Below are 57,671 nucleotides of genomic sequence, written 5' to 3'. Positions count from 1 at the left end.
AGCCCGAGCCAGTGCCGATCTCGAGCACCTTGCAGCGGTCGTTCAATTTCAGCCGGTCGGTCATGAACGCGACCACATAGGGCTGGCTGATCGTCTGGCCGCAGGCGATCGGCAATGCCTGGTCGGCATAGGCCATCGGCTGGAAGGACGGGCCCAAGAACATTTCACGAGGGGTACGCTCTATCGCTTCGAGAATCCTCTGATCGCGAATGCCCTGATTGCGCAGGGACATGATCAGCTCGATCTTGCGATAGTCCTCGGTCACGTTTTCTCCAGCGCCACCCGCAATGGTTCTATGGCTTCGAGCTGTGTCAGGTTCATGTGGAGCGGCGTCACCGAGATGCGCTTCTCGAAAGCAGCCCTGAGATCGGTCCCGGCCGGCGGATTGCCGCGCTCGCGCTGGAAGCCGACCCAATAATAAGGCCGCCCGCGCGTGTCGCGGCGCTCGTCGATGGTGAGGAGATTCTGGTCGCGCTTGCCTTGCCGCGTCACCTCGACACCCACGACCTCGTCCGGCCGGCAATCGGGGAAATTGATGTTGAGCAGCACGCCCGGTCCCAATTCGACGTCGAGAAGCTGCTTGAGCACATTGGCGCCGTGGCGTTCGGCGACGTCGTAAGTGAGCGCATCGCGATTGTGGATGCCGATGACTTGCGACAGCGCGATGGACTTGAAGCCCAGCGTGGTGCCTTCCATGGCCGCGGCGATGGTACCGGAATAGGTCACATCATCGGCGATATTCTGGCCGCGATTGACGCCGGAGAGAACGAGATCGGGAGCGTCGGGCATGATCTTGCGCGCCGCCATGACGACGCAATCGGTCGGCGTGCCGAGGACGGCGAAGCGGCGCTCGCCGACCTTGCGCAGGCGCAAGGGGTCGGCGAGCGACAGCGAGTGCGAGGCGCCCGACTGCTCGGACTCCGGCGCCACGATCCAGATGTCGTCGGAAATCTCGCGCGCGATCTTTTCCAGCGACTCGAGGCCTTCGGCATATATGCCGTCATCATTGGTGAGGAGGATGCGCATTATAGGCCCTTGATCGTCGTCTCGTTGTTCATATAGGGGCGCAGCGCCTCGGGGATCGTGACGCTGCCATCCGGATTCTGATAGTTCTCGAGCACTGCGATGAGGGCGCGGCCGACGGCGACGCCCGAGCCGTTGAGCGTGTGCACGAAGCGTGGCCCCTTGCCTTCCTTGGGCCTGAAGCGCGCATCCATGCGCCGCGCCTGGAAGTCGCCGCAGACGGAACAGGAGGAAATCTCGCGATAGGCGTTCTGGCCCGGCAGCCAGACCTCGATGTCATAGGTCTTGCGGGCCGCGAAGCCCATGTCGCCGGTCGACAGTGTCAGCGTGCGGTAAGGCAGATCGAGCCGCTTCAGCACCTCCTCGGCGCATCTGGTCATCCGCTCATGCTCATCGCCCGACTGCTCAGGCGCCGTGATCGAGACGAGCTCGACCTTGGAGAATTGGTGCTGGCGGATCATGCCGCGGGTGTCGCGCCCCGCTGCACCCGCTTCCGAGCGGAAGCACGGCGTCCAGGCGGTGACGCGGATCGGCAGCGCCCCTTCCTCCAGCACGGATTCGCGCACCAGATTGGTGAGCGAGACTTCCGCCGTCGGGATGAGCCAGCGGCCATCGGTCGTATGGAACTGGTCCTCGGCGAATTTCGGCAGTTGCGCCGTGCCGAACATGGTTTCGTCGCGCACGATCAAGGGCGGATTGACTTCGGTATAGCCATGCTCGCGCGTGTGGAGATCGATCATGAAATTGCCAAGCGCCCGCTCGAGCCGGGCGAGCGCGCCCTTGAGCACGACGAACCGGGCGCCCGAAATCTTCGCCGCCGTCTCGAAATCCATGAGCCCCAGCGCCTCGCCGATCTCGAAATGCTGCTTCGCCATGTTGAGGCCCCGGGGCCTCCCGTGGCGGCGGATCTCGACATTGGCGGTCTCGTCCGGCCCTTCCGGCACGTCATCCGCCGGCAGATTGGGGATCGCCGCGAGCGCATTGTGCAAGGCGGCCTCGGCTGCCTTCAGCGCCTCCTCCTCGGCCGGCATGCCATCCTTGATGCGGGCGACCTCCGCCTTGAGCGCCTCGGCTTTCGCCTTGTCGCCCTTGCCCATGGCCTGGCCGATCTCCTTGGAGGCGGCGTTGCGGCGCTCCTGCAGCGCCTGGAGCCTGGCGATGAGGCTGCGGCGCTCCTCATCGAGGGCGACGAGCGCTGCCGCCTGCGCCGCGAGCCCACGCTTGGCGAGGCCCTCGTCGAAGCCTTGCGGATTGTCGCGGATGAATTTGATGTCGTGCATGTCCGATTCCCGTGTTGCGGGATGCTATAGAGCCCCGGCCGCGGAAGGCAAAGGCTGCATCAATTTTAAGAATTTATTGACAGCCGATCGACTATTCGGCGGCGGCCTCTTTCGCCGCCTGGGCAGCGCGCCGGCTTTCGAGGAATCTCACGGCCTGCACGGAGACCTCATAGAGCGCCATCAGCGGGACTGCCATGGCGATCTGCGAAATGGGATCGGGCGGCGTCAGGACGGCGGCGACAATGAAGACGCCGACGATTGCGAATTTGCGCCCGCTTTTCAGCTGCTCATAGGAAAGAACGCCGATCTGACCGAGAAGGGTCAGGATGACGGGTAGCTGGAAGCACAGGCCAAAGGCCAGGATCAGCATCATCACGAAGTCGAGATAGGAGAGCACGTCCGGCATGAGCTCGACGGCCGACTGGCCGCCGCCGCCCGTGCCTTCGATGAGACTGTAGAAGAACCTGATCGCGACCGGCAGCAGGAAGAAGAAGACGAGACAGGCGCCGAGCACGAAGAAGATCGGCGTGGCGATGAGATAGGGCCGGAAGGCGTTGCGCTCATTGCTGTAGAGGCCCGGCGCCACGAAGCGATAGATCTGGATGGCGATGAGCGGAAAGGTGATGAACAGCGCGCCGAAGAAACCGATCTTCAGCTTGACGAGGAAGAAGCCCAAAAGCTGGGTCTGGATGAGCTTGGCCGATGCGCCCGTCCCCCATTCGAAAGGCAGGATCAGGATGTTGAAGATCTGGGTCGAGAAGGCGAAGCTCAGCACGAAAGCGAGGACGAGGCCGATCACGCAATAGATCAGCCTTTTGCGCAACTCGATCAGATGGTCGAGCAGAGGAGCTTCGGTAGCGTCGATATCAGCCTGGCTCATCAATGCACCACGGGCGGCGCTTCGGGCTTGGCGGCGGGCGCGGGCTCCGCCTTTGCAGCTTCCACGGCAGGCTTGGCTTCAGCCGACGTGGCGCCGTTCTCGCCGAAGTACTTCTTGAAGTCGTCGTCCTGCTTCTTCAGCTCGGTGGTCAGGTCTTTTGCCACCGTCGGTATTGGATTGCTGGCGGAGATCGAGTTGATCTCCTTCTTCACATCCTCGACCGGATTCATGGTCTTGAGATTGCTGATTTCCTTCTTGATCTCGTCGACGCCGGCTTCCCGCATCGCTTGATCGAGATGGCCCTGGAATTCGCGTGCCATGCCGCGCACCTTCTGCATGGTGCGGCCGAACGCGCGGAGCACTTTCGGTAGATCCTTTGGTCCGATGACGATGATGGCCACCAGGGCAATCACCACCAGTTCGGTATAGCCGATGCCGAAATCAAACATTGTGGCTCTCTGGCCCCGTCAGCTCCGGGCCTTAGCCCAAATCAGCTTTTGACCTTGTCGCCGACCTTGGTCTCGGTCGACTGCTCGAGCGACTTCGTCTTGTCGTCAGCTTCGGCATCGGCCGTGTCGTCGGCCATGCCCTTCTTGAAGCTCTTGATGCCCTTGGCCACATCACCCATCAGATCGGAGATCTTGCCGCGGCCGAACAAGAGGACGACCACCAGGATCACCAGCAGCCAGTGCCAAATCGAAAGCGAACCCATTTACTACTCCCTTGAGATCATGAGGACCCACTGGCCCTTGCGTTGCCGGCACTATTGCAGAAAGGGGTGAGCGCCGCAACAAAACTGCCCGCCTGTTAGATGGGGGTGGAACCATCCGCCGTAAAGACCAAAACCTGAGCCGGATCAATGGAAAAGGCGAGGCTCGTGCCCTGCCCCGGCGCCGTGCCCGCCGGCATGCGGATGGCGACCGGCTCTTCCAGGCCCTTGAAGATCACGGTGAGGAGCGTCGCATCGCCAATGAAGCGTTCGGCGAGGACGAAGCCCTCGGGGCCAAGCCCTGCGGGGGCCGCCGAAAAGGCCTGTGGCCGGACCATCACCAGCACCGCCTCGCCCTCGGCACGGCTCTGGGCGGGGAAAGTTCCGAGCGGCGTTTCGGCCTGGCCGTTTCGAATCCGGCCCGTCAACTCGTTCATGTCGCAGAAGAAGCGTGCCGCTTCGGCATCGGCGGGCCGGCGATATATTTCCGTCGGCGTTCCGGCCTGGATCAGGCGGCCGCGGCGCATCAGCAGGATGCGGTCGGCGAGGCCCAGCGCCTCCACCGGATCATGCGTGACCAGCATCGCGGTAGCGCGTGTCTCCTTCAGCAAGGCCAGGGTCTCGGCACGCACACTGTCGCGCAAGCGCTGGTCGAGACCGGAGAACGGCTCGTCCATCAGCATCACTTGCGGGCGCGGTACGATGGCCCGCGCCAGCGCCACCCGCTGCTGCTCGCCGCCCGACAGACGATGCGGATAGTCGCGCTCATAGTCTTCGAGCCCCACCCGCTTCAAGGCATGGCGCGCCTCGTTCAGCGCATCGGCGCGGCGCAGTCCGCGCAAGCCGAAAGCCACATTGTCGATGATGCTCATATGCGGGAAGAGCGCGAAATCCTGGAACATGAGCCCGATATTGCGCTTTTCGGGCGGGACGAAATTCTTGGGCCCCGCCATTTCCAGGTCGTCGATCAGAACGCGACCGGTCTCAGGCCGCTCGATTCCGGCCGCGATCCGCAAAAGGGTCGTCTTGCCGCAGCCCGAGGGGCCGAGCAGGCAGACGATCTCGCCGGGCTTCAGATCGAAGCTGACGCCCCGCACCGCCGGGATCGGGCCGAAACTCAAGCTCACATCCTCGAAGGTCAGCCGCCCGGCGAAGGTCGCCCCTGCCGTGCCGCGCGGACCCCATTCATGTGATTTCACGGTTCCGTTGACGAATTCTGCCGTGTTCATAAGGGGCGATGTACACTACCGCCCGGCCGAGGCCAAGAAGACTGAGCAGCACAGTCAGGAATTGGCCTCGTTGCTGTCCTGCCCCTCCTCGGGCGCAGGCTCTTCCTCTTCCGGCAAATGCATTTCCAAGGGAATCTGCTCATCCCCGTCGAGAGGATCCTCCTCCGGCGTCAATTCGTCGGTCACCCTGGGGATCGGCACATCGAAGCCCGGCGGCATGGTGGCATCGAGCAGGCCGGCGCCGCGCAACTCCTGCATGCCCGGCAGGTCGCCGATCTCGTTCAGACCGAAATGCGACAGGAAGGCGGGCGTCGTGCCATAGGTCACCGGACGGCCCGGCGTGCGGCGACGGCCGCGCATGCGCGCCCAGCCGACTTCCAGCAAGGTGTCGAGGGTGCCCTTGGAAATGGCGACGCCGCGGATTTCCTCGATCTCGGCGCGGGTGACCGGCTGGTGATAGGCGATGATCGCCAGCGTCTCGAGCCCTGCCTTCGACAGGCGCTTCTGCTCGACCGCCTCGCGGCGCAACAGGAAGCTCAGATCGCCCGCGGTGCGCAGCGCCCATTTGCCGCCGACCTGGACCAGGTTGACGCCGCGATTGGCATAATTCGTCTGCAGATCGGCCAGCAAGGACGGCAGGTCAACCCCTTCCGGCAAGGCGGCGCTCAATTGCTCGGCCGACAAGGGCTCGGCCGCGGCGAACAGCAGCGCTTCAACGATGCGCAGGTGATGGCTGCGATCGGCGCGCGGATGCATCGTCACATTGTCGCTCGGCTCTGACATGCTTTCATCCGTCACCGGCTCCTCGGCTTCCGGTGACGTCGCAATTGCCTGTGGCCTAGTCATGACTTCTACTTCCTTCTCACGCGGCGCTGGCGCGCCGGCGCATGTAAATAGGCTCGAAGGCCCGTTCCTGCCTGATCTCGATGACGCCTTCGCGGGCGAGCTCCAGGCTTGCCGTGAAGCTCGAGGCGATCACCGTGGTGCGGCCCTCGGTCGAGCCCATATAATCCGCAAGCCACGTGTCGAGGCTGCCCCAATCGTCCATGCGTCCGACCAGGCGCTCGAGGATATGGCGCGCGTCCTTGATCGACCATGCCTTGATGCGCTTGACCGTATAAGTGTGATGGCGCGACTTCTTCTGCCGCCTCTCGGCATAGGCCTTGAGCAGATCGATGAGATTGTCGGCATATTCGACCCTGGTGTCGAAGACGAGCTTCTCGGGCTCGCCGCGCGCGAAGACATCGCGACCCAAGCGGTTGCGCGACATGAGCTGCGCCGCGGCATCGCGCATCGCCTGCAGCTTCTGCAAGCGGAAGGAAAGCTGTGCCGCCAGATCTTCCGCCGGCATCTCTTCCTCGCCCGGCATCTTGGGCAGGAGAAGACGCGACTTGAGATAGGCAAGCCAGGCCGCCATCACCAGATAGTCGGCGGCGATCTCGAGGCGGCGGGCACGAGCCTGGTCGATGAACGCAAGATACTGCTCGGCCAGCGCCAGGATGGAAATCTGCGACAGATCGATCTTGTGATGGCGGGCGAGCTCGAGCAAGAGATCCATCGGGCCTTCGAAGCCCGACACATCGACGATGAAGGTCTCCTCATCGGCGGGTGGCGTCTCCTGACGCAGCGGTCCCTCGCCGTCCGGCCAAGTCTTTTCTGTGATTTCGTTCGTCATCGTTTTGCAATTCGCTTCAGTCAGCTTGTCGCAGAAAGCGAAAGTGATTCGCCCCCCTCCCGACAGATTATCCCCAGATTCAAAGCTTTACGAGCCGTTCGAAGGGATCGGTCGTCGGGTCTGGACGTTCCATCGGAATTTCGCCACCGCTGCCGATCTGCAGATCCCGGTCCGATCGGGTCAAAACAGACTTCAGTTGCCGCGTACGAGGCAATCGCGTTCGCCCGCAGCGATGAGCGAATTGCAGATTTTCGACGCCGCCGAGCGCGAGGGGAGCGGCCCAACGGCAAGGCGATAACGCGATCCGCCGGCGACGGTGGCCTTGACGACGCGCGGGCTCAGGCCGCTCAGCACATTGCCATGCTTGGCGCGCAGACGATCATATTCGGCCATCGCCTCGGCTTCCGAGCGGAAGGAGGCGAGCTGCGCCACATAGCCGCCACCGCTCGACGGTTTGGCTTGCTGCGGGGCGGGCTGGGGAGCGGGTTGGGGAGCAGGTTCGGGAGCCGGCAGAGGCTCGGGCGCCACGGCAGCGATCTGTTGCGGCGCGGCGTTGTCGGTCGTCTCGGCGCTGGCGCTGTTCGGGTCTGGCGAATTGGTCCAATTGCCGGTGCCACCCTGGGCGCTGGCCCGTTCGGCCGCCTTGCCCGTCAGCTTGCGTTTGGTCGAGCCGAAACCGAAGAAGGATTTTGATTTCTGTTCCACCGCCGCGGTCTCAGGCTGGGGCTGCTGACCGGCATCGGGCACGGCGATCGGGGTCGGGGTGTTAACGTTCTGAATGTCTTGTGCCTGGGTGGTCCCTGTCTGGGCCGGCGGCACAAGAACGAGCGGCTCTACGCCATCATTCTGTCCGGCCCCGGGCTCTTCCGCCGCCACGACTTTCTTGGGCGGTTTCTTCTCGGCCTTCAGCTTCGGCTTGGCCGGTTTTTCCGGCTGGACGGGAAGCGGTTCGGGCTCGTTCACCTGTTCGATCTGCGGCAGCGGCTGCGCGGCAATCTGCTCGGTCGCCTTGGCCAATTGTCCGGGGACCGGGGCGCCGGTATCCGCCGCGCTGTTCGAAACGGGCTGGGAAGCCGAGCTCTTGTTCACGGCTCCCATGGCTGCGCTCTGCTGGTTCGCATCGATCGGCAACGATCCTTGCTCGCCGGGCGGCGGCAGGGGCAACGGCAATGGTTCATTGGCATTGCCATCCGTGCCGCTCGCCGGATTGGGAAGAGGTGCGGCGCCCTGTCCCTCATTGTCGCCCGTCGGTTCGATGGTCTGCGGCTGCTCCTGCGTCGGGACGACCTGGTTGCCGCCGACCTCATCGTCGCCGAGGATGCGGTCATAGATCTGCTTGCGCTGGTCGGCCGCGTTCGGCTGCGCCGCCCCTTGCGTTCCCAGCGTCGAGCCGCCCGACGAAGACTCGGGCGCCGTCTTGGGCGCCGTCTCCGGCGCTTCGATGACCGGCACATTGCCAGTCCCCTGGCCTGGCGCCTTCATGTAGGTCAGGTAGTAATAGATGATCCCGGCAGCCAGAAGGGCGACGGCGGCGAAGGCCAAGAGCCAGGGCCAGGGGCCACGCCGGCGCGGCGCTTCGGCTTCATAACCCTCCTCATAATCGCGATAGGCGCGATTGTAGTCCTGGGCTGAAGCGCGGCGGCGCTGCGGGCGCGGCGGTTCTTCATCCTCGAAGACCTCGTTGACGTCCTCATCGTAAGCCGGCCGGCGCGCGCGTGCCGGCACCGGGGGGCGCCTGCGATAATCGCCAAGCGACGGGCCCTCGTCCTCGCCAAAGGCCGGTTGCGGGGACGGCGGCAGCGTGGGCCCCCGGCGATAGGAGTCGTATTCGCGGTTGGCCGGCTCGCGGCTGGCCGGCCGGCGCGCCAGCGGGTCTTCGCGGAAAGCGGCCGTGTCCGCATAAGGCTTCGACTTTTGTGAGAACCCGCTCGGCGGCGGATCAAGCGAACGATAGTTTCCACCCGGAGGCTGTGGCGGGGGGCTGAAGCGGGGCTGGAAGCCGGTGGCCGGCGGAGCACTGTTCGCCGGCGGCTTGGGCGGCTGCTGGCGGGCTTGCGGCGGCGGCTGCTGCGCGGGCTGCGCCTGGGCACTGCTGCCGCCGAGTGCGGGACGCGGTGGCGTCAAGGGCGGTGGCGGCGTGGCGCTCAGCCCGGGTTTGCTGGAAAAGGTCGGAAACTCCCGTTCGGGCGGTGACGGCGGCACTTGCTCACGCTTGTCCTTCGCCAGTTCCTCCGGCGAAAACGAGAATTTCGGCCGCTCGGCTGGCGGCGCTGCCGTCCGTTGAGGCGGCTGAAGCGGGCGGTCGGCACTGCTGCCGCGGGCTTGCGCGACGCGCTGCTCGGCAAGCTTCTCCGCAGCGTGACGTTCGGCGCGCAAACGGTCACCGAGGCCGGAAGCCCCTTGCGGTATCGGGGCGACCGATCGCGGCGCAGCTCCCGCACCCGCCTGCTGCGCTGGCCGCGGCGGGGTGCGCGGCGCCATCGGCGCGGGCCTGGTCACAGGCTGATGCGCGCGTGTCGCGGCTGATGGGAGTTTCGCCTCCTTCGCGGGCGCCGGGGGCGCCTGCCTAGGAGCTTGCGGCGTCGATTTGAATTCATCGGAAATCTTTGGCAGGTCTTTGCCCGGATTCCCCATGCCCAACCTCTCGCGCCAACGTGCCTTGCCGGGACTGTTCGAAGTATCTTGATCCATCCACCTGTTCCCGCGTCTACATTTCCTCTACGGGCTTCACTCCGAGGATTCCTAGGCCGTTTGCCAGAACATAGCGAATCACGCGCAATAAAGCGAGCCGTGCAAGGCTAGTTTGCATGTCCGAAGCCAAAATAAATCTTAATTGCGGCGACTCTTTGCCCTTGTTCCACAGGCCATGAAAATCGCTAGCGAGATCATATAGATAAAAGGCTATCCTGTGAGGCTCGTGAGCTGTGGCGGCGGCCTCGACCACGCGCGGATACTCGCCAATCCTGCGGATAAGTTGGATTTCGGATTCGTCGGCGAGCCTTGAAAAATCGGGTTCCGACGCATCGGCGGCAAGCTCGCCCGCGTTGCGGAACACCGAGCAGATCCGGGCATGCGCGTATTGGACGTAGAAAACCGGGTTCTCCTTCGACTGTTCGGTGACCTTCTTGAAGTCGAAATCGAGCGGCGCCTCGTTCTTGCGGTAAAGCATCATGAAGCGCACCACGTCGGGCCCGACCTCTTCGACGACATCGCGCAGCGTCACGAATTCGCCGGCGCGCTTCGACATTCTGACCGGCTCGCCGCCGCGGAACAGCTTCACGAGCTGGCACAGGCGCACGATGACCTTCACATCGCGGTTGCCGGCATTGGCGGCGCCGATCGCCTCCAGCCGCTTCACATAGCCCGAGTGATCAGCGCCCAGAACATAGACGAGCTCCTTGAAGTCCCGCATGATCTTGTGGCGCGAATAGGCGATGTCGGAGGCGAAATAGGTGTAGGAGCCGTCCGACTTGATCAGCGGCCGATCGATGTCATCGCCGAATCGGGTGGCACGGAACAGCGTCTGCTCGCGATCTTCCCAATCCTCCGGCAGCTCGCCTTTGGGCGGCGGCAGGCGGCCTTCGTAGATGAGGCCACGGGCGCGCAATTCCTCGACGGTGCGATCGACCTCGCCCGTGTCATGCAGGGACTTCTCGGAAACGAAGATCTCCTGGCGGATATTGAGCGCGGCAAGGTCCTCGCGGATGAGGTCCATCATCATTGTGAGCGCTTTGGCGCGCACGATCGGCAGCCACGCCGCTTCCGGCATGTCGAGCAGCGCCTTGTCGTGGTCATAAGCGAGCGTCTGGCCGACCGGCTTCAGATAGTCGCCGGGATAAAGCCCGGCCGGGATCTCGCCGATGTCCTCGCCGAGCGCTTCGCGATAGCGCAGATAGGCCGAACGCGCGAGCACATCGACCTGGGCGCCGGCGTCATTGACGTAGTATTCGCGCGTCACGGAGAAACCGGCGCGAGCGAGAAGCTCAGCCAGCGCATCGCCGAAGACGGCGCCGCGGCAATGGCCGACATGGAGGGGACCGGTGGGATTGGCGGAGACATATTCGACATTGACCTTCTCGCCTGCTCCCATGGTCGAGCGCCCGTAGTCCGCGCCCAACGCCAAGGCGGAGTCGAGAAGCTTGGGCCAGAAAGAGGCCTTGAGCCTGACATTGAGGAAGCCGGGGCCGGCAATGTCCGTCGACTGAATATCAGGATCGGCGGCGAGCCGCCCGGCGAGCAACTGTGCGATCATCCGAGGCTGCTTGCCGGCGGCCCTGGCCAGCACCATGGCGGCATTGGTGGCGAGATCGCCATGCGCCGAATCGCGCGGCGGCTCGACCGTCACGCGGCTGACGTCGAGTCCCGCGGGCAATTGACCTTCGCGCGACAAAGCTTCGAGCTCGCGGCGGACGACGTGTTGGAAATGGGCGAAGAGGTTCATGTAACTCTGGGATTAGTCGAGGTTTTCTATCCGGCTCTGCCCTACCGGATGGCTCACGGCGCGTCAAACGCCGGAAGCCGATAGTGACGCTTCGTCATTTACGATGAAGGGAAAGAGTTCGCTTCTAAGTGCCTGATTATCGTGACCATTCGAAGGCCACATGATAGCCAAATCACGATAGCGATTCCGGAGGGCAATCATGCGTTTCTTCAATCTGAAATCATCGCTCGCCGCCTTGGCGTTCGGTCTTGGACTCCTGGCGGCAAACACCGCCTTTGCAGCGGAAGCCTATACGGCGACCGATCTCAATGTGCGCACCGGACCTGGTACCCAATATGATCGGATCGGAACGCTGCCCGCCAACAGCGGCGTCGATGTCATCGACTGCCAAAGCGGCTGGTGTCTGGTGCACGGGCGGGGCTTGCACGGCTGGGTGTCGTCCAGCTATCTGGCGCGCGGCGAGGATCCGACGAGCGTCATCGTGCTGCGGCCCGAGATCTATATCGGACCCGGGCATTACTATCGTCCGCCGCATTGGTGTCCGCACAAGCCCTATCGTCCACGCCCGCCGTATCGCCCGCGGCCACCGAAGAAGTGCAAGATCGCGCCGGGCTTCCCCTGCCCGCGGTAAAAGCTTCGATCAATAGGTATTCACCAGCGGCTTCTCGGTCGTCATCAGCCGGCGGATGAATTTGTGCATGTGCCAGTGGATGGCGCATTTGAGCGCATAGATACGCAGGACCGAAGGCTCCGGCCGCGCCCTGAAGAACGACCAGAAGCGCCGGCGGTAGACCCGGCGCAGCGACCGGTCGGGCACCTTGGCGAGGACTCGCAGGAAGAGGCCCAGCGATTCGAGCCAAAGCCGCGCCTGATGCGCGCGATGCGCCCAAGGGTGGCTCACCGCATAATTCTGCCAGGCGCGGTCGATGACGATGCCGCCGTCGCGATAGAGGTCGTCGACCCGGTCGAAATAGGCCGTGGGCTCATAAAGGCCGGCCATCAGCCTCACATAGCCTTCGCTCAAGGCCGCGCGGCTCATATTGACCGGCAGCACATTGGTGCCGTGCGCGGGGTCGTCATTCTCATCGAGCCGTCCTGCCTGCTTGAGCCGGTCATAGAGCGGCGTGCGTGGAATGGCCGACAGCATGCCGACCATCGCGGTCGATATGCGCGCCTCGCGCAGGAACCGCTCCTGCGCCGAAAAGATATTCTCGTCGTCATTGTCGAAGCCTAAGATCATGCCGGCCCATACTTCCATGCCGCGATCCTGGATACGCCGCACCTTGTCGGCGAGACTGCCGCCCTTCCTCAGGTTCTGCAGCTTCTTGGCTTCCTTCAGCGACTCCTCGTTGGGCGTCTCGATGCCGACGAAGACGGCGCCGATATTGGCCTCGACCATGAGCTGCATCAGTTCCTCGTCGTCGGCGAGATCGATCGAGGCTTCGGTGACGAACATCAGGGGATAGCCATGCTGGCGCTGCCAGTCGATCACGCTGGTGAGGATGTCCTTGATCGCCTTCTTGTTGCCGATGAGGTTGTCGTCGACGATGAAGACCAGCGCCAGCTTCTGGGCGCGCAGGGCGTCGAGCTCGGCGATGACTTGCGCCGATGTCTTGAGGCGCGGCCGCCTGCCGAAGATGACGATGATGTCGCAGAATTCGCAGGTGAACGGGCAGCCGCGCGAGAACTGGACCGAGCCGAAGGCATAGCGGTTCATCTTGAGAAGTTCGAGACGCGGCACCGGGACCTTGCTCAGATCGGTCTTCTCGGCCTGCTCATAGCGCTTCTTGACGGTCCCCTGCTCCCAATCCTTCAGGAATTCAGGCCATGTCTCCTCCGCCTCGCCGACGAAGATCACGTCGACAAGATCGCCGAAATAATCCTCCTTGACCGAAACCCATGGGCCGCCGACCACCGTATAGGCCTTGCGCCGCTTGAGCTCGCTCAGGATGTCGCGCATGCGGTGGCGCTGCACGATCATCCCGGTCAGCGCGACGATGTCGGCCCTGGCGCAGCGCTCGAAATCGATCGCCTCGACATTCTCGTCGATCAGCGTGATCCGGTGCGGCTCGGGCGTCAGCGCCGCGAGGAGCGGCAAGGCGGCGACCGGCATGTTGGCGCGCTTGCCGAGCAACGGCAACGCGTGCTCCAGGCCCCAGAAGGAGATCTCGAATTTCGGGTTGATGAGCACGATGTCGGCCATGGATGACCCTCCCGCGCACCTCTCGTAGAGTAATCTAATGGAGATCGGGTCGCCGCGCCACCCCTGAAGGTTTCACCTGAACAGCGGATCGAGATCGAACAGCTTCTTGTGCTGGTCGAGCGCGTAGCGATCGGTCATGCCGGCGATGAAATCGCAGACCTGGCGGGCGAAGCGGCTCCTGTCGTCGGTGAAGGATTCTTCGCGCCAGTCCGAGGGCATGAGCTCGGGCTTCGCCATATAGGCCTCGAAGAGGTCGCTGATGACGCGCTGGGCGCGCTCCATGATGGCGAGTACCCGCTCATGGCGGTACATGCGATGCGAGAGGAAGGCCTGCAGGACGCGATTCTTCTCTTTCATCTGGGCGCTGAAGCTGATCACCGGCATGCGAAGCGCGCGGACCTCCTCGACCGAGGTCGGCTTGAACGCCTTCAACTGCTTGCCGCTCTCGGCGAGCACGTCGTTGACCATGGCCGAGATCAGCCGGCGCACCGTCTCATGGATCATGCGCGGGCGCTCGAGTTTCGGATAGGCTTTCAGCACCTGGGCGAGTGCTGCACCGACCAAGGGGTCGTCACCCAGATCGATCACGTCGAACAGCCCGGCCCTGAGGCCGTCGTCGATGTCATGGGCGTTATAGGCGATATCGTCGGCGATGGCCGCCGCCTGGGCCTCGGCCGAGGCGAAGGAGGCAAGCATCAGGTCATGCGCCTCGGCATAGTCGATGATGGCGGCCGGCAGCCCGGTCTCGCGATAAGGACCGAGCGCATGGCCCTCCCCGTCGATGAGCGGACCATTGTGCTTCACCAGGCCTTCCAGCGTTTCCCAGGTCAGATTGAGGCCGTCGAAGGCGGCGTAGCGGCGTTCGAGCCGGGTCACGATGCGCAGGCTCTGGGCATTGTGGTCGAAGCCGCCATGATCGCGCATCAGCCGGTCGAGCTCGCGCTCGCCGGCATGACCGAAAGGCGTGTGGCCAAGGTCATGCCCCAGAGCCAGGGCTTCCGTCAGGTCCTCGTCCAGCCTGAGGGCGCGGGCGATGGAGCGGGCGATCTGCGCCACCTCGATCGAGTGGGTGAGACGGGTGCGGTAGTGATCGCCCTCGTGATAGACGAAGACCTGGGTCTTGTGCTTGAGCCGGCGGAAGGCCGATGAATGGATGATGCGGTCGCGGTCGCGTTCGAAGGGCGTGCGCGGCGGCGCTTCCGGCTCGGGCGTCAGGCGGCCGCGGCTCTTGGCCGGATCCGAGGCGTAGGGTGCCCGCATGGCTCAGACCCCCGGGTTGACAAGAAGCGCCCGGCGCACGACATATGTGACCATGACGGATACGGTTTCCATAACCTCACGCGCCGCGAGCCGCATCAAGGATATCGTGGCCGCAGAGCCGGGTGCTACCGCCTTGCGGGTTGCGGTCGAGGGCGGCGGCTGTTCCGGTTTCCAGTATGATTTCAAGCTCGACTCCCAACGCGCGGATGACGATCTGGTGATCGAGAGGGACGGCGCCACCGTTCTGATCGATTCCGTCTCGCTCGTCTATATGGGCGGCTCCGAGATCGATTTCGTCGACGACCTTATCGGCCAGAGTTTTAAGGTCAACAATCCGCAGGCGACGATGTCCTGCGGCTGTGGCACCAGCTTCTCGATCTGACTCCCTCCCTCCCTTTTTTCAAAAGAAAGCCCTTCTCTGTTCCGGCCGGCGCCCGCCCGGTCTATGGTCGCGGCGACTTTTGGAGAGACAAGATGAAAAAGCGTGTGATCGGCCGATCGGATCTCAAGGTGGCGCCCCTCGGCCTCGGCGGCAATGTTTTCGGCTGGAGCGCCGACGAGAAAGCTTCCTTCGCCGTCCTCGATGCCTTCGCGGCAAAAGGCTTCAACCTGATCGACACGGCGGATGTCTATTCGGCCTGGAAGCCCGGCAATCAGGGTGGCGAATCGGAAACGATCATCGGCAAGTGGATGAAAGCCCGCGGCAACCGGTCCGCCATCGTGCTGACCACCAAGGTCGGCTCGGAAATGGGTCCCGGCAAGAAAGGCTTGTCGCGCCGCTATATCGAGACCGCGGTCGAGGCCTCGTTGAAGCGCCTGCAGACCGATTACATCGATCTCTATCTGTCCCATTGGGAAGATCCTGCGGTGGACGTCGAAGAGACGCTCGGGGTTTACGCGGACCTGGTCAAGGCCGGCAAAGTGCGGGTGATCGGCAATTCCAACCACTCGGCGGAGACCATGCGCAAGGCGCTCAGCATCAGCGCCAAGCATCACTGGCCGCGCTTCGAGAATCTGCAGACCCATTACAATCTCTATGACCGCTCGGGCTACGAGGCCGAGCTCGAAGCCTTCTGCCGCGCGAACGAGATCGGCGTCACCAGCTATTTCTCGCTGGCTCGCGGATTCCTGTCGGGCAAGTACCGCAGCCCCGCGGACTTTACCAGGAGCGCCGCGCGCGGCGACGAGATGGACAAGTATCTCAACGAGCGCGGCCTGCGCATCCTCGCAGCCCTCGATGCCGTCGCGAAGGCGCGCAATGCCAAGCCGGCCGAGGTCGCCATCGCCTGGCTGATTGGACGGCCGGGGATCGTCGCGCCGATCGCCAGCGCCACCAGCGTCGATCAGCTCCAGGATCTGATCAAGGCGACCGAGCTCGATCTCGGTGCGCAAGACATCGAGCAACTCGATCAGGCGAGCGCATAGGCGTCAGCCTCCTGACAGACCGTGGCCATCATTTGGGCTAGTGAATGTCAGTCGCGGTATCTATAAAGCTTGCCGGAAACGGCGGCGTCCTTCTTTCGTGTGGATGACATGCAGATCGCAACCTGGAATGTGAATAGCGCCAAGGCGCGGCTTGAAACCATCGTCGCCTGGCTCAAGGAGGCCTCGCCCGACGTGGTCGGCTTCCAGGAGCTCAAATGCGAGGACCAGGCCTTCCCGCGCCAGGCTTTCGAGGATTTGGGCTACAATGTCGCCGTCCATGGCCAGAAGACCTATAATGGCGTCGCCATCCTGTCGAAGCGTCCGTTCGACGAGGTCAAGATGCGGCTTCCAGGCGATGACGGCGACGAGCAGGCCCGCTATATCGAAGCGGTCGTCTCCGGCATCCGCTTCGCCTCGATCTACCTGCCGAACGGCAATCCCGTGGCAAGCGAGAAATATGCCTACAAGCTCGCCTGGATGGAGCGGCTCATCGCCCATGCGCGAACCCTGCTCGCGCTCGAGGAGCCCGTCGTCCTCGCCGGCGACTACAATGTCATCCCGAATGCGATCGATGCCAAGAATCCGCAAGTATGGGTGAACGATGCCCTGTTCCTGCCGCCGACCCGGGCGAAATTCCGTGAGCTGATCAATCTCGGTTTCACCGAAGCGGTCAGGACGCTCAATCCGGACCCCGGCATCTACACCTTCTGGGACTATCAGGACATCGCGCGCCGCCGCGACAACGGCATCCGCATCGATCACATGCTGCTGTCGCCGCAAGCCGCCGACCGGCTCAAGTCGACGCGCATCGACAAGCACGTGCGCGCCTGGGAGAAGCCCTCGGACCACGTGCCCGTGGTGGCTGAGTTCATGGCTTAGCCAAACGCCTTCCTATTCCGGCTGCTGGTTCGCCTCGTCGTCGGCCGGATACTGATCCGCCCAGACGGTGGCGCGCGCTTCCGCCTCGAGCCTCTCGGCCTCGCTGGTCTCGGACAGCATCTTGTCGAGGCGGTCGTAGATCTCGGGCCGCTCGCCAGGGCGCGTCGTCGAGCGCGCCAGGAGATACCACATGATGGCGCGGGTGCGGTCGCGCCGCACGATCTCGCCCTTCCAATAGAGATCGCCAAGGGCCGCTTCCGCCGGCGCATAGCGCTTCTTCGCCGCCGCCAGCAGCCAGCGCAGGCCCTGCTCCGGTTGCTTGCGCATGCCCTGGCCCTTCATCGCCATGAGCCCTAAGGCATATTGCGAGGCCGGATGGCCGTAAGTCGCGGCGAGACGGTAGATGCGGCTTGCCCGGTCGAAATTCTGCGGCACGCCTGCCGCCTTGCTGCCGGTGCGATAGTAGTCGGCGACGCGCACCAGCGCATCGACCATGATGCGGAGCCGGTTCTGGTCGCTCTCCTCGGAATCGAAGGCGTCGGCGACGCGCCCATAATAGGAAAAGGCTTTGGCATCGTCGCGCTGGACGCCGCGCCCCAGGCGGTACATGTGGCCCAGATACCAGTCGGCCACGATGTTGTTGTCGTCGGAGGCGCGTTCGAAAAATTTACGCGCCTTGTCGAAGTCGCCGTCCTTGTAGGCGCGCTTCGCCTTCTTGAGGTCGTCCGTCCAGAACGGAATGAAGTCGAGATCGGGCGCCTTGATATCGGGCGCCGCCGGCAGGTAGGAGTAGAAATCGGAGGTCCAGTCGTCGTCCGCGGCGCGCGCGGAATCGGAGAAGCCTGCGAAACAGGCGGCAATGACCGCGACCGTCGCAACTACTCCACGCGCCAACATACTCGCGCGCCGATCATATATCGGCGTAGCAGACACCTTCGTGTGATCCTCCGGGATGGGTCACTGCGCCGCCCACGGCAGGACCAACCTGCTGCGCATATTTCCATAGCGCGCCGGCTTCATAGCCATGCTCGCGCGGCTTCCAGTCCTTTTTACGGCGAGAAAGCTCCGCAACTGTGACATTTGTATCGAGGCTTCCGGCCTCGGCATCGATGGTGATGATGTCGCCATCCTTGAGGAGGCCGATCGGACCGCCGAGTTGCGCCTCGGGCCCGACATGGCCGATGCAGAAGCCGCGCGTCGCGCCGGAAAAGCGGCCATCGGTGATGAGCGCCACCTTGTCGCCCATGCCCTGGCCGTACAGGGCAGCGGTCGTCGCCAGCATCTCGCGCATGCCGGGGCCGCCGCGCGGCCCCTCATAGCGGATGACCAGCACCTCGCCTTCCTTGTATTGCCGGTTCTTCACCGCCTCGAAACAGGCTTCTTCGGTATCGAAACAGCGAGCGGGGCCGGAGAATTTCAGGTTCTTCATGCCCGCCACTTTGACGATCGCGCCTTCGGGGGCGAGATTGCCCTTGAGACCGACGACGCCGCCGGTCGGGGTGATCGGCCGGTCGGCGGGCCGGACCACGTCCTGGTCCGGATTCCACTTCACCTTGGCCATGTTCTCGGCAATCGTAGCACCCGTGACGGTGAGGCAATCGCCGTGCAGAAATCCATGATCGAGCAGCGTCTTCATGAGCAGCGGTATGCCGCCCGCCTCGAACATGTCCTTGGCGACATAGCGGCCACCGGGCTTGAGGTCGGCGATATAGGGCGTGCGCTTGAAAATCGCAGCCACGTCAAAGAGATCGAATTTGATGCCGCATTCATGCGCGATGGCCGGCAAATGCAGGGCGGCATTGGTCGAGCCGCCGGAGGCAGCCACCACGGTCGCCGCATTCTCGAGCGCCTTCAGGGTCACGATATCGCGCGGGCGGATATTGCGGGCGATGAGCTCCATGACCTTCTCGCCCGAGGCGAAGCAGAAGGTGTCGCGGAGCTCGTAAGGCGCCGGCGCCCCGCAGGAATAAGGCAGAGCGAGGCCGATGGCCTCGGCGACCGTCGCCATCGTGTTGGCGGTGAATTGGGCGCCGCAGGAGCCGGCGGAAGGACAGGCGACCTGCTCCAGCTCTTCGAGGTCCTCGGTGCTCATCCGGCCGACCGAATGCATGCCAACCGCCTCGAAGACGTCCTGGATGGTCACCGGCCTGCCCTTGAAGGTGCCCGGCAGGATCGATCCGCCATAGATGAAGACCGAGGGCACATTGAGCCGGACCATGGCCATCATCATGCCCGGCAAAGACTTGTCGCAGCCGGCCAGGCCCACCAGCGCGTCATAGCAATGGCCGCGCATCGTCAGCTCGACCGAGTCGGCAATGCACTCGCGCGAGACGAGGGACGCCTTCATGCCCTGGTGCCCCATGGCGATGCCGTCGGTCACCGTGATGGTGCAGAACTCCCGCGGTGTCCCATTGGCGGCCGCAACCCCCCGTTTCACCGCCTGGGCCTGGCGCATCAGGGCGATGTTGCAGGGAGCCGCCTCGTTCCAGCAGGAGGCCACGCCCACGAAGGGCTGGTGGATCTGGGCCTGTGAAAGGCCCATTGCGTAATAGTAAGAGCGGTGCGGCGCGCGCTCGGGCCCTTCGGTCACATGGCGGCTGGGAAGCCTTGTTTTTGCTATGCTTTTTGCGTCCATTCTCTGTCCGTTCGCTGGCCTTTTGTAAGGGGCCTTGTCCCATTCCGGGGCTGCCGCTTCCCAGTCCGGCAGCTCCCTTCGACAGGGTTATTTGCAAATTTGGGCAGATGGAAGGTTGATTGTGGCAGGCTCTGTGCCGTCCTTAACAAAAGCTCGGCTTGTGACATTTCTGCAACATTCTGTAACCTACACTTTGCGATATCCTGTGAAATGACCCCTAATTGCCCCTAGATTACAACCCTGATTTGCAAGGACGGTGCGATTCTCATGGCTTTTCGGACATTTGGCACGCAAGGGTCAGACGGCGGGACCCCTATCTCCATCGAATATATAGATAAACCGGGCCTGGGGCAGATCGCCCTCCTCAATGCCCTTTTGTTCGTGCTGACGTTGTCGGTCTATCGCTTCTGGGCCAAGACCAACGTCCGGCGGCATATCTGGAGTTGTGTCCATATCAATGGCGAGCCCCTCGAATATACCGGCCGGGGGATCGAATTGTTCCTTGGCTTCCTCATCGTCTTCGGCCTGTTCATTTTGCCGTTGCTCGTGGTTGTCATTGTCCTGCAGCTCACGCCTGGAGCAGAGGTGGCTCTCGTTCTCGTTCAACTCGCCGCTGTGGTTTTCATCCTCGTCTTCTGGGGCATGGCGCTCTACCGGGCCCGCCGGTACCAGCTCTCGCGGACCCTGTGGCGGGGCATAAGGGGAGCGCTCGTCGGCTCATCCTTGAGCTACAGCCTCCTCTATTTCGGGGCAACGCTGCTGCGCGGCATAACGCTTGGCTGGTCGACCCCGGCCATGAACCTCAACCTGCAGGAGCGCATGACGGGCGACATGCGTTTCGGCAGCATGCCGTTCCGGTTCAAGGGACGGGCCGGACCGCTTTATGGTCCTTATGCCGTGTGCTGGGTGATCAGCCTCTTCGCCCTGATCATCCTGGCGGGTATTCTGGGCTTCGCCTTCTATGGGATGTTCAACGAGGTCTTCGCTACCGAGCGCACCGGTACCGACACCAGCCGCGATTTCATGGGCCTCATCATGGTCATCGGCATGCTCATCGGCCTCCTGCTGTTCTGGATCGTCTATTACGTGATCTGGGCCTTCTATGTGGCGCGTGAAATGTCGATCTTCGCCTCCTACACGACGCTCGACCTGGCGCGCTTCCAGCTCGACGCGACGGGCGGCAGCCTCATATGGCTCATCCTCGGCAATATCCTGCTCATGGTCTTCACGCTCGGCATCGCGACGCCTTTCGCCCAGCAGCGGCTGGTGCGCTATTTCTGCAACCGGCTCAGCGTCCTTGGCATAGTGAATGTCAATGAGATCATGCAGTCGCGCGAGGCCGTCGGACGGACCGGTGAGGGACTTGCGGACGCCTTCGACGTGAGCTGGATTTGAGCATGCGTGTCGATGCCCGCTTCTTCGACGGCGAAATCGCCCGCGATCATGCCGTCTCGGCCGAGCTCGCGCCGGAGGGGCTGGCGATCGAGGGCATCGAAGTGTCACGGCGCGTCTGGTCGCTTTCAGGCCTTGTCGCCATATCCCCCATCGAAGCGGGCCGCCCCGCGCGGCTCGGCCATGACGGTGCCCCTGGCGCTCGCCTCGTCATCACCGACCAAGCCTTCGTGCGTGAGCTGGTCGGGCGAGCACCGCATCTTGCCGGCGGACTCAATGTCAGGAAGACCGGCCGTTGGGTGGCGATCATCGGGACTTGCGCCCTTCTCACGGCGGGCATCCTTTATCTGACCCTGTCCTATGCGCCGCAAACGCTCGCCTTCGTCCTGCCCGAGAGCTGGCGCCACACGCTGGGCGACCAGGTCGAGGCGACACTGGCGGGCGGCGCCAAGCTTTGCGCCACGAGCACGAGCAACATGGCCTTGGCGGACCTGGCCAGCAGGGTCGCCCAAGGCGATCCCGAAGCGCCCCTTTTCGAGCTCAAAGTCTATGATATCGACATTGTGAACGCCTTCGCGCTGCCGGGCGACCGCATCGTCCTCACCCGGAAGCTGATCGAGACCGCCGAGGCGCCGGAAGAGGTGGCGGGTGTCCTTGCCCATGAGATGGGCCATGTCTATCACCGCCATGCCGAGGCCCAGATGGTGCGGGCCCTGGGCATCGAGCTCCTGCTCAAGGTCGCCTCCGGCGGTGGTGGCGATATCGGCGGGCTGGCCGGTCTCCTGGCGATCCTGCGCTACTCGCGTGATGCCGAGCGCGAGGCCGACAGTTTCGCGCTGGACCAGCTGAAAAAGGTAGCCATCGATCCCCTCGGGCTGAAGCGGTTCTTCGAACGGATGATGAAGCTCGAAGGCGACCGGGGCTCATCCGGCGGCATCTTCGGCACGGTGAGCGACATGATGTCGACGCATCCTGTAACCCGAGAGCGCATCGATGCCATCAAGCCCTTGCCCCAAGGCACGGCGGCGCGACCCGTGCTTACGGATGCGGACTGGGCCAGCCTGAAGAAGATCTGCGGCTAGTTAGGGCGTGGACTCACAAGCGCGTAGCTGCCAGTTTGTCGATAAGATGGCGGTCTAACATATCAGCCCTGACTGGCAATCAAAGTTTGAGGCTTGCTGGAGGCGAGTTTGTTTCCCTTACCAAAACGAAGGATCCTGTCGACGCACTGGGGCGCATATGTCGCGGAATTTGAGGGTAGCGAGTTGGTGGGGCTGGGTCCATTCGAAGGTGATCCGGCGCCGTCCCCAATCGCACGTTCAATTATCGATACGATGCACAGTCCGGCCCGAATTTTGCGACCGATGGTCAGATCATCCTTTCTCGAGAAAGGACACAAGGCTGGTGGTGAGCTTCGTGGCCGTGACCCGTTCGTCGCGGTCGGTTGGCCGGAAGCAATTGCCTTGGTCGCCAAGGAGCTCGATCGGGTACGCTTCGCCCACGGGAACTCTGCGATCTTCGGAGGCTCATACGGGTGGGCGAGTGCGGGCCGGTTTCACCATGCCCAAAGTCAGGTCCATCGCTTTCTCAATATCATAGGCGGCTATACCCGCTCCGTGAACAGTTACAGTTTTGGCGCGGCGGAAGTCGTTCTTCCTCACGTGATAGGAGACCATCGTGGTTTGTTCACGGAACTGACGACGTGGCAGACCATAGCCAAGCATTCCGAGCTCATCATCGCGTTCGGCGGTCTCTCGAGCAAGAACGCACAAATCAATGCTGGAGGGCTTCGTCGACACGGCCTCACTGAGAATGTAGAGCGTCTGCGGCAGTCGGGGATCGACGTCCTGTCTGTAAGTCCTATCCGCGACGATACGGATCCGGCGAGCAACGTAGCTTGGTTGCCGATCAGGCCGACGACCGATGTTGCCCTCATGCTGGCAATAGCCCACGTCCTGATCGCCGAGGATAGACACGACGTGACGTTTCTGGAACGCTACACCGTTGGCTTTCCGGCCTTCCGCGCTTACGTGATGGGTGAGGGCAACCAACCGGCCAAGACGCCAGAATGGGCTTCGCCAATCTGCGCAGTTCCGGCGGCTGCTATTCGGGATATAGCCCGGCGCATGAGTAGTCGCCGGACGCTCTTGACGATGTCGTGGTCGCTCCAACGGGCCGAACATGGCGAACAGCCCTACTGGATGCTAATCACGCTGGCCGCGATGCTCGGACAAATCGGTTTGCCGGGAGGCGGTTTCGGGTTTGGGTACGGTTCAGTTGACAGCGTCGGGAACGCTGCGCAGAGCTTCAAGTGGCCATCTTTGCCACAGGGGCATAACCCGGTAGAAACATTCATCCCGGTTGCGCGCCTGGCGGATATGCTGCTTTCCCCGGGCGGCGTATGCGACTACAACGGTCAGGAACTGACCTATCCTGATATTCGTCTGATTTATTGGGCTGGCGGCAATCCGTTTCATCATAACCAGGATCTCAATCGGTTGCTAAAAGCATGGCAGCACCCTGAGACTGTCATCGCGCACGAGATGTTCTGGAATGGTCTAGCCCGCCATAGCGACATCGTGTTACCCGTAACACTCCAGGCTGAGCGGAATGATCTCACTTGCTCCCCGCGAGATCGGGCACTGATCGCCTCCCATAAGTTGGTTGAGCCTCCCGGCGAGGTCCGTGACGACCATCGGATTTTCGCAAGCCTGGCGCGCGAATTGAACCTCGAGAGCCGCTTCACGGAGAACCGCAGCGAGGAGGGTTGGCTGCGTCACCTATATGACTCGATACAACGTGAAAATGCCCGATACGACTTGACGCTGCCTGATTTCGACGAATTTTGGCTGAACGGCATCTTATTGCTTCCTGAAGAAGCGAGCTCGCCTCCACTACTTGAGGCATTCAGGTCCGACCCCGCGGTCAATCCGTTGTCCACGCCTTCAGGGCTCATCGAGATCTATTCAGAGCGGATTGCAAGTTTCGGCTACAAGAACTGTCCTGGACACCCTGTTTGGTTGCAGCCGAAAGAGTGGCTGGGAGCGCCCACGGCGAAGCGCACCCTACATCTTCTTTCGAATCAGCCCAAAACGAAGCTTCATAGCCAGCTCGATCACGGGATCAATTCGCGCGAATCCAAGATACAGGGCCGCGAGCCGATACGCATACATCCTTCGGATGCAGCATTGCGCGGCATCTCCGACGGAGCGGTCGTCCGGGTGTTCAACGATCGTGGTGCTTGCCTGGCTGGCGCCCGCCTGTCGACGGAAGTGATGCCAGGTGTTGTGCAGCTTTCGACCGGCGCCTGGTACGATCCACTGGTGCCAGGTTCACCGGGCAGTTTGGACAAGCATGGAAACCCGAATCTGCTGACTCAGGATCGCGGCACGTCCAATTTGGCTCAGGGTTGCAGTGCCAATTCCTGCCTCGTCGAAGTGGAATTGTTCGTCGACGATCTTCCCAGCATTACCTGTTATGGCGCACCCGATATCACTCAATAGTAACGAGCCCTAGTTAGCTGGCGAAGCGGACGAGATGATCCATCTCACCTCGGGGCGAGCGAGGTGACGAACTCGTTCGTCGCCTCTACCGCCGCGGTGAAGCCGCCCGTCGAGAACTCGTTCATGACGAAGAACGCGCCGACCCCACGCGTGGGCGCAAGCGCGACATAGGCGAAGAAACCTTGAAGCCCGCCGCTCTTCTCGAGGATCAGCGGCCGGTCGCCGTCCGGAAAGGTGATGACCCAGCCGAGGCCCATCGCACCCATCGGGCCGCCATCGTCCAGGCCGAGCACGGAGGTGAGCCCGTCGCGGTAAACATAAGCCCCGTGGTTGACGAGCCGTTCCTCGCTATCGGCCGAGGGCGAACGGTCGAGGTGCCAGCGCATCCAACGGAGCATGTCGTTGGCGGTCGTGTAGAGGCCGCCGGAGCATCCGATACTCGCCGGCGATGGCACCGTCGGCATGGGGCTGCCGTCGAAATTATGACCTTGCATGATGCGGGGCTTGGCCTCGTCCGGCGGATTGAGGCTGGTGTCCTTCATGCCGAGCGGGTCGAGCACCCGCTCCCTGAGGACGTCTGCATATGGCTTGCCCGAGATGTCGGCGAGTGCGTAGCCGAGAAGGTCGAACCCGTAGTTGGAATAGAGCGCGGCCGTGCCCGGGGGGAAGAGAAACGGGTCTTTCTTTAGGTCGGCGAGCGCCGCTTTCCTTGTATTGGTCGAGAACGGATCGTCCGGCGGCGCGTCGGGACGCGGCACCTCGCGCGGCAGGCCCGATGTTTGCGTAACAAGATCGAGGAGACGAAGAGCGTGACCGTCCTTCTCCGGCACGCTGGCACCGACCATCCGGTCCTGGAGGCGATCGGTGAGTTCGACCTTGCCGTCGATGACCAGGGACGTGAGCACGCTGCCGCAGAACGCCTTGCTGATCGACCCGATGCGGAAAATGGAGTCGGCATCCGGCTCCTTGCCGCTGCCCTTCGCCGTCTCCCCGAAGCCGGCGAATGCCGTCTCCCCGTTCCGCACCGCGCCGAAGATCAGCCCCGGCACCTTGGCGTTGAGGTAGATGAACACTCCGTTGAACTCGACGGCTTCTTTCAGCAGCTTGTCCTCCGCGTGCGAAATCGATGCGAAGGCACTCAAAGCCGCGGCAAGCCCAAACACAGTGGTAAGCCTCTGGTACAGTTTTTTGGCCATGGCGATCGTCGCTCCCGAAACGACACTGAGTTGAAGGCGCGACGCGAACCAACACCGGCCCGCGATCAGAATAGATTTACGCGAGGGAGGAGCAGGAATGCAACCATCACCTGCCCGCGCCATGCTTAACGATCGAGCGCGCGTTCCTCATAGGCAATGAACTGCTCGATCATCTCGCGCCACAAGGCGACGGCAAGATCGGGCTCGAGCTTCTCCGCCTCAGCCAATTCGCGCACGCGCGCCAAGACCTCTTCGATCCGCTCCGGTATGCGGGCCGGCAGCTTTTCGGCGCGCTTGATCTCGATGACCTGCTCGACGCAACGCTGGCGTTTCGCGAGGAGTGTCACGAGCTCGCTGTCGAGAACATCTATCTGCCGGCGCAGATCGCGGAGCGCGGCAGTGGCTTTTGAAGACGGTTCCTGCATCATGGCCGCAGCTGAGCACCTTGGCCCTTGCCACGCGATGTGTCCTTGCGACGCGGCTCAGGAGTGATGGTCCATGGCCTCAAGCCCTGCAGGCCGCGCGCGGTCTCAACCCGGACAGCACCGCCATCGACATAGAGGGCATGGGCGCCCATGCGCCACACCGAGAAGCGGTCTATGCGCAGCGGCACCGAACGGCAGCGCCCGCGCAAGGGAAAAGCGGCGATGAGGATGTCCGCTTCGCCGCAAGGTATGGTCATGACGAGCTTCTCTTCGGAGAGATAGAGAAGGCGCTGGCCCCTGACCGCGGCGCGGCAGACAGATCCTTCACAGATCCAGCCTGTCCGATGTGCCGCTTGTGTTGGCGTTGCGCCGTCGCCATCGACCCGCAGCCATTGGCTGACCGCAAAGCGGCCGCGGCGCGGCTGCGCCGGGACGAGATCGCCGCTGTCGTTGCGGACCGCGACATTCTTGGCTTCCGGGTCGACATAGATATCGGGTCCGTGGACGAAGGTCGCAGCGAAGAGCGCGATGCCGGCGATCGGAAGAGCGACCAAGCGCACGAACCCTTTGGCCAGGCACAGCACGACACCTGCGAGCGTCAGCAGCAAGGCCGGGGCCAGCGGCAAAGCGGGTATGCGGCCTTGCGCTCCGGGCAGGCTCACGACCCAATCTGATACGGACTGAACCCAAAGGAGGCCCATATCCATCACATGCAAAGGCAGGGTCTCGAGCCCGAAAGGCATGACGAGCACCGATGTCATGCCGGCTGTCATGACAACCGACATCGCCGGCAAAGCCAGAAGATTGGCGATCAGGCCATAAGGGGATAAGCGGCCGAAATGATAGGCCGCAGCGATCGAGGACATACCGCCCGCCGCGAGGCTCGTGAAAGCCGCCGCGCAGAATGCCCGCCAGATAAACGTCGCGGCGCGATGGATCACGCCCTGGTCGTTGCCTTCTCCCCGCGCCAGCCAGCCGCTCCAGACTTCGTAAAAGGCAAGAAGTCCCATGACCGCGAGAAAGGACATTTGCAGGCTGGCCGTGAGAGCGGCTTCGGGAGAGATGATGAGGATGATCAGGGCGGCGATGGCGAGATTGCGCATCGACAATCCTGGGCGGTCGACGAGAATGGCGATGAACATCACAGCCAGCATGATGTAGGAGCGCTGCGTAGCCACCGATGCGCTCGCCATCATCATATAGACGAAGCCCGTCGCGAGGCCTGCGATGGCGGCCCATTTCTTGATCGGATAAAGGGTCGCCAGCGTCGGTGAGAGGGCCAGTAAGGCGCGCACCAGCCAGAAGGTAAAGCCGGCCACCAGGGACATGTGAAGGCCCGAAATGGAGAGGATGTGGGCGAGGCCCGACGCCTGGAGGCTGTCATTCACTTCGCGCGGGATGGTACCCCTTTCACCGGTGATCATCGCCTCGGCGACACCGCTGCGACCGCTGGGCAGCACCGCGCGGATGCGCTCGCCGATCGTTTCGCGCAGGGCTTCGAGGCCGGCACGGAAGCGCAAGCGCCATGAGGGATCCGTTCCGGCCATGGCCACTTCGCCATAGAGCCTGCCCGTCGCCCCGATCCCGTCGAACCACAGGCCGCGGCCATAGTCATAGCCGCCCGGCACCACAGGGGTGGGCAGCGGGAAAAGCTGCGCCTTGGCCGTGATCATTTGCCCGGGCCGCAAGGGAGTGGCACCCGTCATGGTGACCCGGGCTCGCGCGGGGATGCGGGTCACGCCCTTGCCGGTGAGCTCGACAATGCGCAGGATCGCCACCGCGCGCTTGGCCCCGCGCCTCTCGAAATCCTCGACGACGCCGGTGAGCAGCGCCTCCCCGGTCGGCGCGCGCAGCATCGGCGCCGACACCCATTCGGTCCTGGCCTTGATGAGGCAGAAGCCGATCAACGCCAATAAAAGGATGCGGGCTGCGGCGCTGCGTTTTGCCTGGGCGCTGAAGACGAGGAGCGCCAGGATCGCTGCGATCACCGCAAAAGCCAAGGGCGGCGGCTCGCGCGGCAGAGCGAAATAGATGGCAATGCCGGCCATCAGCCAGACGGGCGACCAGAGGAAGAAGTTTCCGCGTTGGGCGGCAAGGATGGCCCGCGCCTTGTCGCGCCACGGGGCTCGTTCCGTGCCCTCCTCAGCGACCGTGCCCTGAACCCAGTCCGCCACGCCACCGCCCCTTTGACCGGCTTTCCCCTTGTGCTAAGCCCGGCCCAATCCCTGACCCATCATTGCCAAGAAAGGCGGCCATGTCATCGTCCGTCGTTACCCGTTTTGCCCCCTCGCCCACCGGCTTCCTGCATATTGGCGGCGGCCGGACCGCTCTGTTCAACTGGGCCTATGCCAAGGCCCAAGGCGGCAAGATGCTGTTGCGCATAGAAGATACCGACCGGGAACGCTCGACGCCGGAAGCCGTCGAGGCCATTCTCGACGGGCTGACCTGGCTCGGCCTCGATTGGGACGGCGAGGCGGTGTCGCAATTTGCCCGGGCCTCGCGTCACCGCGAGGTGGCCGAGATCCTGCTCGCCAAAGGCCACGCCTATCGCTGCTATTGCACGCCCGAGGAACTGCAGAAGATGCGGGAGAAGGCCGAGGCCGAGAAGCGCCCGGTGCGCTACGACGGCACCTGGCGCGACCGCGATCCCGCTTTGGCGCCTGCCGGCGTGAAGCCCGCGATCCGTTTCAGGGCGCCGCAGGAGGGCGAAACCGTCGTCAACGACCATGTGATGGGCCGCGTCGTGTTCCAGAACAAGGAACTCGACGATCTCATCATCCTGCGCTCCGACGGCAATCCGACCTACAACCTCTCCGTCGTCGTCGATGATCACGACATGGGCGTCACCCATATCATCCGCGGGGTCGATCACCTGACCAACGCGGCCCGCCAGATCCAGATCTACAGGGCAATGGGCTGGGCGGTGCCGGAAATGGCGCACCTGCCGCTGATCCACGGGCCGGACGGCGCCAAATTGTCGAAACGCCACGGCGCCCTCGGCGTCGAGGCCTATCGCGCCATGGGCTATCTGCCGGCAGCGCTGCGCAATTACCTGGCGCGCCTCGGCTGGAGCCATGGCGATGACGAGATCTTCTCGACCGATGAGATGATCTCATGGTTCGGCTTCGACGGCCTCGGCAAGTCGCCGTCGCGCTTCGACTTCGTCAAGCTCGAGAATCTGAACGGCCATTATATGCGCTCGACGCCCGACCATGAGCTGGTCCAGGCCTTCCTCGGCTTCCTGCCGCATGTCGCGGGTGGCCCTGAGCTCCTGGCGCGGATCGATGCGCCGATGCGCGCCAAGCTCACGCGCGCCATGCCTGGCCTCAAGGAGCGCGCGAAGACTCTTCTCGATTTGATGAAGAGCTCGCACTTCCTGTTCGCGTCGCGCCCGCTCGTCCTCGATGAGAAGGCCAGGCAGATCATGGCCGATGGCGGCGTCGCGGCGCTGCAAGCGCTTCTGCCGGTTCTGAGCGGCGCAGAGTGGAACGCCCAAAGCCTTGAAGCGGCGGTGAAAAGTCATGCGGAGGCGACCGGCACCAAGCTCGGCAAGTTGGCGCAACCGTTGCGCGCGGTGCTCACCGGCACAAGCACGTCTCCTGGTATCTTCGATGTCCTCGATGTGCTGGGCCGGGAAGAGTCATTAAACCGTATTGAGGATGGCCTTAAGTTAAGTTGACCGTCATGCTGCAGTGCAATAAACTTGCCTGAAATCAGCGGAAAATGGCAGGACCACAACCATGACAAACGCAGCCGCCAAGAAACCCACCGAAGTGGCGCAGGAAGAGACCGCCACCCTCACCCTCAACAACAAGTCTTACGATCTGCCGGTGAAGAAGGGCACGCTCGGCCCCGATGTCGTGGATATCGGCCATCTCTATCGCGATGCCGGCATCTTCACTTACGATCCGGGTTTCACTTCGACGGCGGCGTGCGAATCCGACATCACCTTCATCGACGGCGATGAAGGCGTGCTGCTCTATCGCGGCTATCCGATCGATCAGCTGGCCGAGCATGGCGATTTCCTGGAGACCTGCTACCTGCTCTATTACGGCGACCTGCCGACGCCCGCCCAGCGGCGTGAATTCGAGCATGCGATCACCATGCATACGATGATCCATGAGCAGATGACCCGCTTCTATCAAGGGTTTAGGCGCGACGCGCATCCGATGGCGGTCATGGTCGGCGTGGTCGGCGCGATGTCGGCCTTCTATCACGACTCGACCGACATCAACGATCCCAAGCAGCGCGAGATCGCGTCGAGGCGCATGATCGCGAAGCTGCCGACAATCGCCGCCATGGCCTACAAGTACCATATCGGCCAGCCGTTCGTTTATCCCAAGAACGACCTGTCCTATGCAGCGAACTTCCTGCGCATGTGCTTCGCGGTGCCGTGCGAGGAATACAAGGTCAATCCGATCCTGGCGCGCGCCATGGACCGCATCTTCATCCTGCATGCCGATCATGAGCAGAATGCCTCGACCTCGACGGTCAGGCTCGCGGGCTCCTCCGGCGCCAACCCCTTCGCCTGTATCGCGGCCGGCATTGCCTGCCTGTGGGGTCCGGCGCATGGCGGCGCCAACGAGGCCGCCCTCAAGATGCTGGAAGAGATCGGCGATCCCAACAATATCCCCTCCTTCATCACCAAGGTGAAGGACAAGAATTCGCATATCCGGCTGATGGGCTTCGGCCATCGGGTCTACAAGAACTACGATCCGCGCGCCAAGATCATGCAGAAGACGGCGCATGAGGTCCTGGGCGAGCTCGGCATCAAGGACGATCCCCTGCTCGATGTGGCGCGCGAGCTCGAGCGGGTCGCTCTCAATGACGGCTACTTCATCGAGCGCAAGCTCTATCCCAATGTCGATTTCTATTCGGGCATCATCCTCAGGGCCCTGGGCTTCCCGATGAGCATGTTCACCGTGCTGTTCGCGGTGGCGCGCACGGTGGGCTGGATCGCCCAATGGAAGGAGATGATCGAGGATCCCTCGCAGCGCATCGGCCGCCCGCGCCAGCTCTATACCGGGGCCGTGCAGCGCGATTATGTGCAGATGAGCAAGCGCGGGAAGTAGCGCCAACATATCTTATTGATTTGTGGCGCAAAACCTCATCGGCGAAAACTTCGCTGGGACGCGCTTAACGTGTAAGGGGTTCCCAGGCGGCCATTGCCCCCTCCACCGCCGCCAGCAAGGCGGCGCGCGGCACGCCATCGCCGGCGCGGAAGCCGAGGCCCTGGATGACGGTCGTGTAAAATGCGGCAATGCGATCGAGATCGAGGTCTGAAGAGAGCTCGCCCCTTTCGACCGCCCGCGCCAGCCTGTGCCTGATGACCTTGGGCGCACGCTGTCTGATTGCCTGCAGATAGGTCTGCGCACCCCGGTTGGCGGGCGCGCAATTCACGGCACCGAGGACCAGCAGGCAGCCATGCGGCTTGTCCGGCTGCGAGAAGGACTCGACCGTCAGCCGCAGCATCGCTTCGACGGTGGCGCGCACCGGCTTGTCCTCCCGCAGCAGGATCTGCACGGGGGCGTCGCCAATGGTCGTGGCATAGAGATTGGCCGCCTCGCGGAACAGCTTCTCCTTCGAGCCGAAGGCGTTGTAGAAGCTCGGCGGGGTGATCCCGCCCATGGCAGCCTGCAGGTCCTCGAGCGTCGTGCCCTCATAGCCCTGTGCCCAAAAGACCTCCATGGCGCGATGAAGCGCCTCTTCGCGATCGAACCGGGCGGGCCTGCCTTTTCTTGCCATCGGACCCCTTTCTGTAGCTCGGACTACAAAATACTTGCCGCCTGGCCGCGATCTCAACGGCTGACCTGCTGCGCTCTGCCGGTTGAGAGGTTTTTCCGTAACTCACACTACAAAATAAATCCCAATCGCCAGCAAGCGGGATTCTGTTTCTGTGCACAGGTAAGTGCCCGCTTGTGGATCTCAACGGGCGGACTTGCTGCGCTCTTCCCGTCGGAGGGATTTTCTGTAGCTCAGACTATGAAATATTCGTGGATCGCCGGAGGGCAGGTTCTTTATTGTATTTCAGACTACAATATTAGACGGCGGAGATAACGAACTCATGTCATTCGACTTTGTTGACCGTCGACAACACGGTCAGACCTCCGGCGCACTGGTTTTCTGGCTTAAGCGGGCAGTCGCTGGACGCAGCTATTGCCCACGCTCATTCATGAGCATGGCGCCGATTTCGGCTTCGGCCACCTTCTTGCCGTCGACGATAGCCTCAGCGGCATAACGCCAGACGGGTGGCCGGCGCTGGATGAGTCTGACCGGAAAACGCACCGTGTCGCCCGGCACCACCGGCTTGCGGAAGCGGGCCTTGTCGATCGACATGAAGAAAACCAGCTTGCCGGCATGCTCATCGCCGAGCTGGTGAAGAACGAGCGCTCCTGCCGTCTGCGCCATGCATTCGATGAGAAGCACACCCGGCATGACCGGCCGGCCGGGGAAATGGCCCTGGAAGAACGGCTCGTTCATGGTGACATTCTTGATACCGACCCCGGATTCCTCGCCGTCCAGCTCGACCAGCCTGTCGATCAGCAGGAATGGATAGCGATGCGGCAGAAGCTGCATGATCCGCGCTATGTCGGCGCTTGCGAGCGTTCTGGGTTCCGCGGTGTCAGCCATGCCGTATATCCTCAAACGACAACGGACGGCATGAAACCGCCGTCCGTTGAAACATGTATCGCTTTGCCGACACGCCGTCTAGCACACGGCTTCACGGCATCCCCGGCAGGGCCCTAGAAACGAGTGCCGACGGAGAAGCGGAACAGCTCTTCCTCGTCATAATCGGTCTTGATCAAGGGATAAGCGACATCGACGCGCAGCGGACCGAAAGGCGACTGCCAGATGATGCCGGCGCCGACCGAGAGGCGGAAGGCCATGGTATCGAAGACTTCGCATTCATCGCTATCGCCGCCGGGCTCGCATATGCTTCCGGGTTGCGCTTTCATCGTTTCCTCAGGCGCTCCGAAGACCGTGCCGAAATCGGAGAAGACCGCGCCTTCGAGTCCGAACTCTTCCGGAAGGCCCAACGGGAAGGTCGTCTCCACCGTGCCGATGGCATAGGTATAGCCGCCAATGGCGTCGGTATCACCATTGGTATTGCTCATGCGCGGGCCGACACCGCCGCGCTTGAAGCCGCGGAATGTATCGGATCCCTTGAAGAAGCGGTCCTGGATCGGAATGTCGTCGCTGGTCAGGGGCTCCATATGGCCGGCATTGGCTTCGAGCTTCAGAATGACGCCGTCGAAGAACAACGGCATGAAATAATAGGCCGAGCTATCGAGGCTGGCATAGTAGACATCACCGCCAAGGCCGGCGATTTCGAGCGTGCTCTTGCCGCGGAAGCCCTTGGTCGGCCTGCTCGGACTGTCGAGATCGTCATAGACATAGCCGGTGGCGATGGAGGACTTCCAGGTGACGCCCTCGGAGTCGAGGATAGCCGGCGACACATTATTGCGCTCGTCCTCGTCGACAGTGACGTCGCGGCGGGAGAGCGTGTATTTGAAGCTCAAGGCCTGCCATTCATCGAGACGGAAGCCGGTGCGCAGCGCGCCGCCATAGCGCGTGCTGTTGTATCGCGCCGTATCGGTATCGCTCGAGCGCGTGGCGAAGAGGTCGAAGCCCGCCGCCAGGGGCATGTCGAGGAAATAGGGCTCGGTGAAGCCGAAATCGAGCGACTGCCGGTCCCAGCTCAATTGCGTGTCGAGCCTGACATTCTGGCCGCGGCCAAGGAGGTTGCGCTCCGTGATACTGATGCCGCCGATGACGCCGTCCGAGGTCGAGTAGCCCGCCGTCAGGTTGAGCGAGCCGGTCGATTTCTCGACCACCTCGACGATCAGGACCACCCGGTCGGGTGCCGAGCCCGGCTCTTCGCGCATGTCGATCTTCTCGAAGAAGTCGAGACCGGTCAGGCGGCGGCGGCCGCGCTCGACCAGCACGCGGTTATAGGCATCGCCCTCGTAGAGGCGCAATTCACGGCGGATTACCTCATCGAGCGTGCGGGTGTTGCCGATGATGTCGATGCGCTCGATATAGGTCCGCGGGCCCTCGGTGATGTTGTAGGTGATGTCGAGCTTGCGGTTGGGCTCGTCCTTCTTGATGTCGGGTTCAACCTTGGCGAAAGCATAGCCAGCCTTGCCCGCTTCGATCGTGATGTTCTCGACCGACTTGTCGACCTTGGTCGCGTCATAGTCCTCGCCCGGGGTAAGCCTCACCGCATTGCGCAAGGCCTCTTCATCGAGATTGGTGTCGCCTTTGTTGATGGCGACACTGTTCACCGTGTAGAGCGGACCTTCTTCGACGGTGAAGGTGATGTAGAAGCTCTCGCCGTCCGGCGCCAGCTCGGCGTCGGCGGAAATGACGCGGAAGTCGGCAAAGCCGTTCTTCAGATAATAGCGGCGCAGCAATTCCTTATCGTAATTGAGCCGGTCGGGATCGTAGCGGTCGGCGGTGGACAGGAACTTCCACCAGGCCGTCTCGGCCGTGGTGATCTGTCCTCTGAGGTCGCTGTCGCTGAAGGCTTCGTTGCCGACGAAAGTGATGCTCTTGACCTTGGTCTCGGCCCCTTCGGTGATCTCATAGATGAGATCGACCCGGTTCTGCGGCAGGCGAATGATCTTGGGCTCGACGCGGGCCGAATAGAAACCGGCGCGGCGGTAGACGGCGATGATGCGCTGGACGTCACTCTGCACCTTAGCGCGAGTGAACATCGTGCGTTCCTTGAGCTCGACTTCCTTTTCGAGATCCTTGTCCTTGACCTCGCTGTTGCCCTCGAAGTTCACCCGGTTGATCATCGGGTTCTCTTCGACCGTTACAACAAGATTGTTGCCGCGGCGGAAGATGCGGACATCGGAGAAGAGTCCAGTCTGGAACAAGGTCTTCAGCGATTCGTCGATCTTCTCGGAATCGAACGCATCGCCCGCACCAATCTGCATGTAGGAAAGGACTGTTTCCGTCTCGATGCGCTGATTGCCCTCGACAATCACGCGCGCAACGGTTTGAGCTTGAGCGGCGGTTGCGAATTCCTGGGGTGCTACGACCGGGAGCGCAAACGACAACAGAGACGCAAAAACTGCGACGATGACTGACTGATAACGCATTCCCTAGTATTCAATCCCCTGCTAAGCGCCCGTTCGCTCAAGAATCCCCTCGCCCGGGTGCCGTTTTACGCTGTTTCATAGCGAATGCAAATGAACTTTTTTTGCCTTATTTCAATAAGCTAGGTTTCCAAGCACGGCGCGCATCAGATCGTTCATATTGCCCACGAGCATGATGAAAATCACCACCACAAAACCGATCCTGAAGCTCCATTCCTGAGCCTGCGGCCCCAGCGGTTTGCGGCGGATGGCTTCGATTGCATAGAAGACCAGATGGCCGCCATCGAGCATTGGAATAGGAAAGAGGTTAATTAATCCAATACTCACGGACAGCAGGCCGATCATGCCGATATAGGGGAAAATTCCGCTCGATGCGGCATCGCCCGAGAGCTTGGCCATGGTGCCGACGCCGCCGAGCTGAGCCAGCGTATCCTGGCCGACGATCAGGCGGCCGACATATTTGATCGTCAGCTCCACGATGCGGCTGATCTCATTGGCCGACAATTGCATGGCGCGCATCAGCGAAACGTCATGGAAATTAGACGGATCCTGGCTCGCCGCCGCGCCGATTTTGCCGATGGTGAACTTGCCATAGAATTCGCGGTCGATGACTTCCGCAGCCGGGGTGATCGTCAAGGCAACCGGTTCGCCGGAGCGATCGATATCAAAGACCAGGCTCTTTCCGGGGCTGTCGCGGACAACAAGCACTATATCGTTGAAAGCCTGTACTTTCTTGCCATCGACCTTGAGCACGAGGTCGTTCGGCTTGAGGCCGGCCTGCTCCGCCGGCGAGCCGGCAATGACCTCGCCGATCCTGGGGCCGGGCACCTGATCACCCAAGAGGAAGAAAGCGGCGGCAAAGAGGACGAAGGCGAGAATGAAATTCGCGACCGGCCCCGCAAGAACGACAAGAGCGCGCTGCCAGATGGGTTTGCCGTGGAACTCATCCGGCTGCGCCGGCGTATTGGCATCGGGCAGGCTCGTAACATTGAGATCACCGGCGAATTTCACATAGCCGCCGACCGGCAGCCAGCCGATCTTCCATCTCGTGCCATGGCGATCGTTCCAGCCCCAGATCTCGCGCCCGAAGCCGATGGAGAACACATCCACCTTCATCCCGCACAGGCGCGCGACTTTGAAGTGGCCGTATTCATGAATGAAAACAATGACGGTGAGAGCGACCAGGAGGGCGGCGATATAGCCGCTATAGGCGAGGATGGTTGCCGGAAAGATTGCGAGAAAGTCCATACTGATTTCCCTGTGTCAATTCCGGTCTAACTCACCGGCCGGATTTGTTTTTCGCAAAGCCCGTGCCAGTCAAGCCGTCGGTCTGCACATTCGTTAACCACGAAAGCCCGCCATTGCGACAACATTTCGGCACTCTAGGGTTACTGGACAAAAAGTTCGTTACCGTTGCCAAAAAGTCGCGCTGCGACGACAATAACGGCGAGGAACAGCGCGGCCGCGACGAGGCCATCGACACGGTCGAGAACGCCGCCATGGCCGGGGATGAGCCGGCCCGAATCCTTGATACCGTAATGGCGTTTCAAAGCGGATTCAAACAGATCGCCCATTTGCTCGACGACGGCCAGCACGCCGCCGAGAACGGCCAGAATGACAATATTCGCCGAACCGGCCGCGTAGCCTACGCCAATTCCTGCCGCCACCCCGCCCGCGACCGCTCCCCAAAGCCCGGCCCATGTTTTTTTGGGCGATATAAGGGGCGCAAGTTTGGGGCCGCCGATCAAGCGTCCGGCAAAATAGGCGCAGATGTCGGCAGCCCAGACCACCGCGAACAGCCACATGATGGTGAGCATGCCGGCATGCGATTCGCCTCTCAGGATCACGAAGGCCATCGCCGGCAGCCCGACATAGGGCACACCCGCCAGTACCCAAAGGCGCAGCTTGCGCTTCTGCGCCGCCGCCAATGCCGCGCTCACGGCGGCGATCACCGCGATGACGAGAAGGCCTGCCGGCCAGTCGAGCGAGAGCGGAAGGAACGCTCCGCATAGCCCGGCGGCAGCGTGCAGGGCGAACTGCGAAGAGCTGCGGTCATGTACGATGTTGGTCCACTCATGCGCCATCATCACCGCGAGAAGCGCCACCAGAAGGTGAAACCAGGTATCGCCCAGCCAGACATCGAGCAGCACGGCCGGAATCAGTATGGCGGATGAAAGCGTGCGTATCCCGAGATCCCGCCAGTTGGCGCTGCGCACCTGATCGGGGATTTCGGCCATTTCAGGCAGATTGCGCCGTCAATCCGCCGAAGCGCCGCTCGCGCGTCAGATACTCGGCAATGGCGCGCTGCATCGTTTCGCGATTGAAATCAGGCCAATATTCGTCGACGAAGACGAACTCGGTATAGGCGCATTGCCACAAGAGGTAGTTCGACAGACGCTGCTCGCCGCTGGTGCGGATGAGAAGGTCGGGATCGGGGATGCCCTCCGTCGCCAAATGGCTGCCGAGAAGCTCGGGCGTGATGGTTTCAGGCGCGATGCGGCCTTCCTTCACCGCCAAAGCGAGGTCGCGCGCGGCTTTGGCGATCTCCTGCCTGGAGCCATAGTTGAAGGCGACGACGAGCGTCAGCCCGGTATTGGCCCTGGTGCGCTCTTCGGTTTCCGCGATCAGCGTCACGATATCGGGGGCTAACCCAGAGCGCTCGCCGATGATGCGGATGCGCACATTCTCGCGGTGCAATTCGGCGACGTCCTGGCGGACGAAATGGCGCATGAGGTCGAGCAGGAAGGAGACTTCGGCGGGCGGCCGGGACCAGTTCTCGGAGCTGAAGCTGAAGATGGTGAGATATTTTATGCCCATCTCGCCGGCAGCCCTGACCGCCCGGCGCAATGCCTCGACGCCCTTGCGATGGCCGGCGGAACGCGGCAGCCCCCGTGCATGCGCCCAACGGCCATTGCCATCCATAATGATGGCGACATGCCGCGGCATGGCGGCACTGCCGGCGTGATTATTCATCGAATGGCCCCTCATGGGCTAGGTCGTGACGCCGCTCAGACCTGCATGATCTCGCCTTCTTTGACCTTGAGCGCGGCATCGATTTCCTTGATCGTATCATCGGTCATTTTCTGCACTTCGTCCGACTTGTCGCGATGCTCATCCTCGCCCATGTGATGGCCCTTTTCGAGCGATTTGAGCTGGTCCATGCCGTCGCGACGGACATTGCGCACCGCGACGCGGGCCTTCTCGGCATATTGATGCGCAACCTTGACGAGTTCCTTGCGGCGATCCTGGGTGAGATCGGGCATGCGCAGGCGGATGACCTGGCCCTCGGTCTGCGGATTGAGGCCCAGATTGGACGCCCGGATCGCCTTTTCGACCGCGATCACAAGTCCCCTGTCCCACACCTGGATCGACAGCATGCGAGGTTCCGGGACCGTCACGGTGGCGACCTGGTTGAGCGGCATCGATGCCCCATAGGCATCGACATGGATAGGATCGACAAGGCTCACGGCGGCGCGTCCGGTCCTGAGGCCGCCGAAATCGTGCTTCAACGCCTCGACCGCGCCGTGCATGCGCCGTTTGAGTTCCTTCGCATCGAATGGGGTTGGTTGTGCCATGGCGTTCAGTCTTTCGTCACAATCGTAAATTTGCCCGATCCTTGAAGGACCTCGAGCACCGCGCCGGGCGTGCGGATCGAGAACACAACTACCGGAATCCCATTATCCCGCGCAAGCGCGATGGCAGCCGGGTCCATGATGCGCAGATCGCGCGCCAGTATATCGTTGAACGTGATGTGATCGAAGCGCTTGGCGGACGGATCGACCTTGGGATCGGCGGAATAGACGCCATCGACGCTGGTGCCCTTGAACAGCGCATCGCAGCCCATTTCGGCCGCCCTGAGGGCCGCTCCCGTATCGGTGGTGAAGAACGGAAGGCCGGTTCCCGCCGCGCAAATGACCACCCTGCCCGCTTCGAGATGATGGACCGCCTTGGCGCGCGCATAGGTCTCGCACACGGTCGGCATGGCGATCGCCGAGAGGACGCGGGCATCGATGCCTTTTCCTTGCAGCGCCCCTTGCATGGCGAGCGCGTTCATGACCGTCGCCAAAATGCCCATATGGTCGGCGCTGACCCGGTCCATGCCCTTGGCGGCCTGGGCCATGCCCCGGAAGATATTGCCGCCGCCAATGACCAGGCTGAGCTGGACGCCAGTCTTGAGGGCGTCGGCGATTTCGGAAGCCACCCGGTCCACTGTGCCAAGATCGATGCCGAAAGGCTGCGTCCCCATTAGGACCTCGCCGGAAACTTTCAGGAGGACGCGCTTGAAGGCAAGTTTGGCCATGTTCACCCGAGGGAAAAATGGAAGGATTGGAGGCAGATAGCATATTTTTGCGCCGGCGGCTGCGATTCGTAAGCTCTGCCGGTAGCGAGGTCAAATGCTGTTCAAATCAACCACAGTCGAGGGCATTCGCAAGGGGCGCATCACCCTCGCTTTCCGGCACTGGCCCAAAGCCCGCGTGAAGGCCGGCGGCGAGATCCGCACCTCTCTCGGCGTGATCGGCATTGTCGGCGTCGATTCCGTCGCCATGACCGCCATTTCCGAGACAGACGCCCGCAAGGCCGGCTATGCGACGCGCGCGGCCCTGCTCGCGGACATCAGGCGGTTCGGCAACGGCCAAGTCTACCGGATCCAATTGTGCTTCGCCGGAAACGATCCGCGCGCAAGCCTGCGCGAGAAGCTTCCGGCCAAGGATGACAAAACGGAAATTTCACGGCGGCTGGCACGGCTCGACAAAGCGAGCCCGAACGGACCATGGACAAAAACCGTTCTGGCGCTGATCGCCGATCATCCTGCGATCCGCGCCGCGGATCTTGCGGCGCAGCTCGGCTGGGAAACGGCATATTTCAAGATAAGGGTGCGCAAGCTCAAGGAGCTCGGCCTGACCGAAAGCTTGGAGGTCGGCTATCGGTTGTCGCCGCGCGGCGCCGCCTATGTGAATGCGGCGCCGCGGGCGTAAGGGATCAGGCGCCGGCGGCCTTGGCCACTTCGGCGGCGAAGTCGTCTTCCTTCTTCTCGATGCCTTCGCCGAGCTGCATGCGCACATAGGCGGTGATCTTCACCGGAGCGCCCACCTTGTTGCCGGCTTCGGCCAGGACCTGGCTCACCGACTTGGCGCCGTCATGGACATAGGCCTGCTCGAGGAGGCAGTTCTCCTTGGCATAGGACTTGAGACCGCTCTCCATGATCTTCTCGAGCACCTTTTCGGGCTTGCCGGCATTCTTCTCGGCGAGAATGGCCTTCTCGCGCTCGATCGTCTCCTTCGGCACGCCGGCGAGATCGAGAGCGACCGGATTGGTCGCCGCGACATGCATCGCCAGCATCTTGCCGAGCTGGGCGAGCTCTTCCTTCTTGCCGGTCGATTCGAGCGCCACGATCACGCCGATCTTGCCGAGGCCGGGCGCGATCTGGTTATGCACATAGCTGCCGATGACGCCGTCCTTAACGCCGACCGCGGCGGTGCGGCGCACCCCCATATTCTCGCCGATCGATGCGACCATCTCGGCCACATACTCGGCGACCGCGTGCTTGGAGCCTGGATAATGGGCGACCTTCAGCTTCTCGGTATTGCCGCCGGCTTTGAGGGCGAGCTTGGCGATCTCGGCGACCATCGCCTGGAACTTGTCGTTCCTGGCAACGAAGTCGGTCTCCGAATTGACCTCGACCAGGGCGCCGGTATTGCCGTCGACCGCAAGCCCGACCAGCCCTTCGGCGGCGACGCGCGTCGATTTCTTCGCCGCCTTGGCGAGGCCTTTGGCCCGGAGCCAATCGACGGCGGCGTCCATGTCGCCATTGGTGGCGGCGAGCGCTGCCTTGCAGTCCATCATGCCTACGCCGGTCTTCTCGCGCAGGTCCTTCACCATTGCTGCGGTGATTTCAGCCATGTTTTTCCTCGTGGGGTAAGAGAGTCCGCCTAAGCGGCGGACTCGGGGTCTCGATAGCGATCAGGCGTTGGCTGCTTCCGGCAGCTCTTCGCCTTGCGGATTCTCGGATTCGCCGATGTCGCGGCCTTGGCCGCGCTGGCCCTGCGAAATGCCTTCGATGCAGGCGCGGCTGACGAGGTCGCAATAGAGCGTGATGGCGCGGCCGGCATCGTCATTGCCCGGGATCGGATAGGTGACGCCCGCCGGATCGCAATTGGTGTCCAGGATGGCGACGACCGGGATGCCGAGACGGTTGGCTTCCTTGATCGCCAGCTGCTCCTTGTTCGTGTCGATGACGAAGATGATGTCGGGCGTGCCGCCCATGTCCTTGATGCCGCCCAGCGCCTGCTCGAGCTTGTCCTTTTCGCGCGTCAGCGTCAGGAGCTCGCGCTTGGTGAGGCCCAAACCTTCCTTCGACACCGTCTCCTCGAGCTGGCGCAAGCGCTTGATCGAGTTGGAGATCGTCTTCCAGTTGGTCAGCGTGCCGCCGAGCCAGCGCGAATTGATGTAATACTGGGCCGACTTCTTCGCCGCATCCGCAATGCCGTCCTGGGCGGCGCGCTTGGTGCCGACGAACAGCACGCGACCGCCGCGGGCGATCGTATCGCTGATGGCGAGGAGCGCCTGGTGCAGCAGCGGCACGGTATGGGCGAGGTCGATGATATGAATGCCGTTGCGCGAACCATAGATGTAGGGCTTCATCTTGGGGTTCCAACGGTGGGTCTGGTGACCGAAGTGCACGCCCGCTTCCAACAGCTGGCGCATAGTGAATTCTGGCAGAGCCATGCCTAATGTCCTTTTCCGGTTGATCCGCCGCGGATGATGTGACCGGAAGATCCGGCACCGGAGGGAGGAAGCGCTATGTGGGGAGCCGAAGCTCCCATGCGTCTCATCCCGCATCCGCGTGTGAGTTAACGCCGGGGCTTATAGGCAAGGCTTGCCATAAACACAAGCCCCAGCCCTAATTACCCCTTTGGCCCCTTGGCCAACCTCCGGTTTTTTGCGTAGTCTTGATGGGACAGGCATCCTGCTTCGCGCTGACGCGCTTCGCAGGACTGGAAAAGAACCCTCCGAAGCTTTAGCGAAGGAGGGCTTACAAGCCTGACGGAGGGGAAATATGGCAACACGCGTCGCCACGCGGGGCAAGCGGCAGAAGCTCACAAGTCTTTCAGATATCTACAAATTTTTCCGGCATAACCAGACGCCGATCTATTTCCTCTCGCCCACGCCCTACAATCTTTTGGGCCTCGGGCGCTGGATCAACAACTTCGAATACATCAATTTCTTCGACAGTTTCGACGGCACCCACCCCAAGATCACGGTGCCGCGCGAGCATGGGCCGCATGAATTCCGCTCGATCGAGGATGTGAACAACTACCTCCTGCGCCACAAGGAGGTGCGCGCCCGGATCGCCGAGCGCGGCAAGGGCCTCCTCATCCTGGTGATGCTCGATGAGGAGACCGAGAAGCTCGCCAAGGAGCTTGGCCTAAAGATCGCACTGCCCCCCGTCAAACTGCGCAAGCATATCGATTCCAAGATCGTCACCACCCAGCTCGGCAATGAGGCGGGCATCAAGAGCGCACCCAATACTCTCGGTAAAGCAAAGACTTATGCTGAGCTCCTGAAGCTCGCTCAGAAGGCGAAGCTGGGCACCGATTTGGTCGTCCAGACGCCCTATGGCGATTCCGGCCGCACCACCTTCTTCATCAAGACCGAGGCCGACTGGAAGAAGAACGAGGACAAGCTCATCGGCGAGCAGCTCAAGGTCATGCGGAGGATCAACCATCTGCCCGGCACCGTCGAGGCGGTCGCGACCCGGCATGGAACCCTGGTCGGTCCCCTGCAGACCGACATCACCGGCTTTGCCGAGGTCACCCCTTATAAGGGCGGATGGTGCGGCAACGATGTCTTCGTCGGCAGCCTCGACAAGGAGCGCAAGGCCGTCATCCGCATGGCGCAGAAGCTCGGCGACCGGCTCTACAAGGCGGGCTACAAGGGTGCCTTCTGCATGGACTTCCTCATCGATACCGACACCCGCGAAGTCTATCTGGGCGAGATCAATCCGCGTGTCTCGGGCGCCTCGCCGCTCACCAACCTCATCACATCGACCTATGGCGGCTGCCCGATCTATCTCTTCCACATGCTCGAATTCATGGATGTCGATTGGGAGATCGATCTCGCCAAACTGCAGGCGCGCTGGACCGAATATGACAATTGGAGCCAGCTCATCCTCAAATACCCGGTCGATCGCGTCGAGATGATCACCAAGGCGCCGGCTTCCGGCATCTGGCAGATGAACAAGGACGGCGACATTTCGCTGGTGCGCAAGTCGATCGACTGGTTCCTCGTCTCGGGCGAGAACGAAGCCTTCTATCTGCGCGTCTATACCGCCGGCGATTACCGCTATCACGGCGCCGACATGGGCATATTGGTGTCGCGCGGGCGCATGCAGACCGACGACCGCAAGCTCAAGGACCGCGCCAAGGACTGGGTCACGGCGATCTACAAGCATTTCGACGCCATCCCGCTCGAAGGGCCCTCGGCGCCGGTCCCGCCGGCGAAGGACAGCGTCAACAAGATGTTCTGAGCGACGGGAGGTCGCCATGGCCATCCAGCTTTATTCCTGGCCGCGCAGTTCCGGCACGCGCGTATCATGGGCGCTCGAGGAGCTTGGCGCGCCTTATGAGTATGTGGCCCTTGACGCCGGCAAAGGCGAGAACCGCTCGGCGCGTTATCTGGCGCTCAATCCCATGGGCAAGGTGCCGGCGCTGGTCGATGACGGGCGCAGCTTCTTCGAGACGGGTGCCATCCTGCTGCATCTGGGCGACAACTACGGCGTGGCGCGTGGTCTGTGGCCCGCGGCCGGCAGCCAGGAGCACGCCGATGCCGTGTCCTGGACCGTCTGGGCCGTGGTCGAGCTCACCGGCCACATGATGCAATATGCCTATCACGGGCTCGATACGCCGGTGTCCTACGACGCCAAGGACCGCAGCGGCGCGGCGGGCGACTACAGCCGGTCGCAATTCACGCGCTGCCTCGATGCGCTGGAAACGCGGCTGGACGGACGCGACCATCTGCTCGGCGACTTCACGCTGGTCGATGTCGCCTCGGCCAGCGGGCTCGTCTTCGGCACGCGCCTCGGCATCTCGCTCGAGAGCCACCCGCGCGTGGCCGCCTGGAAAGAGCGCTGCGCCGCACGGCCGGCCCTGCAGCGCGCGCGCTGAGCACCAGGCCTCAGTGCACCGCCGCATACATGATCGTCTCCTGGGTCGCCTCGAGCGGCGAGATCTCCTCCACGATGCGGCCCTGGCGGCAGACGAGGATGCGGTCGGAGAGATTCATGATCTCGGGCAGATAGGATGAGATCACCACCACCGCGAGGCCGTCATCGGCCAGGCGGTTGATGAGCTGGTGGATCTCGGCGATGGCGCCGACATCGACGCCCCGCGTCGGCTCATCGAAGATGATGAGCCGCGGCTCCTGGATCAGGCTCTTGCCGATCACCACCTTCTGCTGATTGCCGCCCGACAGCTCGACCGCAAGGGCATTGTCGTTGATCGCCTTGACATTGAGCTTCTTCGACCATGCGGCCGAGAGCGCCCGCATCTCCTTGAAGCTGACCACCCTCGATTTCTCGAGGCCGGCGGCGAGGAGGCCCGAATAGAAATTTTCCGCGATCGACATGGTCTCGAAGAAGCCTTCGAGCTTCCTGTCCTCGGTCACATAGATGATGCGGTCGCGCACCGCTTCGGTCGGCACATTGTACCTGACCTTGCGGCCATCGAGCTCGATGTCGCCGCCGCGCAGGAAATCGCGCTTATAGATGCCGGAGACGATCTTGAAGGTCTCGGTGCGGCCCGAGCCGATGAGGCCGAAGACGCCGGTGATCTGGCCCTCGAAGATCGAGAAGGAATTGTTGCGCACCGTGTTGCCCATGGAAATATCCTGGACCGAAAGCACCTTGGCGCCGCGCTTCCTGATGTTCTCAGGCCCGCGCCTGACATTGTAGATCTCGTTGGAGAGCGCGCGGCCCACCATGGCGCGCACCACCTTCTCGCGGTTGAAGTCTGATGCCGGGCCAGAGGCCACGAGCTCGCCGTCACGCAGGATGGTGATGCGGTCGGCCTCCGCCAAAGCCTCCTCCAGGGCATGGGTGATGAAGATGATCGACACGCCGCCGCGCTTCAGCCGCTTCATCAGGGCGAAGAAATGACGCTTCTCCTCGGGCGTCAATGTGGCGGTCGGCTCATCGAAGATGATGACCTCGGCCTTGTGATGGACGGCGCGGGCGATCTCGACCATCTGGCGCTTGGCGGCGCCGAGAGAGGCGACGAGGGCCGCCGGATCGACGGTGAAGTTGAGCGACTGCAGGAACTGCTGGGCCGAGATGTAGATGCCGCGCAAGCGGTTGAGGAACTTCTCCTCGCCCAGATAGATGTTCTGGGCGACCGTCATGGAGGGAACGAGGCTCGTTTCCTGGAACACCATGGCGATGCCGTCCTGGAGCGCCTGATGCGGCGAGGCGAACCGGACTTCCCTGCCCCGGTAGATCATGGTGCCCGACGTCGCCTCGACGACGCCCGCCATGATCTTGGTCAAGGTCGACTTGCCGGCCCCGTTCTCACCCAGAAGCGCGTGGATCTCGCCCTTCTCCAGAGCGAAGTCGATATCCTTCACCGCCGGAATGCCGCGATAGGCCTTGGTCACCTTGCGCATCTCGATGATCGGCGCCATCAGTGCTCTCCGCCGGACGGCGCCACGCGCAAGACGGCGTTGCCGCCTTTGGCGGCGGCAACGATGCCGTCGCGAAAGGCAATGGCGCTCGTCACGCCATGGCGCGCGCCATTGGCGCGGCTGTGGAAGCTCATGACGGGCTGCAAATCCTCGTCAAGACAGACGACCAGCCCATAGGATCTGGTCGGCGACCAGGGCTTGTGAATGCCCATCACGCGCACCCCGCCGTTCTGCAAGGGCTCGAGAAAGCTGCGGCTCGGCGCCAGCGAAGGGGCGATCCAGAACCGGTCTTCGATCTCGCGCATCATGTCGGCGCGGTAGTCGTCTTCCATGAGCACGAATTCGATGAGCCGGTTCCTGGGCGCAAACAGGCTCATGACATATCCGCCCGGCCGCGGCGAAAGGCGGGCCGGATAGCCCGGCAGCTTGGTGAGCAGAGGCTCGGGCGGACCACCCGCCAGGGGAATGGCGACAAGACGGTGCTGCCAGCTTTCGCTCACCAGCACTCTCCCGTTAGTCTCGTCGACGGCAACGCCATAAGGAAAAGCGAGCTTGTCGGCGAGGCAGCGCCGCTCGCCGCTTGCCGGATCGACGCGCCACAAGGAGCCTTGCGCCCGCTTGCTCATCAGGTCGGCCTTCCAGCCGGACGGCGGCACGGCATCGGAACCGTTGCAGACATAGAGCGCCCCGTCGTCGCCGAAAGCGAGCGCCACCGGGCAATTGAAGCCGTCGAGCTCGGCGATCTTGCCGCTGAGGAGATGGATGCCGCCGGTTTCGAGGCCTGCCGCCACCGCTCCATCGCGGCTCACGGCGAGCGCCGTGATCGGCGCGGGCGCCGCCCCGACCACCTTGCCGTCGGCAAGGGAGCGCACTTCCTTGCCCGTGGTGAAGGCGATCCGGCCTTTGCTCTCGATCAGGTTGTCGGGCGCCTCGGCCTTCGCGATCACCTCGGCATCATCGAGAAGCGTGTTGGGCTTGAGCGCGCCGTCAAGCGGCGGGATGGTGACCGCCCGGCCGCGAAACATGTCGAGAAGCGGATCGAGCAGCGTCATCTGGCGCCCCAATAGGAGGAAGGCCCGGTCCATTGCGGATCGGCGCCCGGTATCGGATAGCGGCCCACCCGGTTGTTGAGGATGCCGCCGACATAGAGATAGCCCTTATGCTCGCGCATCGACGTCACCATGGGATGGCTCTCTCCGGTCATGTCGCCCAGGGTCTCGATGATCCGGCCATCGCTTGCGAATTTCACGACGCCGCCGGTATTGATGTTGGGAAACAGCCATTCGTCCTGCGGCAGCCGGCGGGTCATGCGCTTGCGAAACCCCGGATGGCGCAGCGCCAGATCGAAGCTCGGCGTGCGCATGCCGAGCCAGGCCATCCAGTAGTTCCCGTCGGAGGCGCGATTGATGTTGTCGGGATAGCCCGGCATGTCCTTGATGACGCATTCGGCGGTGCCCGCTTTTGGACCTTCGATCCAATAGCGGTGCACCCGGCAAGCCCAGCTCTCGGCGAAGAACACCGACTTGCCGTCATGGGCGAGGCACACGCCATTGGCATAGCGGTAATTGTCGAGCAGCGTCTTGGTCTCGCCGGTCCTGGGATCGAAGACCAGGAGGCGCCCGGTGGGCCGCCCCTCGATCGAGTCGATCGCCCAGTCATGGGCGTCATAGCGCGTGGTCGAATCGGTGAAGTAGATGCGGCCGTCCGGGCCGACATCGAGATCGTTGGGGTCGCGCAGGCGCGCGTCGTCGACGACCGATGTGTAGGAGCGGTTGGTTTCCGCCGAGAGCTGCTTCACCTCGCCCGATTTCGAAATGGCATAGAGGCCCATGGCGCCGACGCAGGAGAGCAGCGTTCCCTCGCGATCGAAAGCGAGCCCCAGCGGGAAGCCGCCGGTATGGGCGAAGACTTCCGAGCGCTTGTAGTCGGGCGCGAAGAAGCGGACGATCTCGCCATGGCGAGTGCCGCAATAGAGGTGATCGTCCCGGTCGAGGATTACGTCCTCGGGGCCTTCGAGCTCGCCGAGCCCGATATATTGGGTCTTGGAGATGCGGTTGTTGAGGGCATAGGGCGAGCCCGAGTCGGGCAGCGCCGACTGGGTTTCCCCCATCTTGTGATAGATCGGCGCCACATAGACTTCGTTCAGCACCTTGTGGCGGTTCTTGAGCCAGCGGATGTCGAGCGTCACGGCCGCCGCCAGCATCAGGCCGAGCACCATCTGGTTCGTGCCCGTGCCGTAGCCGAGGCGGATCAGCCCGTTGTTCATGACGAGCACGATGATGGCGCCCATGATGCCCTTGGCGACCGAGCCCCGGCCGCCGCCCAGGCTGTTGCCGCCGACGACCGCGGCGGTGATGGCGAGGATCTCGAGATTGAGGCCGGTGCCGGGACCGGCGCCGCTCAGCCGGCAGGCGATGAGGAAGCCCGCTACCCCTGAGCACAGGCCCGAGATCACATAGGACATGAACACGGTCTCGCGCACCCGGATGCCCGAATTATGGGCCGAGCGCCTGGACCCGCCGACCGCCAGAATGTGCCAGCCGGGCCGCGAGCGGGTCAGCGCCACATGGGCGATGATGGCGATGACCACTGCCGTGATGACGCTGATCGAAACGCCCAGGACCTTGCCGTCGCCGATGAAGTCCCAGATGTCGGAGGTGATGTCCGACTGCTGCACCTGGGCCGCGAAATTGATGATCAGGATGTCATAGAGGGCGCGGCCGATGACGAGTGTGACGAGCGTCGTCAGGAAAGCGCGCAGCCGCAGATAGCCGATGAGATAGCCGTTGATCGCGCCGAAGGCCATGCCGGTCAGGACGGCGGCGAGCAAGGCGACCCAGACCGGGAGTCCTAAGATGAAGAGGCTCGACACCGAGGCGAAAGCGGCGAGCGCGAAGATCGAGCTCACCGACAGATCGATGCCGCCCGCCAGCATGACGACGGTGAGGCCGGTGACGACGATCGAGAACTCGCCGAGCTGGCGGGTCGATTCGAGCAGCGAATTCGGCTTGAAGAAGCCGGGGATCGCCATGCCGAAACCCACCACCGTCACCACCATGGCGAGGAAGGGAATGGCGTTGTCGGCCCAGCGCTTGCTCAGGATCTCGCCGATCAGGTGATCCGGAATCAGGTTGTAGCGCCAGCGCTGCAGCTCTTCTCGCGAACTCATTCAGGGTGCATCTTGAGGATAGGATCATTGCGTTTACCCTCGCCCCCTACGGGGGAGAGGGAGGGGCCCAATGCGGAGCATTGGGAGGGTGAGGGGGAACAGATGTCGATCTCTCTTTCCATATCCCGGAGATTTCGACGACCGTTCCCCTCACCCTAGCCCTCTCCCCCGCAGGGGGAGAGGGGATTTCGATCTACTTCCCGGCCTGCAGGGCCTTCACGTCCCAGCAGGTGTCGGGCTTGATATCGTCCTTCGTATAGGCGCGCTCCAGCGTATAGATGTAGGTCGTCGAGGTGCCGGGCGCCTGCCCCGACTGCAGCATGTATTTGATGAGCGCGTTCATGTCGCCCGACTGCTTGTGCAGTTCGGTGGTGACGACGGCGGTGTACTCGCCCGATGCGAGCTTGTCGCAATCGGCCGTCTTCTCGCCGCCGCCGGTGGTGACGAGCGCGATCTTGCCCTGCTTGCCGGCTTCGCGGATCGCCGCCGCGGTGCCCACCGCATCGCCGTCCCAGAAGTCGATGATCGCGCAGATGTCCGGATTCTGCTGCAGCATGGTGGTGGTGACGTTGCGCGCCGTCGTCGCATCCCAGTTCGAATCGGGCTTGGCCACGACCTTGAAATCCGGATATTTGGCGAGCACCTTCATGATGCCGGCATATTGATAGAGGCTCGATGAGTTCACCTGGTCGCCCTGGACGAGGCCGATCTGCTTGGAGGAATTCTCGCCGCACGCCTTTACCGCCGCTTCCGCCTCGAGCTGCCCGAGCCGGTCCCAATCCGAGCCGATGAAGGCATCGGCCGCGAAATTCGCCGGATTGTCGATCAGGATGACATAGATGCCCTTCCCTTGCGCCTTCTTGAGCAGCTTGCTGTAGGAGTTCAGATCGGGCGAATGGACCACCAGCACATCGGGATGAGGCTCGGCATTGATGAGATCGGTGATCGCCTGGGCGCCGGCTTCGATCGACCAGTTGGGATCACGGGTTTCGAAAGTGCCGCCCCAGCCCTCGACCTCGCGCTTGAGATAGGCGGCCCAGCCCTGCGCCAGGTCGAAGCCCATCGCCATGGGAACGAGCGCCACGCGCTTGCCGTTGAGTGCTTTTGAAAAAGCGGCGGGACCCGGATCCTCCTCTGCCGAGGCGGTTCCGGCAAAAGCGAGCAACGCCACGCCCGCGGCTGCCGCGTAGAATCTTCTCCAGTTCATTGACGTCTCCTATCGATCAGATGTCGCCCTGCTGGGCCGTTTGTTCATCGCGGGGATTGAGCAGGCTGTCGACGATGATGGCGATGAGCAGGATCGTCGCTTTGAAGAGGTTCTGATAGATGTTCGGAATATCGATGATGGTCATGGCGTTGAGCATGATGCCGATGAGCAAGGCGCCGACGATCACATTGCGCACGCCGCCCTTGCCGCCCGACAGCCCGATGCCGCCGATGACGACGACGAGGATGATGTCGTAGAGCAGCGTCGAATTGACCACGCGGGTGTTGATGCTGTGCAGGCTCGCCGCGGTGAGAAGTCCCGCCGCCAGCGCGATCAGGGCTGAGATCACATAGCGCAGCATGATCATCGGCCGCACCGGAATGCCGAGATTGCGCGCCGCCTGGAAATTGTCGCCCATGAAATAGACGAAGCGTCCCCATTTGGTGTAGCGCAGGAACAGATAGGCGATGAAGGCTGCGCCGGCGAAGACGAAGACCTCGGCCGGAATGGCGAAGAAACGGCCCGAGCCCAAGGTTTCGAGCCAGTGGCCGGGCGGGACCGGCACGGCGTCCTGGGTGATGAGCTGCGAGCGCACATAGCCGAAGACGAAGGCGCCGCTCGCCAAGGTTGCGAAAATCGCCGGCACGTCGGCATAGGCGATGAGAAACCCGTTGGCCATGCCGATCGCCAGCACGCCCGCGACGGTGACGAGAAGCGCCGCACCCTCCGACCAGCCGTCATTCAGGAGTTGCAGATACCAGGCGGCCGACATGGCCATGATGGCGACCACCGCGAGATCGATGCCCCGGCCGATGATGACTACGGCCATGCCGAGCGCCAGGATGCCCAGCACCGAGACGCTGCGGATGATCGAGATGAGATTGTTGGGCGCGAGGAAGCCCGGAAGCAGCGCAGCCGAGACCGCGAACAGAAGCACGGCAAGCGCCAGGACGATGCGTTCCTGGCTCCACGCCTGATGTCCGAGCAACCGCGAAAACAAGCCCACGCTTCCCCGTTTCCCTGCCACGCCGTCCTGCGCTTTGAGCGCGAATTCCGGCTGGAGCCCTCACCCGTTTCTATTCGGCAGCATGATGTCACAGCGCATCGAGCCTCGGTAGTAGCCACGATGCCATGAGCCATTGAGAAAAAATACTAGGAATATCGTCTTGGCAAAGCCTCGTTCTCGGGGGCGGGAGTGAGCGGATCGCCGGGGGTGTTAACAAAAGGTTCAAAGCGGGCCCGATTCTTCCGGCAAATCATAATCATTTAGTCACGGCCAACCGGTAGTCTCCATCGGCTCGGGGGAACGGCAGATAATGACTCTTCGCGGACTTCTCGCGCGTTTCGGGCGCAAGGGGACATTGGAATTCTGGATCGCGCTGATGGCGGGCGCCTCTCTCTTCGCCACCATCGCGGTCGTGTTCTATGCGCTGAACCATCTTGCCGGCGAGGTCGATCGCACTGACCGCGCGCTGACCCAGCAGACCGCCCAGGCGGCGATCAAGTCCTTCCTCACGAAGCTGCATGACGGGCACCAGGACTATGCGCGCTGGGACGACGCGGTGACCAGCCTCTATGGCACGCCCGACCCCGATTTCGTCAGGAGCAGCTATGCCGATTCGACCGCGACCGGGATCATCTTCGACACCGCCTTCCTGATCGACGAAAACGGCCGCGACCTGTTCGCCCTGCGCGATGGCCGTTCGATCACGATTTCCTCCAAGGATTATCTCGGTCCGGCGCTCGAGCACATTCTCGAACGCAGCGACGGCCCGCGCGGCCAATATGCCTTCGCCAGCGGCTATTTCAGGACGCCGGACGGCATCGCGGCGGTCGTCGCCGGTCCCGTCGTGCCGTTCTCCTATGGGATGGATGTTCCGCCCGGCCAGAAGCGGATGCTGGTGATCGCCAAGCATCTTACGGCGGCGGCGATCCGGCGCCTCGGGGACGAGTTCGTCATCTCGGGCTTCAGCCTGGCCGGCAATGACTCACCCGCCGAGCAAAGCCTGGTGCTCAGCGATCCGAGCAATGTCCCGATCGGCCGCCTCGTCTGGTCGGTCAGGACAGGGGGATCGGACGTGCTGGCGACGATCAGTCCGGCGGTCAGTACCATGCTGGCCCTGCTGTCCGTCATCCTGATGGGCGTCGTCTTCGTCGCCTGGGCCAATCTCAGGGCCACGATGCAAAGCCAGAAGGAGGCCGAGCACGCGGCCTCGCATGATTTCCTCACCGGCCTGCCGAACCGCGCCTCGCTGCTGGCGACACCGCTCGGCGACGGCGCGGCATTGCGGATGCAGAACGACGTCTGCGTGGTGTTCCTCGATCTCGACGGCTTCAAGAACGTGAACGACACGCATGGGCATTTCATCGGCGACAGGGCGCTTCTCGGCTGTGCCGCGGGCTTCAGCCATATCAGCGCCGGCAAGGGACTGCTTGCCCGCGTCGGCGGCGACGAATTCGCCTTCCTCACCAGGGGCTCCGAAGCCCAGCGTGTCGCCAGCAAGGTGGCCGAGCAGTTCATCGAATTCCTCAAGGAGCCGATCAAGACCTTGACCGGCGATCTGAGACTCGGCACCAGTGTCGGCATCGCGTCCGGCTGCTCGCTTGATACGACCATCCATGAGCTTCTGCGCCGCTCGGACATCGCCATGTATGAGGCCAAGAAGCTCGGCGGCAACCGCGTCGCCTATTACGATGCCAATATCGACGCCAAGATGCAGGAGCGCGCGACTCTCACCCATCATTTGCGCGAGGCGCTGGCCAAGGGCGAGATCACCCTTGCCTATCAGCTCATCGTCGATGCGGCGACACATGAGCCCAAAGGCGTCGAGGCGCTGGCGCGCTGGACGATGTTCAACGGCCGGGTGATCGGGCCCGACATCTTCATTTCGCTCGCCGAGGAAGGCGGCCTCATCGACAAGCTCGGAAGCTATGTGCTGCGCCGCGCCTGCCTCGATGCGCTGGCCTGGCCGTCCCACTATTTGTCGGTCAACGTCTCGCCGGTGCAGTTCCGGGACCCCTATTTCGAGGAAATCGTCGGCCGGGTCCTGGCGGAAACCGGTTTCCCCGCGCATCGGCTCGAGCTCGAGATCACCGAGCGCCATCTGATGGCGGAGCCCGACATCGCGCTCGCCGCCATGCGGCGGCTGAAGGAGCGCGGCGTCACGATCGCGCTCGATGACTTCGGCACCGGCTATTCGAGCATCGGCTATCTGCGCTCGTTCCCCTTCGACCGGCTCAAGCTCGACCGCTCGATCTGCGCCGACATCACCAGCAATGCCAATGTCCAGCAGCTCGTCCAGGGCACCATCGCCATCGCCCGCTCGATGGGCTTGAAAGTGACGGCGGAAGGCATTGAGGACGAGTTCCAAGCCAAGTTCTTGAGGCTCGCCGGCTGCGAGCTCCTGCAGGGCTTCCATTTCAACCGGCCGATGCCGGCGAGCGAGATTGCGCCGAGACTCTCCGGAAAATCCGATGATGCTGAAGCGCTATTCGACCGCATCACGTTCGTAGGCGATGAGCGCATGAGCGAAGAGAGCGTCACGTAGGCCGCATCGCTGTGCTGGCTTATTCGCCTTGGGCTTTCCTTATTGCCGCAGCCAGCGCCCGCACACCCATGCGAATGACCGATTCCGAGCTGCGGCCATAGCCCAGGAGCAAGGTCGGCGGACCCGCCACCTCGCCCACGCAGTGATCCGACAGGAATTCCAAGGCGATGCCGCGGCTTGAGGTTTCGCGGCGAATGGCCGCCTCGTCATAGAATGAAGGCAGCCTGACGGTCGCATGCAGGCCCGCCGCGATGCCACCGACCTTGGCTTCCGGCAGGTCTTCGGCCAGGGCCGCGATCAGCGCGTCGCGGCGCAGCCGATAGAGGCCGCGCATGCGGCGCAAATGGCGATCGAACTCGCCGCCCGAGATGAATTCCGCCAGAGCATGCTGGTCGATGCGCGGCGGCCCATAATCGCTCAGGCGCTGCTCATGCTGCACGATCGGGAGCAGCCGGTTGGGAACGACCAGCCAGCCGAGACGCAAGGCCGGCGCCAGCGTCTTGCTGACGGTGCCCGCATAGACGATGCGGTCGGGATCGAGCCCCTGCAAGGCGCCGGTCGGCATGCGGTCATAGCGATACTCGGCATCATAATCGTCCTCGATCGCATAAGCGTCGCGCTCATTGAGCCAGGAGAGCAGCGCCACACGCCTGTCGCCCGACATGACGACAGCGGTGGGAAACTGATGCGCCGGCGTCACCATCACCGCATCGGCGGCGCTCGCCGCGAGATCGGCGATCCTGAGACCGAGCTCATCGACGCGAATGGGCAGGACGGCGAGGCCTGAGCGCCGCACCGGCTCCCAGTCCGTATAGCTTGGATCCTCGACGGCGAGCCTGCGCGCACCGGCCTCGTGCAAAGCACGGCAGGCGAGGCTGCGGCCCTGCTCGAAGCCGCTCGTCACCACGATCTGATCGGGATCGGCCACGACGCCGCGCACGCGGCCCAGATAGTCGGCGAGCGCCTGCCGGAGCACGGCACTGCCGTGCCGGTCGCGATAGCCAAGATCATCGCTCGGCATACGGGTGAGCGCCGCGCGATAGGCCTTGAGCCAGCGTTCGCGCGGGAAGGCCGAGAGATCGGGGAAAGCCGGGAGAAAGTCATAGCGCGGCGGCGGCATCATTGATTGCGGTGCTGCGGGCTTCGCCACCTTGGCGGTGACGCAGGTCGAAACGCGCGGACGGGCGCCTTGCCTGAGCGAGAGATAGCCTTCCGCGGCCAATTGCGCATAGGCCTCGACCACCAGCGGGCGTGAGACGGCAAGCTGGCGCGCGAGGTCGCGGGTCGAGGGGATGAGGGAGCCGGCCTTGAGCTTGCCGAGGCGGATCGCGCAGCGGAGCCCCTCCTCGATCTGGGCAGAAAGGCTGCGCGTCCCGTCTCGGGACAAAGAGATCAGCAGATCGAGAGCAGAACTGGTCAATAGATTGCCTTAGAAACTGGATATGTCCGCTTATCCAGTTTGGCATTAGCCTTAAACCTGTTCAATGGCCGTCGGGGGCCGAGGAGGTGTGAGATGAACATCCTCACCGTCAACCTGCTGCTCAGCACATTGGTGTTCTGGCTCGCCGCCCGTTTCTATCTGTTCCCGCTTCTGCCCAAGCTCACGCCGCGCGCCGTGCTGATGCCCATCCTTCTGTTGCACGCGATGCGCCATCTGGGCCTCATGTTCCTGGCCGAAGGTGCGACCTATCCCGGCATTCCCGCCCAATTTGCCTATCCGGCGGCCTTCGGCGATCTGCTGGCGGCGGTGCTGGCGCTGATCGCCTTCCTGGCGCTGGCGTGGAACCTGCGCGCCAGCCGGTTCCTGGTCTGGATCTTCAACCTGGAAGGCAGCATCGATCTCATCGCTGCCATCGCCCTCGCCACGATCTATGGCGCACCCGCTTTCATGGGGCCGGCCTATTGGATACCCGCTTTCTGGGTCCCGGCACTCCTCGTCACGCATGCCGTCACTTTCGTTGTCCTTCTGAAACACTGGCCCTCTGAACCCACCCGCAATCACCCCTGAAACAGGAGAGGCCATGTCCTCGCTTTCGGATTGCCGCGCCCCTTGCGACGCCGTGACTCCAGTTTCCTTCCTCGGGAACCCTGCTCTCTTGGCCACATTCGCTGCGACCTTCGGCGGCATGAGCGGCTTCTATCTCTTGTTTTCCGTCGTGCCGCTTTATGCCGTGACGAACGGCGCCAGCGAGATCGGCGCCGGCCTGGTTACCGGCCTGCTGATGCTCTCGACCGTCGGCGTCGAGCTCATGATGCCGCGGCTGACCCGCGCGATTGGCTACCGGCGTCTCATCGCCATGGGCCTTTTCCTCCTTGGCGCGCCTGCTTTGCTCCTGCCTTTCACCACCAGCATGGCGGCGATCCTGGCCATCAGCCTGTTACGCGGCATGGGGCTTGCCATCATCGTCACGGCCGGCCCGCCGCTGGTGGCCGCCCTCGTCCCGGTCGAGCGCCGGGCCGAAGCTCTTGGCCTCTATGGCGCCGTCTCGAACATGTCGGCCATCCTGGCCCTGCCGCTCGGGGTTTGGCTCGCCAACAGCCTCGGCTTTGCGCCGGTCTTCATCGCCGGCGCTGCTATGGCGCTCGGCGGGATTGCCGCGACCTCAATGTTCCCGGCACGGACCGACGCTATACAGGCCTCGCTTGGAATTTTGGCGGGCCTGCGGTCTTCGGCGCTCCTGCGGCCGGCACTCATCTTCCTCACCGTCGCCATGGCGGCCGGCATCATCACGACTTTCCTGCCGATCGTATCTGGTGAAGGTGCGGGCCAGTTCGCCGCCTTGGCCCTCCTCGCGCAAGCGGTCACGGCAACGGCCGCGCGCTGGCTTGCCGGCCGCTTCGGCGATCGCCATGGATCGCAGCGGCTCGTCATCCCCTCGCTCATCGCCTCAGGGATCGGTGTCGCCACGCTGGCGCTCACCGATCAGCCCGTGCTGATCATGATCGGCATGCTGGCCTTTGGCGCAGGCTTTGGGGGCTTACAGAATGCCAGCCTCTCCGTCATGTTCGTGCGCGTGTCGAGATCGGGCCATGACACCGCGAGCGCCGTATGGAACCTCGCTTACGATGCGGGCTATGGCGTCGGCGCCGTCGCCTTCGGCGTGCTCGCCGTCACCACGGGCTATCCGGCAGCCTTCGCCGTGACTGCCGGCGTCATCCTCATCGCCCTCGTGCCGGCCTGGCGCGATCGGCAAGGCTAGGACGTATCCATTGAAGTCGGTCAGGTCATAACGGCTCATGCCGATGCTGAATCAGAAATCGGCGCGATATGAAAGCCACCATTGGTGAAATGTCCAGTTGCGGCCGCTCGCCTTCAGATTAAGGTGACACATCGCAGATTTTGAAAGGCACCTAATGGAACGGCTTGGGCGTGATGCACCACTTCCCGAAGAAATGCAGGGCCGGTGGATAGACGTGAAAGACCCGACTTCGGAGTTGATTGTTCAAGACGGCGAAGTCACCTGCTTTGGAAAAGCGGTCGCCTACGATTATAAGCTGATAGATAAAGAAGATGGCGCGCTGTGCGTTAGCTTAAAAATAGACGATCAAGCCAACGAGGACACCTTCCAGCGCGCCAACGTCACAGAATTGGTCATCACGCCGGAAGGCGATTTCCACGCCTACAATGTCAAGTTTGCAAGCCAGTTCAAGCCGGCCGAAAGTTATCCAAACAACGGCTAGACACCAACTCAAGATCCTCAATTTATGGATTCACGAGCTAGGGCCTGTTTACAATCAGGGGATTCCCAAATCAGCAGAAAATTGATTCAAGGCTGAAAAATGGAGATCAGCCTTGAATCGATTAATGTTGAGC

At 62.8% G+C, this 57,671-nt stretch carries 49 protein-coding genes and 1 pseudogene (1 of these 50 running past the window's edge); 16 read left to right on the top strand and 34 right to left on the bottom strand.

What is annotated here, in order from left to right:
- The 11 genes from DS839_RS28545 to argS form a co-directional block, all read right to left on the bottom strand.
- A protein-coding gene (locus tag DS839_RS28545; protein WP_119273918.1) for a protein-L-isoaspartate(D-aspartate) O-methyltransferase crosses the window boundary here: on the bottom strand, nt 1–265 show its beginning. 377 nt of this gene lie to the left of the window's left edge; the window shows 265 of its 642 coding nt (coding positions 1–265); the start codon lies at nt 263–265; its stop codon lies beyond the left edge, outside the window.
- Nucleotides 262–1,026: a 5'/3'-nucleotidase SurE gene (gene surE / locus DS839_RS28540; protein ID WP_119273917.1), complete on the bottom strand. Its 765-nt coding sequence runs from the start codon at nt 1,024–1,026 to the stop codon at nt 262–264. The genes DS839_RS28545 and surE overlap by 4 nt, the downstream gene beginning before the upstream one ends.
- On the bottom strand, nt 1,026–2,303 hold the full coding sequence (gene serS / locus DS839_RS28535) for a serine--tRNA ligase (RefSeq protein WP_119273916.1): 1,278 nt from the start codon (nt 2,301–2,303) through the stop codon (nt 1,026–1,028). The genes surE and serS overlap by 1 nt, the downstream gene beginning before the upstream one ends.
- A 91-nt stretch (nt 2,304–2,394) precedes the next feature.
- Nucleotides 2,395–3,183, bottom strand: a complete 789-nt coding sequence (gene tatC / locus DS839_RS28530; RefSeq protein WP_119273915.1) for a twin-arginine translocase subunit TatC — start codon at nt 3,181–3,183, stop codon at nt 2,395–2,397.
- The gene (gene tatB / locus DS839_RS28525) at nt 3,183–3,632 is read right to left on the bottom strand and encodes a Sec-independent protein translocase protein TatB (protein WP_119273914.1); all 450 of its coding nucleotides are present in this window, start codon (nt 3,630–3,632) and stop codon (nt 3,183–3,185) included. The genes tatC and tatB overlap by 1 nt, the downstream gene beginning before the upstream one ends.
- 41 nt (nt 3,633–3,673) lie before the next feature.
- Nucleotides 3,674–3,895, bottom strand: a complete 222-nt coding sequence (locus DS839_RS28520) for a twin-arginine translocase TatA/TatE family subunit (RefSeq protein ID WP_119273913.1) — start codon at nt 3,893–3,895, stop codon at nt 3,674–3,676.
- A gap of 95 nt (nt 3,896–3,990) precedes the next feature.
- Complete coding sequence (locus DS839_RS28515; protein ID WP_119273912.1) at nt 3,991–5,121, bottom strand: ABC transporter ATP-binding protein; 1,131 nt, start codon at nt 5,119–5,121, stop codon at nt 3,991–3,993.
- Nucleotides 5,122–5,175: 54 nt separating this feature from the next.
- Nucleotides 5,176–5,904 (bottom strand): SMC-Scp complex subunit ScpB, encoded by a 729-nt coding sequence (gene scpB, locus DS839_RS28510; protein ID WP_119273911.1) that lies wholly within the window; start codon nt 5,902–5,904, stop codon nt 5,176–5,178.
- 79 nt (nt 5,905–5,983) lie between these two features.
- On the bottom strand, nt 5,984–6,796 hold the full coding sequence (locus tag DS839_RS28505; protein ID WP_119273910.1) for a segregation and condensation protein A: 813 nt from the start codon (nt 6,794–6,796) through the stop codon (nt 5,984–5,986).
- A gap of 192 nt (nt 6,797–6,988) precedes the next feature.
- Nucleotides 6,989–9,277 carry an SPOR domain-containing protein gene (locus DS839_RS28500; protein WP_162918863.1) on the bottom strand — a complete coding sequence of 763 codons (2,289 nt, stop codon included), beginning with the start codon at nt 9,275–9,277 and terminating at the stop codon, nt 6,989–6,991.
- Between the two features lie 226 nt (nt 9,278–9,503).
- A complete protein-coding gene (gene argS / locus DS839_RS28495) occupies nt 9,504–11,237 on the bottom strand; it encodes an arginine--tRNA ligase (RefSeq protein ID WP_119273908.1) in 1,734 nt (577 codons plus the stop codon).
- Between the two features lie 199 nt (nt 11,238–11,436).
- On the opposite strand from argS, the gene DS839_RS28490 reads away from it, so the two are divergent.
- Entirely contained in the window at nt 11,437–11,868 is a 432-nt protein-coding gene (locus DS839_RS28490) for an SH3 domain-containing protein (RefSeq protein WP_119273907.1), read from the top strand.
- Between the two features lie 9 nt (nt 11,869–11,877).
- On the opposite strand, the gene DS839_RS28485 is transcribed toward DS839_RS28490, so the two are convergent.
- Nucleotides 11,878–13,440: a B12-binding domain-containing radical SAM protein gene (locus DS839_RS28485; protein ID WP_119273906.1), complete on the bottom strand. Its 1,563-nt coding sequence runs from the start codon at nt 13,438–13,440 to the stop codon at nt 11,878–11,880.
- A gap of 72 nt (nt 13,441–13,512) precedes the next feature.
- Entirely contained in the window at nt 13,513–14,700 is a 1,188-nt protein-coding gene (locus DS839_RS28480) for a deoxyguanosinetriphosphate triphosphohydrolase (protein ID WP_119273905.1), read from the bottom strand.
- Nucleotides 14,701–14,752: 52 nt separating this feature from the next.
- Here DS839_RS28480 and erpA point away from each other — a divergent pair, with 52 nt between their 5' ends.
- From erpA to xth, 3 genes are all read left to right on the top strand, one after another.
- Complete coding sequence (erpA, locus tag DS839_RS28475; protein ID WP_119273904.1) at nt 14,753–15,082, top strand: iron-sulfur cluster insertion protein ErpA; 330 nt, start codon at nt 14,753–14,755, stop codon at nt 15,080–15,082.
- 92 nt (nt 15,083–15,174) lie between these two features.
- Nucleotides 15,175–16,125: an aldo/keto reductase gene (locus DS839_RS28470; protein ID WP_119273903.1), complete on the top strand. Its 951-nt coding sequence runs from the start codon at nt 15,175–15,177 to the stop codon at nt 16,123–16,125.
- 108 nt (nt 16,126–16,233) lie between these two features.
- Nucleotides 16,234–17,004 carry an exodeoxyribonuclease III gene (gene xth, locus DS839_RS28465; RefSeq protein WP_119273902.1) on the top strand — a complete coding sequence of 257 codons (771 nt, stop codon included), beginning with the start codon at nt 16,234–16,236 and terminating at the stop codon, nt 17,002–17,004.
- 12 nt (nt 17,005–17,016) lie between these two features.
- Here the strand turns inward: xth and DS839_RS28460 are convergent, their stop codons facing one another.
- On the bottom strand, nt 17,017–17,901 hold the full coding sequence (locus tag DS839_RS28460; protein ID WP_119273901.1) for a tetratricopeptide repeat protein: 885 nt from the start codon (nt 17,899–17,901) through the stop codon (nt 17,017–17,019).
- Between the two features lie 13 nt (nt 17,902–17,914).
- The gene (ilvD, locus tag DS839_RS28455) at nt 17,915–19,639 is read right to left on the bottom strand and encodes a dihydroxy-acid dehydratase (RefSeq protein ID WP_119273900.1); all 1,725 of its coding nucleotides are present in this window, start codon (nt 19,637–19,639) and stop codon (nt 17,915–17,917) included.
- 267 nt (nt 19,640–19,906) lie between these two features.
- On the opposite strand from ilvD, the gene DS839_RS28450 reads away from it, so the two are divergent.
- The 3 genes from DS839_RS28450 (at nt 19,907) to DS839_RS28440 (ending at nt 24,534) form a co-directional block, all read left to right on the top strand.
- A complete protein-coding gene (locus tag DS839_RS28450; RefSeq protein ID WP_119273899.1) occupies nt 19,907–21,034 on the top strand; it encodes a YjgN family protein in 1,128 nt (375 codons plus the stop codon).
- Between the two features lie 2 nt (nt 21,035–21,036).
- Entirely contained in the window at nt 21,037–22,113 is a 1,077-nt protein-coding gene (locus DS839_RS28445; RefSeq protein ID WP_119273898.1) for a M48 family metallopeptidase, read from the top strand.
- 93 nt (nt 22,114–22,206) lie between these two features.
- Nucleotides 22,207–24,534, top strand: coding sequence for a molybdopterin-dependent oxidoreductase (locus DS839_RS28440; RefSeq protein ID WP_368911972.1), 2,328 nt, complete (start codon nt 22,207–22,209; stop codon nt 24,532–24,534).
- A 44-nt stretch (nt 24,535–24,578) separates the two neighbouring features.
- Here DS839_RS28440 and ampH read toward each other — a convergent pair whose 3' ends face one another.
- The 3 genes from ampH to DS839_RS28425 form a co-directional block, all read right to left on the bottom strand.
- The gene (gene ampH, locus DS839_RS28435; protein WP_119273897.1) at nt 24,579–25,730 is read right to left on the bottom strand and encodes a D-alanyl-D-alanine-carboxypeptidase/endopeptidase AmpH; all 1,152 of its coding nucleotides are present in this window, start codon (nt 25,728–25,730) and stop codon (nt 24,579–24,581) included.
- A 125-nt stretch (nt 25,731–25,855) separates the two neighbouring features.
- Nucleotides 25,856–26,158: a chorismate mutase gene (locus tag DS839_RS28430; RefSeq protein ID WP_368911971.1), complete on the bottom strand. Its 303-nt coding sequence runs from the start codon at nt 26,156–26,158 to the stop codon at nt 25,856–25,858.
- Nucleotides 26,155–28,329 (bottom strand): ComEC/Rec2 family competence protein, encoded by a 2,175-nt coding sequence (locus DS839_RS28425; protein ID WP_119273896.1) that lies wholly within the window; start codon nt 28,327–28,329, stop codon nt 26,155–26,157. The genes DS839_RS28430 and DS839_RS28425 overlap by 4 nt, the downstream gene beginning before the upstream one ends.
- An 80-nt stretch (nt 28,330–28,409) precedes the next feature.
- On the opposite strand from DS839_RS28425, the gene gltX reads away from it, so the two are divergent.
- Together gltX and gltA are read left to right on the top strand one after the other, a co-directional pair.
- Nucleotides 28,410–29,834 carry a glutamate--tRNA ligase gene (gene gltX / locus DS839_RS28420; protein WP_119273895.1) on the top strand — a complete coding sequence of 475 codons (1,425 nt, stop codon included), beginning with the start codon at nt 28,410–28,412 and terminating at the stop codon, nt 29,832–29,834.
- A gap of 61 nt (nt 29,835–29,895) precedes the next feature.
- A complete protein-coding gene (gene gltA / locus DS839_RS28415; protein WP_119273894.1) occupies nt 29,896–31,227 on the top strand; it encodes a citrate synthase in 1,332 nt (443 codons plus the stop codon).
- 64 nt (nt 31,228–31,291) lie between these two features.
- On the opposite strand, the gene DS839_RS28410 is transcribed toward gltA, so the two are convergent.
- The 8 genes from DS839_RS28410 to pyrH form a co-directional block, all read right to left on the bottom strand.
- Nucleotides 31,292–31,900 carry a TetR/AcrR family transcriptional regulator gene (locus DS839_RS28410; protein ID WP_119273893.1) on the bottom strand — a complete coding sequence of 203 codons (609 nt, stop codon included), beginning with the start codon at nt 31,898–31,900 and terminating at the stop codon, nt 31,292–31,294.
- 408 nt (nt 31,901–32,308) lie between these two features.
- Nucleotides 32,309–32,785 carry a 3-hydroxyacyl-ACP dehydratase FabZ gene (gene fabZ, locus DS839_RS28405; RefSeq protein WP_119273892.1) on the bottom strand — a complete coding sequence of 159 codons (477 nt, stop codon included), beginning with the start codon at nt 32,783–32,785 and terminating at the stop codon, nt 32,309–32,311.
- A 113-nt stretch (nt 32,786–32,898) separates the two neighbouring features.
- Complete coding sequence (gene bamA / locus DS839_RS28400; RefSeq protein ID WP_119273891.1) at nt 32,899–35,262, bottom strand: outer membrane protein assembly factor BamA; 2,364 nt, start codon at nt 35,260–35,262, stop codon at nt 32,899–32,901.
- 111 nt (nt 35,263–35,373) lie between these two features.
- A complete protein-coding gene (gene rseP, locus DS839_RS28395) occupies nt 35,374–36,507 on the bottom strand; it encodes an RIP metalloprotease RseP (protein ID WP_119273890.1) in 1,134 nt (377 codons plus the stop codon).
- Between the two features lie 140 nt (nt 36,508–36,647).
- Entirely contained in the window at nt 36,648–37,496 is an 849-nt protein-coding gene (locus DS839_RS28390; RefSeq protein WP_119273889.1) for a phosphatidate cytidylyltransferase, read from the bottom strand.
- A 1-nt stretch (nt 37,497) separates the two neighbouring features.
- Nucleotides 37,498–38,232 (bottom strand): isoprenyl transferase, encoded by a 735-nt coding sequence (locus tag DS839_RS28385; protein WP_368911970.1) that lies wholly within the window; start codon nt 38,230–38,232, stop codon nt 37,498–37,500.
- 35 nt (nt 38,233–38,267) lie between these two features.
- Nucleotides 38,268–38,834, bottom strand: a complete 567-nt coding sequence (gene frr / locus DS839_RS28380) for a ribosome recycling factor (RefSeq protein WP_119273887.1) — start codon at nt 38,832–38,834, stop codon at nt 38,268–38,270.
- 5 nt (nt 38,835–38,839) lie between these two features.
- The gene (pyrH, locus tag DS839_RS28375) at nt 38,840–39,559 is read right to left on the bottom strand and encodes a UMP kinase (protein ID WP_119274045.1); all 720 of its coding nucleotides are present in this window, start codon (nt 39,557–39,559) and stop codon (nt 38,840–38,842) included.
- Nucleotides 39,560–39,653: 94 nt separating this feature from the next.
- Between pyrH and DS839_RS28370 the strand changes: the two genes are divergently transcribed.
- Entirely contained in the window at nt 39,654–40,235 is a 582-nt protein-coding gene (locus DS839_RS28370; RefSeq protein WP_119273886.1) for an ASCH domain-containing protein, read from the top strand.
- A gap of 4 nt (nt 40,236–40,239) precedes the next feature.
- Here the strand turns inward: DS839_RS28370 and tsf are convergent, their stop codons facing one another.
- Nucleotides 40,240–41,160: a translation elongation factor Ts gene (gene tsf / locus DS839_RS28365; protein ID WP_119273885.1), complete on the bottom strand. Its 921-nt coding sequence runs from the start codon at nt 41,158–41,160 to the stop codon at nt 40,240–40,242.
- Nucleotides 41,161–41,226: 66 nt separating this feature from the next.
- Nucleotides 41,227–41,985, bottom strand: a pseudogene (gene rpsB / locus DS839_RS28360) (30S ribosomal protein S2); the annotation flags it as partial.
- A gap of 331 nt (nt 41,986–42,316) precedes the next feature.
- On the opposite strand from rpsB, the gene DS839_RS28355 reads away from it, so the two are divergent.
- Together DS839_RS28355 and DS839_RS28350 are read left to right on the top strand one after the other, a co-directional pair.
- Nucleotides 42,317–43,786 carry a biotin carboxylase gene (locus tag DS839_RS28355; protein ID WP_119273883.1) on the top strand — a complete coding sequence of 490 codons (1,470 nt, stop codon included), beginning with the start codon at nt 42,317–42,319 and terminating at the stop codon, nt 43,784–43,786.
- Nucleotides 43,787–43,802: 16 nt separating this feature from the next.
- Nucleotides 43,803–44,423: a glutathione S-transferase family protein gene (locus DS839_RS28350; RefSeq protein WP_119273882.1), complete on the top strand. Its 621-nt coding sequence runs from the start codon at nt 43,803–43,805 to the stop codon at nt 44,421–44,423.
- A gap of 10 nt (nt 44,424–44,433) precedes the next feature.
- On the opposite strand, the gene DS839_RS28345 is transcribed toward DS839_RS28350, so the two are convergent.
- The 5 genes from DS839_RS28345 to DS839_RS28325 all read right to left on the bottom strand — a co-directional run bounded on the left by DS839_RS28345 (nt 44,434) and on the right by DS839_RS28325 (nt 51,309).
- The gene (locus DS839_RS28345; protein WP_119273881.1) at nt 44,434–45,933 is read right to left on the bottom strand and encodes a sugar ABC transporter ATP-binding protein; all 1,500 of its coding nucleotides are present in this window, start codon (nt 45,931–45,933) and stop codon (nt 44,434–44,436) included.
- A complete protein-coding gene (locus DS839_RS28340; protein WP_368911969.1) occupies nt 45,933–47,018 on the bottom strand; it encodes an SMP-30/gluconolactonase/LRE family protein in 1,086 nt (361 codons plus the stop codon). Before DS839_RS28340 ends, DS839_RS28345 begins: the two co-directional genes overlap by 1 nt.
- Nucleotides 46,982–49,102: an ABC transporter permease gene (locus tag DS839_RS28335; protein WP_119273880.1), complete on the bottom strand. Its 2,121-nt coding sequence runs from the start codon at nt 49,100–49,102 to the stop codon at nt 46,982–46,984. Before DS839_RS28335 ends, DS839_RS28340 begins: the two co-directional genes overlap by 37 nt.
- Before the next feature lie 193 nt (nt 49,103–49,295).
- Nucleotides 49,296–50,309 carry a sugar ABC transporter substrate-binding protein gene (locus DS839_RS28330; protein ID WP_119273879.1) on the bottom strand — a complete coding sequence of 338 codons (1,014 nt, stop codon included), beginning with the start codon at nt 50,307–50,309 and terminating at the stop codon, nt 49,296–49,298.
- A 16-nt stretch (nt 50,310–50,325) separates the two neighbouring features.
- Entirely contained in the window at nt 50,326–51,309 is a 984-nt protein-coding gene (locus DS839_RS28325; RefSeq protein WP_368911968.1) for an ABC transporter permease, read from the bottom strand.
- A gap of 316 nt (nt 51,310–51,625) precedes the next feature.
- On the opposite strand from DS839_RS28325, the gene DS839_RS28320 reads away from it, so the two are divergent.
- Nucleotides 51,626–53,857 (top strand): bifunctional diguanylate cyclase/phosphodiesterase, encoded by a 2,232-nt coding sequence (locus DS839_RS28320; RefSeq protein WP_119273878.1) that lies wholly within the window; start codon nt 51,626–51,628, stop codon nt 53,855–53,857.
- 19 nt (nt 53,858–53,876) lie between these two features.
- On the opposite strand, the gene pdxR is transcribed toward DS839_RS28320, so the two are convergent.
- On the bottom strand, nt 53,877–55,277 hold the full coding sequence (gene pdxR, locus DS839_RS28315) for a MocR-like pyridoxine biosynthesis transcription factor PdxR (RefSeq protein WP_119273877.1): 1,401 nt from the start codon (nt 55,275–55,277) through the stop codon (nt 53,877–53,879).
- 93 nt (nt 55,278–55,370) lie between these two features.
- Here pdxR and DS839_RS28310 point away from each other — a divergent pair, with 93 nt between their 5' ends.
- The 3 genes from DS839_RS28310 to DS839_RS28300 all read left to right on the top strand — a co-directional run bounded on the left by DS839_RS28310 (nt 55,371) and on the right by DS839_RS28300 (nt 57,538).
- Entirely contained in the window at nt 55,371–55,865 is a 495-nt protein-coding gene (locus DS839_RS28310; protein ID WP_119273876.1) for a DUF8737 domain-containing protein, read from the top strand.
- Between the two features lie 88 nt (nt 55,866–55,953).
- Nucleotides 55,954–57,057, top strand: coding sequence for an MFS transporter (locus DS839_RS28305; RefSeq protein WP_368911967.1), 1,104 nt, complete (start codon nt 55,954–55,956; stop codon nt 57,055–57,057).
- Between the two features lie 154 nt (nt 57,058–57,211).
- A complete protein-coding gene (locus DS839_RS28300; RefSeq protein WP_119273874.1) occupies nt 57,212–57,538 on the top strand; it encodes a hypothetical protein in 327 nt (108 codons plus the stop codon).
- The last annotated feature ends 133 nt before the right edge of the window (nt 57,539–57,671 follow it).

Source organism: Taklimakanibacter deserti (assembly GCA_003574785.1).
The sequence above is the reverse complement of the archived record's forward strand: the minus strand, read 5'-3'. Positions and strand labels throughout refer to the sequence as shown.

Bases quoted from the DNA above. Each gene is read 5' to 3' on its own strand.
- surE (WP_119273917.1), bottom strand. From the start codon at position 1,026: ATGCGCATCCTCCTCACCAATGATGACGGCATATATGCCGAAGGCCTC.
- serS (WP_119273916.1), bottom strand. From the start codon at position 2,303: ATGCACGACATCAAATTCATCCGCGACAATCCGCAAGGCTTCGACGAG.
- tatC (WP_119273915.1), bottom strand. From the start codon at position 3,183: ATGAGCCAGGCTGATATCGACGCTACCGAAGCTCCTCTGCTCGACCAT.
- tatB (WP_119273914.1), bottom strand. From the start codon at position 3,632: ATGTTTGATTTCGGCATCGGCTATACCGAACTGGTGGTGATTGCCCTG.
- DS839_RS28520 (WP_119273913.1), bottom strand. From the start codon at position 3,895: ATGGGTTCGCTTTCGATTTGGCACTGGCTGCTGGTGATCCTGGTGGTC.
- DS839_RS28515 (WP_119273912.1), bottom strand. From the start codon at position 5,121: ATGAACACGGCAGAATTCGTCAACGGAACCGTGAAATCACATGAATGG.
- scpB (WP_119273911.1), bottom strand. From the start codon at position 5,904: ATGTCAGAGCCGAGCGACAATGTGACGATGCATCCGCGCGCCGATCGC.
- DS839_RS28505 (WP_119273910.1), bottom strand. From the start codon at position 6,796: ATGACGAACGAAATCACAGAAAAGACTTGGCCGGACGGCGAGGGACCG.
- DS839_RS28500 (WP_162918863.1), bottom strand. From the start codon at position 9,277: ATGGCGCCGCGCACCCCGCCGCGGCCAGCGCAGCAGGCGGGTGCGGGA.
- argS (WP_119273908.1), bottom strand. From the start codon at position 11,237: ATGAACCTCTTCGCCCATTTCCAACACGTCGTCCGCCGCGAGCTCGAA.
- DS839_RS28490 (WP_119273907.1), top strand. From the start codon at position 11,437: ATGCGTTTCTTCAATCTGAAATCATCGCTCGCCGCCTTGGCGTTCGGT.
- DS839_RS28485 (WP_119273906.1), bottom strand. From the start codon at position 13,440: ATGGCCGACATCGTGCTCATCAACCCGAAATTCGAGATCTCCTTCTGG.
- DS839_RS28480 (WP_119273905.1), bottom strand. From the start codon at position 14,700: ATGCGGGCACCCTACGCCTCGGATCCGGCCAAGAGCCGCGGCCGCCTG.
- erpA (WP_119273904.1), top strand. From the start codon at position 14,753: ATGACGGATACGGTTTCCATAACCTCACGCGCCGCGAGCCGCATCAAG.
- DS839_RS28470 (WP_119273903.1), top strand. From the start codon at position 15,175: ATGAAAAAGCGTGTGATCGGCCGATCGGATCTCAAGGTGGCGCCCCTC.
- xth (WP_119273902.1), top strand. From the start codon at position 16,234: ATGCAGATCGCAACCTGGAATGTGAATAGCGCCAAGGCGCGGCTTGAA.
- DS839_RS28460 (WP_119273901.1), bottom strand. From the start codon at position 17,901: ATGTTGGCGCGTGGAGTAGTTGCGACGGTCGCGGTCATTGCCGCCTGT.
- ilvD (WP_119273900.1), bottom strand. From the start codon at position 19,639: ATGGACGCAAAAAGCATAGCAAAAACAAGGCTTCCCAGCCGCCATGTG.
- DS839_RS28450 (WP_119273899.1), top strand. From the start codon at position 19,907: ATGGCTTTTCGGACATTTGGCACGCAAGGGTCAGACGGCGGGACCCCT.
- DS839_RS28445 (WP_119273898.1), top strand. From the start codon at position 21,037: ATGCGTGTCGATGCCCGCTTCTTCGACGGCGAAATCGCCCGCGATCAT.
- ampH (WP_119273897.1), bottom strand. From the start codon at position 25,730: ATGGCCAAAAAACTGTACCAGAGGCTTACCACTGTGTTTGGGCTTGCC.
- DS839_RS28430 (WP_368911971.1), bottom strand. From the start codon at position 26,158: ATGATGCAGGAACCGTCTTCAAAAGCCACTGCCGCGCTCCGCGATCTG.
- gltX (WP_119273895.1), top strand. From the start codon at position 28,410: ATGTCATCGTCCGTCGTTACCCGTTTTGCCCCCTCGCCCACCGGCTTC.
- gltA (WP_119273894.1), top strand. From the start codon at position 29,896: ATGACAAACGCAGCCGCCAAGAAACCCACCGAAGTGGCGCAGGAAGAG.
- DS839_RS28410 (WP_119273893.1), bottom strand. From the start codon at position 31,900: ATGGCAAGAAAAGGCAGGCCCGCCCGGTTCGATCGCGAAGAGGCGCTT.
- fabZ (WP_119273892.1), bottom strand. From the start codon at position 32,785: ATGGCTGACACCGCGGAACCCAGAACGCTCGCAAGCGCCGACATAGCG.
- bamA (WP_119273891.1), bottom strand. From the start codon at position 35,262: ATGCGTTATCAGTCAGTCATCGTCGCAGTTTTTGCGTCTCTGTTGTCG.
- rseP (WP_119273890.1), bottom strand. From the start codon at position 36,507: ATGGACTTTCTCGCAATCTTTCCGGCAACCATCCTCGCCTATAGCGGC.
- DS839_RS28390 (WP_119273889.1), bottom strand. From the start codon at position 37,496: ATGGCCGAAATCCCCGATCAGGTGCGCAGCGCCAACTGGCGGGATCTC.
- DS839_RS28385 (WP_368911970.1), bottom strand. From the start codon at position 38,232: ATGAATAATCACGCCGGCAGTGCCGCCATGCCGCGGCATGTCGCCATC.
- frr (WP_119273887.1), bottom strand. From the start codon at position 38,834: ATGGCACAACCAACCCCATTCGATGCGAAGGAACTCAAACGGCGCATG.
- pyrH (WP_119274045.1), bottom strand. From the start codon at position 39,559: ATGGCCAAACTTGCCTTCAAGCGCGTCCTCCTGAAAGTTTCCGGCGAG.
- DS839_RS28370 (WP_119273886.1), top strand. From the start codon at position 39,654: ATGCTGTTCAAATCAACCACAGTCGAGGGCATTCGCAAGGGGCGCATC.
- tsf (WP_119273885.1), bottom strand. From the start codon at position 41,160: ATGGCTGAAATCACCGCAGCAATGGTGAAGGACCTGCGCGAGAAGACC.
- DS839_RS28355 (WP_119273883.1), top strand. From the start codon at position 42,317: ATGGCAACACGCGTCGCCACGCGGGGCAAGCGGCAGAAGCTCACAAGT.
- DS839_RS28350 (WP_119273882.1), top strand. From the start codon at position 43,803: ATGGCCATCCAGCTTTATTCCTGGCCGCGCAGTTCCGGCACGCGCGTA.
- DS839_RS28345 (WP_119273881.1), bottom strand. From the start codon at position 45,933: ATGGCGCCGATCATCGAGATGCGCAAGGTGACCAAGGCCTATCGCGGC.
- DS839_RS28340 (WP_368911969.1), bottom strand. From the start codon at position 47,018: ATGGACCGGGCCTTCCTCCTATTGGGGCGCCAGATGACGCTGCTCGAT.
- DS839_RS28335 (WP_119273880.1), bottom strand. From the start codon at position 49,102: ATGAGTTCGCGAGAAGAGCTGCAGCGCTGGCGCTACAACCTGATTCCG.
- DS839_RS28330 (WP_119273879.1), bottom strand. From the start codon at position 50,309: ATGAACTGGAGAAGATTCTACGCGGCAGCCGCGGGCGTGGCGTTGCTC.
- DS839_RS28320 (WP_119273878.1), top strand. From the start codon at position 51,626: ATGACTCTTCGCGGACTTCTCGCGCGTTTCGGGCGCAAGGGGACATTG.
- DS839_RS28310 (WP_119273876.1), top strand. From the start codon at position 55,371: ATGAACATCCTCACCGTCAACCTGCTGCTCAGCACATTGGTGTTCTGG.
- DS839_RS28300 (WP_119273874.1), top strand. From the start codon at position 57,212: ATGGAACGGCTTGGGCGTGATGCACCACTTCCCGAAGAAATGCAGGGC.